The 57,671-nt window shown below is 43.9% G+C and carries 44 protein-coding genes, 4 tRNA genes, 8 rRNA genes and 1 pseudogene (1 of these 57 running past the window's edge); 38 read left to right on the top strand and 19 right to left on the bottom strand.

The features are described 5' to 3' along the window. From LRQ06_RS08005 to LRQ06_RS08060, 12 genes are all read left to right on the top strand, one after another. Positions 1–730, top strand: a 23S ribosomal RNA gene (locus LRQ06_RS08005); the annotation flags it as partial. Positions 731–817: 87 nt separating this feature from the next. After that, positions 818–932 (top strand): 5S ribosomal RNA (gene rrf, locus LRQ06_RS08010). A gap of 342 nt (positions 933–1,274) precedes the next feature. Beyond that, positions 1,275–2,814 (top strand): 16S ribosomal RNA (locus LRQ06_RS08015). A gap of 101 nt (positions 2,815–2,915) precedes the next feature. Next, a tRNA-OTHER gene (locus tag LRQ06_RS08020) sits at positions 2,916–2,988 on the top strand. A 277-nt stretch (positions 2,989–3,265) separates the two neighbouring features. Beyond that, positions 3,266–6,167: ribosomal RNA gene (locus LRQ06_RS08025) — 23S ribosomal RNA — on the top strand. Between the two features lie 86 nt (positions 6,168–6,253). Then, positions 6,254–6,369 (top strand): 5S ribosomal RNA (gene rrf / locus LRQ06_RS08030). A 343-nt stretch (positions 6,370–6,712) separates the two neighbouring features. Continuing rightward, a 16S ribosomal RNA gene (locus LRQ06_RS08035) occupies positions 6,713–8,255 on the top strand. A 65-nt stretch (positions 8,256–8,320) separates the two neighbouring features. Continuing rightward, positions 8,321–8,397 (top strand) — tRNA-Ile (locus LRQ06_RS08040). Between the two features lie 35 nt (positions 8,398–8,432). Next, a tRNA-Ala gene (locus LRQ06_RS08045) sits at positions 8,433–8,508 on the top strand. A gap of 277 nt (positions 8,509–8,785) precedes the next feature. Further along, a 23S ribosomal RNA gene (locus LRQ06_RS08050) occupies positions 8,786–11,675 on the top strand. An 86-nt stretch (positions 11,676–11,761) separates the two neighbouring features. Next, positions 11,762–11,877: ribosomal RNA gene (gene rrf, locus LRQ06_RS08055) — 5S ribosomal RNA — on the top strand. Positions 11,878–11,937: 60 nt separating this feature from the next. Continuing rightward, a tRNA-Asp gene (locus tag LRQ06_RS08060) sits at positions 11,938–12,014 on the top strand. Positions 12,015–12,558: 544 nt separating this feature from the next. Here LRQ06_RS08060 and add read toward each other — a convergent pair. The 4 genes from add to glnA all read right to left on the bottom strand — a co-directional run bounded on the left by add (position 12,559) and on the right by glnA (position 17,893). Next, complete coding sequence (gene add / locus LRQ06_RS08065; protein ID WP_232765860.1) at positions 12,559–13,560, bottom strand: adenosine deaminase; 1,002 nt, start codon at positions 13,558–13,560, stop codon at positions 12,559–12,561. Positions 13,561–13,661: 101 nt separating this feature from the next. Then, positions 13,662–15,065, bottom strand: a complete 1,404-nt coding sequence (gene glnG / locus LRQ06_RS08070) for a nitrogen regulation protein NR(I) (protein ID WP_232765861.1) — start codon at positions 15,063–15,065, stop codon at positions 13,662–13,664. 32 nt (positions 15,066–15,097) lie between these two features. Next, positions 15,098–16,168 carry a nitrogen regulation protein NR(II) gene (gene glnL / locus LRQ06_RS08075; RefSeq protein ID WP_238483973.1) on the bottom strand — a complete coding sequence of 357 codons (1,071 nt, stop codon included), beginning with the start codon at positions 16,166–16,168 and terminating at the stop codon, positions 15,098–15,100. Positions 16,169–16,483: 315 nt separating this feature from the next. Next, positions 16,484–17,893, bottom strand: coding sequence for a glutamate--ammonia ligase (gene glnA / locus LRQ06_RS08080; protein ID WP_232765862.1), 1,410 nt, complete (start codon positions 17,891–17,893; stop codon positions 16,484–16,486). Positions 17,894–18,394: 501 nt separating this feature from the next. Here glnA and typA point away from each other — a divergent pair. Continuing rightward, the gene (typA, locus tag LRQ06_RS08085) at positions 18,395–20,224 is read left to right on the top strand and encodes a translational GTPase TypA (RefSeq protein WP_232765863.1); all 1,830 of its coding nucleotides are present in this window, start codon (positions 18,395–18,397) and stop codon (positions 20,222–20,224) included. A gap of 54 nt (positions 20,225–20,278) precedes the next feature. Here typA and LRQ06_RS08090 read toward each other — a convergent pair whose 3' ends face one another. Further along, the gene (locus tag LRQ06_RS08090; RefSeq protein ID WP_232765864.1) at positions 20,279–20,920 is read right to left on the bottom strand and encodes a DUF2959 domain-containing protein; all 642 of its coding nucleotides are present in this window, start codon (positions 20,918–20,920) and stop codon (positions 20,279–20,281) included. A gap of 64 nt (positions 20,921–20,984) precedes the next feature. Here LRQ06_RS08090 and LRQ06_RS08095 point away from each other — a divergent pair, with 64 nt between their 5' ends. Genes LRQ06_RS08095 through LRQ06_RS08105 form a run of 3 tightly spaced genes read left to right on the top strand, consistent with a single transcriptional unit; the run spans position 20,985 to position 23,249 of the window. Continuing rightward, positions 20,985–21,887 carry a virulence factor BrkB family protein gene (locus LRQ06_RS08095; protein ID WP_373054825.1) on the top strand — a complete coding sequence of 301 codons (903 nt, stop codon included), beginning with the start codon at positions 20,985–20,987 and terminating at the stop codon, positions 21,885–21,887. Then, positions 21,859–22,293 carry a D-aminoacyl-tRNA deacylase gene (gene dtd, locus LRQ06_RS08100; protein ID WP_232765866.1) on the top strand — a complete coding sequence of 145 codons (435 nt, stop codon included), beginning with the start codon at positions 21,859–21,861 and terminating at the stop codon, positions 22,291–22,293. Before LRQ06_RS08095 ends, dtd begins: the two co-directional genes overlap by 29 nt. Positions 22,294–22,334: 41 nt before the next feature. Then, entirely contained in the window at positions 22,335–23,249 is a 915-nt protein-coding gene (locus tag LRQ06_RS08105) for a bifunctional GNAT family N-acetyltransferase/hotdog fold thioesterase (protein ID WP_232765867.1), read from the top strand. Positions 23,250–23,315: 66 nt separating this feature from the next. On the opposite strand, the gene LRQ06_RS08110 is transcribed toward LRQ06_RS08105, so the two are convergent. From LRQ06_RS08110 to hslR, 4 genes are all read right to left on the bottom strand, one after another. After that, the gene (locus LRQ06_RS08110; protein WP_232765868.1) at positions 23,316–25,190 is read right to left on the bottom strand and encodes an AsmA family protein; all 1,875 of its coding nucleotides are present in this window, start codon (positions 25,188–25,190) and stop codon (positions 23,316–23,318) included. A gap of 109 nt (positions 25,191–25,299) precedes the next feature. Further along, positions 25,300–26,928, bottom strand: coding sequence for a phosphoenolpyruvate carboxykinase (ATP) (pckA, locus tag LRQ06_RS08115; protein ID WP_232765869.1), 1,629 nt, complete (start codon positions 26,926–26,928; stop codon positions 25,300–25,302). Between the two features lie 358 nt (positions 26,929–27,286). Beyond that, positions 27,287–28,165 (bottom strand): Hsp33 family molecular chaperone HslO, encoded by an 879-nt coding sequence (gene hslO, locus LRQ06_RS08120; RefSeq protein ID WP_232765870.1) that lies wholly within the window; start codon positions 28,163–28,165, stop codon positions 27,287–27,289. A 22-nt stretch (positions 28,166–28,187) separates the two neighbouring features. Further along, positions 28,188–28,574 (bottom strand): ribosome-associated heat shock protein Hsp15, encoded by a 387-nt coding sequence (hslR, locus tag LRQ06_RS08125; RefSeq protein WP_232765871.1) that lies wholly within the window; start codon positions 28,572–28,574, stop codon positions 28,188–28,190. Positions 28,575–28,786: 212 nt separating this feature from the next. Between hslR and gspC the strand changes: the two genes are divergently transcribed. Genes gspC through LRQ06_RS08185 form a run of 12 tightly spaced genes read left to right on the top strand, consistent with a single transcriptional unit; the run spans position 28,787 to position 39,930 of the window. After that, entirely contained in the window at positions 28,787–29,671 is an 885-nt protein-coding gene (gene gspC / locus LRQ06_RS08130) for a type II secretion system protein GspC (RefSeq protein WP_232765872.1), read from the top strand. Between the two features lie 31 nt (positions 29,672–29,702). Next, complete coding sequence (gene gspD, locus LRQ06_RS08135; protein ID WP_232765873.1) at positions 29,703–31,739, top strand: type II secretion system secretin GspD; 2,037 nt, start codon at positions 29,703–29,705, stop codon at positions 31,737–31,739. Next, entirely contained in the window at positions 31,739–33,196 is a 1,458-nt protein-coding gene (gene gspE / locus LRQ06_RS08140) for a type II secretion system ATPase GspE (RefSeq protein WP_232765874.1), read from the top strand. Before gspD ends, gspE begins: the two co-directional genes overlap by 1 nt. After that, the gene (gspF, locus tag LRQ06_RS08145) at positions 33,196–34,422 is read left to right on the top strand and encodes a type II secretion system inner membrane protein GspF (RefSeq protein ID WP_232765875.1); all 1,227 of its coding nucleotides are present in this window, start codon (positions 33,196–33,198) and stop codon (positions 34,420–34,422) included. Before gspE ends, gspF begins: the two co-directional genes overlap by 1 nt. A 45-nt stretch (positions 34,423–34,467) precedes the next feature. Beyond that, entirely contained in the window at positions 34,468–34,905 is a 438-nt protein-coding gene (gene gspG / locus LRQ06_RS08150) for a type II secretion system major pseudopilin GspG (protein WP_232765876.1), read from the top strand. A 13-nt stretch (positions 34,906–34,918) separates the two neighbouring features. After that, positions 34,919–35,494 carry a prepilin-type N-terminal cleavage/methylation domain-containing protein gene (locus LRQ06_RS08155; RefSeq protein WP_232765877.1) on the top strand — a complete coding sequence of 192 codons (576 nt, stop codon included), beginning with the start codon at positions 34,919–34,921 and terminating at the stop codon, positions 35,492–35,494. A gap of 5 nt (positions 35,495–35,499) precedes the next feature. After that, complete coding sequence (gene gspI / locus LRQ06_RS08160; RefSeq protein WP_232765878.1) at positions 35,500–35,850, top strand: type II secretion system minor pseudopilin GspI; 351 nt, start codon at positions 35,500–35,502, stop codon at positions 35,848–35,850. Then, positions 35,831–36,463, top strand: coding sequence for a type II secretion system minor pseudopilin GspJ (gene gspJ / locus LRQ06_RS08165; protein WP_232765879.1), 633 nt, complete (start codon positions 35,831–35,833; stop codon positions 36,461–36,463). Before gspI ends, gspJ begins: the two co-directional genes overlap by 20 nt. Then, positions 36,456–37,469 carry a type II secretion system minor pseudopilin GspK gene (gene gspK, locus LRQ06_RS08170; RefSeq protein ID WP_232765880.1) on the top strand — a complete coding sequence of 338 codons (1,014 nt, stop codon included), beginning with the start codon at positions 36,456–36,458 and terminating at the stop codon, positions 37,467–37,469. The genes gspJ and gspK overlap by 8 nt, the downstream gene beginning before the upstream one ends. Next, complete coding sequence (gspL, locus tag LRQ06_RS08175) at positions 37,438–38,649, top strand: type II secretion system protein GspL (RefSeq protein ID WP_232765881.1); 1,212 nt, start codon at positions 37,438–37,440, stop codon at positions 38,647–38,649. The genes gspK and gspL overlap by 32 nt, the downstream gene beginning before the upstream one ends. Positions 38,650–38,656: 7 nt before the next feature. Next, the gene (locus tag LRQ06_RS08180; protein ID WP_232765882.1) at positions 38,657–39,160 is read left to right on the top strand and encodes a type II secretion system protein M; all 504 of its coding nucleotides are present in this window, start codon (positions 38,657–38,659) and stop codon (positions 39,158–39,160) included. Next, positions 39,157–39,930, top strand: a complete 774-nt coding sequence (locus tag LRQ06_RS08185; protein WP_232765883.1) for a type II secretion system protein N — start codon at positions 39,157–39,159, stop codon at positions 39,928–39,930. The genes LRQ06_RS08180 and LRQ06_RS08185 overlap by 4 nt, the downstream gene beginning before the upstream one ends. Positions 39,931–39,946: 16 nt before the next feature. Here the strand turns inward: LRQ06_RS08185 and cysQ are convergent, their stop codons facing one another. The 4 genes from cysQ to LRQ06_RS08205 form a co-directional block, all read right to left on the bottom strand. Then, positions 39,947–40,768 carry a 3'(2'),5'-bisphosphate nucleotidase CysQ gene (gene cysQ, locus LRQ06_RS08190; RefSeq protein ID WP_232765884.1) on the bottom strand — a complete coding sequence of 274 codons (822 nt, stop codon included), beginning with the start codon at positions 40,766–40,768 and terminating at the stop codon, positions 39,947–39,949. Positions 40,769–40,780: 12 nt separating this feature from the next. Continuing rightward, the gene (nudE, locus tag LRQ06_RS08195; RefSeq protein WP_232765885.1) at positions 40,781–41,344 is read right to left on the bottom strand and encodes an ADP compounds hydrolase NudE; all 564 of its coding nucleotides are present in this window, start codon (positions 41,342–41,344) and stop codon (positions 40,781–40,783) included. 144 nt (positions 41,345–41,488) lie between these two features. After that, positions 41,489–42,163, bottom strand: coding sequence for a Fe-S biogenesis protein NfuA (nfuA, locus tag LRQ06_RS08200; protein ID WP_238483975.1), 675 nt, complete (start codon positions 42,161–42,163; stop codon positions 41,489–41,491). Between the two features lie 21 nt (positions 42,164–42,184). Then, the gene (locus LRQ06_RS08205; RefSeq protein WP_232765886.1) at positions 42,185–42,883 is read right to left on the bottom strand and encodes a ComF family protein; all 699 of its coding nucleotides are present in this window, start codon (positions 42,881–42,883) and stop codon (positions 42,185–42,187) included. A gap of 82 nt (positions 42,884–42,965) precedes the next feature. Here LRQ06_RS08205 and bioH point away from each other — a divergent pair, with 82 nt between their 5' ends. Continuing rightward, on the top strand, positions 42,966–43,733 hold the full coding sequence (bioH, locus tag LRQ06_RS08210; protein WP_232765887.1) for a pimeloyl-ACP methyl ester esterase BioH: 768 nt from the start codon (positions 42,966–42,968) through the stop codon (positions 43,731–43,733). 130 nt (positions 43,734–43,863) lie between these two features. Continuing rightward, positions 43,864–44,337: an ATP-dependent Lon protease gene (locus LRQ06_RS08215; RefSeq protein WP_232765888.1), complete on the top strand. Its 474-nt coding sequence runs from the start codon at positions 43,864–43,866 to the stop codon at positions 44,335–44,337. Between the two features lie 41 nt (positions 44,338–44,378). On the opposite strand, the gene LRQ06_RS08220 is transcribed toward LRQ06_RS08215, so the two are convergent. The 3 genes from LRQ06_RS08220 to LRQ06_RS08230 all read right to left on the bottom strand — a co-directional run bounded on the left by LRQ06_RS08220 (position 44,379) and on the right by LRQ06_RS08230 (position 48,087). Beyond that, positions 44,379–46,691, bottom strand: a complete 2,313-nt coding sequence (locus LRQ06_RS08220; RefSeq protein ID WP_232765889.1) for a Tex family protein — start codon at positions 46,689–46,691, stop codon at positions 44,379–44,381. 173 nt (positions 46,692–46,864) lie between these two features. Continuing rightward, positions 46,865–47,203, bottom strand: coding sequence for a hypothetical protein (locus LRQ06_RS08225; protein WP_232765890.1), 339 nt, complete (start codon positions 47,201–47,203; stop codon positions 46,865–46,867). Beyond that, positions 47,194–48,087, bottom strand: a complete 894-nt coding sequence (locus LRQ06_RS08230; protein WP_232765891.1) for a LysR substrate-binding domain-containing protein — start codon at positions 48,085–48,087, stop codon at positions 47,194–47,196. Before LRQ06_RS08230 ends, LRQ06_RS08225 begins: the two co-directional genes overlap by 10 nt. Before the next feature lie 156 nt (positions 48,088–48,243). Here LRQ06_RS08230 and LRQ06_RS08235 point away from each other — a divergent pair, with 156 nt between their 5' ends. From LRQ06_RS08235 to LRQ06_RS08245, 3 genes are all read left to right on the top strand, one after another. Continuing rightward, a complete protein-coding gene (locus LRQ06_RS08235) occupies positions 48,244–49,185 on the top strand; it encodes a hypothetical protein (RefSeq protein ID WP_232765892.1) in 942 nt (313 codons plus the stop codon). Positions 49,186–49,360: 175 nt separating this feature from the next. Continuing rightward, positions 49,361–49,798, top strand: a complete 438-nt coding sequence (locus tag LRQ06_RS08240) for a DUF2753 family protein (RefSeq protein ID WP_232767116.1) — start codon at positions 49,361–49,363, stop codon at positions 49,796–49,798. 199 nt (positions 49,799–49,997) lie between these two features. Next, entirely contained in the window at positions 49,998–50,615 is a 618-nt protein-coding gene (locus tag LRQ06_RS08245; RefSeq protein WP_232765893.1) for a YagU family protein, read from the top strand. Positions 50,616–50,681: 66 nt separating this feature from the next. On the opposite strand, the pseudogene LRQ06_RS08250 reads toward LRQ06_RS08245, so the two are convergent. Beyond that, positions 50,682–51,020: pseudogene (locus LRQ06_RS08250) on the bottom strand (GreA/GreB family elongation factor); the annotation flags it as partial. Positions 51,021–51,170: 150 nt separating this feature from the next. Here LRQ06_RS08250 and gmtY point away from each other — a divergent pair. Genes gmtY through greB form a run of 4 tightly spaced genes read left to right on the top strand, consistent with a single transcriptional unit; the run spans position 51,171 to position 56,705 of the window. Next, a complete protein-coding gene (gene gmtY, locus LRQ06_RS08255) occupies positions 51,171–52,475 on the top strand; it encodes a gamma-mobile-trio recombinase GmtY (RefSeq protein ID WP_232765894.1) in 1,305 nt (434 codons plus the stop codon). Next, positions 52,465–55,575: a gamma-mobile-trio integrase GmtZ gene (gene gmtZ, locus LRQ06_RS08260; protein WP_232765895.1), complete on the top strand. Its 3,111-nt coding sequence runs from the start codon at positions 52,465–52,467 to the stop codon at positions 55,573–55,575. The genes gmtY and gmtZ overlap by 11 nt, the downstream gene beginning before the upstream one ends. A 1-nt stretch (position 55,576) precedes the next feature. After that, the gene (gene gmtX / locus LRQ06_RS08265; protein WP_232765896.1) at positions 55,577–56,200 is read left to right on the top strand and encodes a gamma-mobile-trio protein GmtX; all 624 of its coding nucleotides are present in this window, start codon (positions 55,577–55,579) and stop codon (positions 56,198–56,200) included. Between the two features lie 22 nt (positions 56,201–56,222). After that, the gene (gene greB, locus LRQ06_RS08270) at positions 56,223–56,705 is read left to right on the top strand and encodes a transcription elongation factor GreB (RefSeq protein ID WP_232765897.1); all 483 of its coding nucleotides are present in this window, start codon (positions 56,223–56,225) and stop codon (positions 56,703–56,705) included. 21 nt (positions 56,706–56,726) lie between these two features. Here the strand turns inward: greB and LRQ06_RS08275 are convergent, their stop codons facing one another. Then, positions 56,727–56,957, bottom strand: a complete 231-nt coding sequence (locus tag LRQ06_RS08275) for a hypothetical protein (protein WP_232765898.1) — start codon at positions 56,955–56,957, stop codon at positions 56,727–56,729. Between the two features lie 200 nt (positions 56,958–57,157). On the opposite strand from LRQ06_RS08275, the gene LRQ06_RS08280 reads away from it, so the two are divergent. After that, positions 57,158–57,364 carry a hypothetical protein gene (locus tag LRQ06_RS08280; protein ID WP_232765899.1) on the top strand — a complete coding sequence of 69 codons (207 nt, stop codon included), beginning with the start codon at positions 57,158–57,160 and terminating at the stop codon, positions 57,362–57,364. Positions 57,365–57,367: 3 nt separating this feature from the next. Here the strand turns inward: LRQ06_RS08280 and LRQ06_RS08285 are convergent, their stop codons facing one another. After that, positions 57,368–57,671 carry the 3' end of a DNA-methyltransferase gene (locus LRQ06_RS08285; RefSeq protein ID WP_232765900.1) on the bottom strand. The gene runs 353 nt beyond the window's last position, so 304 of the gene's 657 nt are visible here — the last part of the coding sequence; its start codon lies off the right edge, out of view; its stop codon occupies positions 57,368–57,370.

The raw sequence follows: 57,671 nt of genomic DNA on the forward strand, positions 1-57,671 counted from the left end.
AATACCACCCTTGTATGTTTGATGTTCTAACTTGGTCCCCTAATCGGGGGGAGGACAGTGCCTGGTGGGTAGTTTGACTGGGGCGGTCTCCTCCCAAAGAGTAACGGAGGAGCACGAGGTGGGCTAATTCACGGTTGGACATCGTGAGGTTAGTGTAATGGCATAAAGCCCGCTTGACTGCGAGAGTGACGGCTCGAGCAGGTGCGAAAGCAGGTCATAGTGATCCGGTGGCTCTGAATGGAAGGGCCATCGCTCAACGGATAAAAGGTACTCCGGGGATAACAGGCTGATACCGCCCAAGAGTTCATATCGACGGCGGTGTTTGGCACCTCGATGTCGCTCATCACATCCTGGGGCTGAAGTCGGTCCCAAGGGTATGCTGTTCGCCATTTAAAGTGGTACGCGAGCTGGGTTTAGAACGTCGTGAGACAGTTCGGTCCCTATCTGCCGTGGGCGTTGGAAGATTGAAGGGGCTGCTCCTAGTACGAGAGGACCGGAGTGGACGAACCTCTGGTGTTCGGGTTGTGATGCAATCGCATTGCCCGGTAGCTAAGTTCGGAATCGATAACCGCTGAAAGCATCTAAGCGGGAGCGAGCCCTGAGATGAGTCTTTCCCTGGCACTTTAAGTGTCCTGAAGGGTTGTCGAGACCAGAACGTTGATAGGCAGGGTGTGTAAGCGTTGTGAGGCGTTGAGCTAACCTGTACTAATTGCCCGTGAGGCTTAACCATACAACACCGAAAAGGTTTTGGCGGACTCAAGAGAGAATCTTGGTTGTGGGGTTGAGAATAAGACAGCTTTCTGAATTAACGAATTTGCCTGGCGGCCATAGCGATTTGGACCCACCTGACTCCATGCCGAACTCAGAAGTGAAACGAATTAGCGCCGATGGTAGTGTGGGTTTCCCCATGTGAGAGTAGGACATCGCCAGGCTTTTATTTTGCTTGCTTATTGATTTAAGCAAGTCACCATAAGACTTTAAAAAAGATTAGAGTTTTATGTTGACTTTCAAAGTGGGTAGCGTATTATACGCGTCCTGCTTAAGTGCTAACGCACTGAAAGCAAAGCTCTTTAACAATATAAACCTATCAATCTGTGTGGGCACTCGTCGGATAAACATCCAAAAGATTTTATCAATGATACGAGTGACCAAAAACGACAGGATTTCTTTTTAGAATGAATGTTTGGCACAGTCAATTCAACATAACATTACTTTTATAAAGTAGTGCATGTTATCAGTATTCATTGAGCCGATGCTAAGGCATCAAAAAACTTTAATTGAAGAGTTTGATCATGGCTCAGATTGAACGCTGGCGGCAGGCCTAACACATGCAAGTCGGGCGGTAACAGAAGAAAGCTTGCTTTCTTGCTGACGAGCGGCGGACGGGTGAGTAATGCTTAGGAAGTTGCCCGGTAGAGGGGGATAACCATTGGAAACGATGGCTAATACCGCATAATACCTATGGGTCAAAGCGGGGGCTCTTCGGACCTTGCGCTACCGGATACGCCTAAGTGAGATTAGCTGGTTGGTGAGGTAAGAGCTCACCAAGGCGACGATCTCTAGCTGGTCTGAGAGGATGATCAGCCACACTGGAACTGAGACACGGTCCAGACTCCTACGGGAGGCAGCAGTGGGGAATATTGCACAATGGGGGAAACCCTGATGCAGCCATGCCGCGTGTATGAAGAAGGCCTTCGGGTTGTAAAGTACTTTCAGCAGTGAGGAAGGGTGACAGATTAATACTCTGTTATTTTGACGTTAGCTGCAGAAGAAGCACCGGCTAACTCCGTGCCAGCAGCCGCGGTAATACGGAGGGTGCGAGCGTTAATCGGAATTACTGGGCGTAAAGCGCATGTAGGTGGTTGATTAAGTCAGATGTGAAAGCCCGGGGCTTAACCTCGGAATCGCATTTGAAACTGGTTGGCTAGAGTACTGTAGAGGGGGGTAGAATTTCAGGTGTAGCGGTGAAATGCGTAGAGATCTGAAGGAATACCGGTGGCGAAGGCGGCCCCCTGGACAGATACTGACACTGAGATGCGAAAGCGTGGGGAGCAAACAGGATTAGATACCCTGGTAGTCCACGCCGTAAACGATGTCTACTTGGAGGTTGCGGCCTTGAGCTGTGGCTTTCGGAGCTAACGCGTTAAGTAGACCGCCTGGGAGTACGGTCGCAAGATTAAAACTCAAATGAATTGACGGGGGCCCGCACAAGCGGTGGAGCATGTGGTTTAATTCGATGCAACGCGAAGAACCTTACCTACTCTTGACATCCAGAAAATCCTTTAGAGATAGAGGAGTGCCTTCGGGAATTCTGAGACAGGTGCTGCATGGCTGTCGTCAGCTCGTGTTGTGAAATGTTGGGTTAAGTCCCGCAACGAGCGCAACCCTTATCCTTGTTTGCCAGCACTTCGGGTGGGAACTCCAGGGAGACTGCCGGTGATAAACCGGAGGAAGGTGGGGACGACGTCAAGTCATCATGGCCCTTACGAGTAGGGCTACACACGTGCTACAATGGCGTATACAGAGGGCGGCCAACTTGCGAAAGTGAGCGAATCCCAAAAAGTACGTCGTAGTCCGGATTGGAGTCTGCAACTCGACTCCATGAAGTCGGAATCGCTAGTAATCGTGGATCAGAATGCCACGGTGAATACGTTCCCGGGCCTTGTACACACCGCCCGTCACACCATGGGAGTGGGCTGCAAAGAAGCAGGTAGTTTAACCTTCGGGAGGACGCTTGCCACTTTGTGGTTCATGACTGGGGTGAAGTCGTAACAAGGTAGCGCTAGGGGAACCTGGCGCTGGATCACCTCCTTACACGATGATGATTATTGTCGAGTGTTCACACAGATTGATACGTTTACATTATCGAGAGCACCGTTAAACCTCTGCCCTCATTGCGAGCAGAGACTTTTTGTGTCCCGTTCGTCTAGAGGCCTAGGACACCGCCTTTCACGGCGGTAACGGGGTTCGACTCCCCTACGGATACCATCTTTAAGTGTTCTTTTCTTTATGAATGGGAAGAGAATGGTTAAACATGGTTCTTTATGAATCACGCTCTTTAACAATTTGGAAAGCTGACAAAGCAGTTTGTTTTTTTAAAAAAATTGTTTGTAAAAGTTCTCAATACTTTCTTGTATAAGAAAGACCAACACAATCAAGTGTTCTTGGAAATTGAGTCCGGCAATATCATAGTCTGCCGCATGTATAAAAATGGCAGACAAATCTTGGTGACAAGACCACATTCCGAAACTTTTTCGGGTTGTATGGTTAAGTGACTAAGCGTACATGGTGGATGCCTTGGCAGTCAGAGGCGATGAAGGACGTACTAACTTGCGATAAGCTCAGATGAGGCAGTAAGAGCCACCTGAATCTGAGATTTCCGAATGGGGAAACCCACTTACAGCAGTAAGTATCATTAAGTGAATACATAGCTTAATGAGGCGAACCGGGAGAACTGAAACATCTAAGTACCCCGAGGAAAAGAAATCAACCGAGATTCCGAAAGTAGCGGCGAGCGAAATCGGAGTAGCCCTTAAGCTGATACAGTGTCAGGTGAAGTGTCTGGAAAGGCACGCGATACAGGGTGACAGCCCCGTAACTGACGGCATTGTATGAGTGAAATCGAGTAAGGCGGGACACGTGATATCCTGTTTGAAAATGGGGGGACCATCCTCCAAGGCTAAATACTCCTGACTGACCGATAGTGAACCAGTACCGTGAGGGAAAGGCGAAAAGAACCCCTGTGAGGGGAGTGAAACAGAACCTGAAACCGTGTACGTACAAGCAGTAGGAGCCTACTAGTTAGGTGACTGCGTACCTTTTGTATAATGGGTCAGCGACTTATATTCAGTGGCAAGGTTAACCGATTAGGGGAGCCGTAGCGAAAGCGAGTGTTAACTGCGCGTTTAGTCTCTGGATATAGACCCGAAACCGAGTGATCTAGCCATGGGCAGGTTGAAGGTTGAGTAACATCAACTGGAGGACCGAACCGACTAATGTTGAAAAATTAGCGGATGACCTGTGGCTAGGGGTGAAAGGCCAATCAAACTCGGAGATAGCTGGTTCTCCCCGAAAGCTATTTAGGTAGCGCCTCGGACGAATACTACTGGGGGTAGAGCACTGTTAAGGCTAGGGGGTCATCCCGACTTACCAACCCTTTGCAAACTCCGAATACCAGTAAGTACTATCCGGGAGACACACGGCGGGTGCTAACGTCCGTCGTGGAGAGGGAAACAACCCAGACCGCCAGCTAAGGTCCCAAATTACAGCTAAGTGGGAAACGATGTGGGAAGGCTCAGACAGCTAGGATGTTGGCTTAGAAGCAGCCATCATTTAAAGAAAGCGTAATAGCTCACTAGTCGAGTCGGCCTGCGCGGAAGATGTAACGGGGCTAAGTTGTAAACCGAAGCTGCGGCAATGCGATTTATCGTATTGGGTAGGGGAGCGTTCTGTAAGCCGCTGAAGGTGTGTGGTAACGCACGCTGGAGGTATCAGAAGTGCGAATGCTGACATGAGTAACGATAATGGGGGTGAAAAACCTCCACGCCGGAAGACCAAGGGTTCCTGTCCAACGTTAATCGGGGCAGGGTAAGTCGACCCCTAAGGCGAGGCTGAAAAGCGTAGTCGATGGGAAACGGGTTAATATTCCCGTACTTCTTACTGTTGCGATGGGGGGACGGAGAAGGCTAGATGAGCCTGGCGATGGTTGTCCAGGTTCAAGTGCGTAGGCTTAAGAGTCAGGTAAATCCGGCTCTTTTTAAGGCTGAGACACGACAGCACTAAGGTGGTGAAGTCATTGATGCCATGCTTCCAGGAAAAGCCTCTAAGCTTCAGACAGTAAGGAATCGTACCCCAAACCGACACAGGTGGTCGGGTAGAGAATACCAAGGCGCTTGAGAGAACTCGGGTGAAGGAACTAGGCAAAATGGTACCGTAACTTCGGGAGAAGGTACGCTCCTGATGGTGAAGTCCCTTGCGGATGGAGCTGACGGGAGTCGCAGATACCAGGTGGCTGCAACTGTTTATTAAAAACACAGCACTGTGCAAAATCGTAAGATGACGTATACGGTGTGACGCCTGCCCGGTGCCGGAAGGTTAATTGATGCTGTTAGACTTTGGTCGAAGCGGTTGATCGAAGCCCCGGTAAACGGCGGCCGTAACTATAACGGTCCTAAGGTAGCGAAATTCCTTGTCGGGTAAGTTCCGACCTGCACGAATGGCGTAATGATGGCCACGCTGTCTCCACCCGAGACTCAGTGAAATTGAAATCGCTGTGAAGATGCAGTGTACCCGCGGCTAGACGGAAAGACCCCGTGAACCTTTACTACAGCTTGGCACTGAACATTGAGCCTACATGTGTAGGATAGGTGGGAGGCTATGAAACACAGTCGCCAGATTGTGTGGAGCCATCCTTGAAATACCACCCTTGTATGTTTGATGTTCTAACTTGGTCCCCTAATCGGGGATGAGGACAGTGCCTGGTGGGTAGTTTGACTGGGGCGGTCTCCTCCCAAAGAGTAACGGAGGAGCACGAAGGTGGGCTAATCACGGTTGGACATCGTGAGGTTAGTGTAATGGCATAAGCCCGCTTGACTGCGAGAGTGACGGCTCGAGCAGGTGCGAAAGCAGGTCATAGTGATCCGGTGGCTCTGAATGGAAGGGCCATCGCTCAACGGATAAAAGGTACTCCGGGGGGATAACAGGCTGATACCGTGCACCAAGAGTTCATATCGACCGGCGTGGTGCGTTGGCAGCCTCGATGTCGCGCTCATCACATCCTGGGGCTGAGTCGGTCCCTAAGGGTAGGGCTGTTCGCCATTTAACGTGGTAGTCGCGAGCTGGGTTGTAGAACGTCGTGAGACAGTTCGGTCCCTATCTGCCGTGGGCGTTGGAAGATTGAAGGGGGCTGCTCCTAGTACGAGAGGACCGGAGTGGACGAACCTCTGGTGTTCGGGTTGTGATGCCAATCGCATTGCCCGGTAGCTAAGTTCGGAATCCGATAACCGCTGAAAGCATCTAAGCGGGAAAGCGAGCCCTGAGATGAGTCTGTCCCTGGCACTTTAAGTGTCCTGAAGGGTTGTTCGAGACCAGAACGTTGATAGGCAGGGTGTGTAAGCGTTGTGAGGCGTTGAGCTAACCTGTACTAATTGCCCGTGAGGCTTAACCATACAACACCGAAAAGGTTTTGGCGGACTCAAGAGAGAATCTTGGTTGTGGGTTGAGAATAAGACAGCTTTCTGAATTAACGAATTTGCCTGGCGGCCATAGCGATTTGGACCCACCTGACTCCATGCCGAACTCAGAAGTGAAACGAATTAGCGCCGATGGTAGTGTGGGGTTTCCCCATGTGAGAGTAGGACATCGCCAGGCTTTTATTTTGCTTGCTTATTGATTTAAGCAAGTCACCATAAGACTTTAAAAAAGATTAGAGTTTTATGTTGACTTTCAAAGTGGGTAGCGTATTATACGCGTCCTGCTTAAGTGCTAACGCACTGAAAGCAAAGCTCTTTAACAATATAAACCTATCAATCTGTGTGGGCACTCGTCGGATAAACATCCAAAAGATTTTATCAATGATACGAGTGACCAAAACGAACAGGATTTCTTTTTAGAATGAATGTTTGGCACAGTCAATTCAACATAACATTACTTTTGATAAAGTAGTGCATGTTATCAGTATTCATTGAGCCGATGCTAAGGCATCAAAAAACTTTAATTGAAGAGTTTGATCATGGCTCAGATTGAACGCTGGCGGCAGGCCTAACACATGCAAGTCGGGCGGTAACAGAAGAAAGCTTGCTTTCTTGCTGACGAGCGGCGGACGGGTGAGTAATGCTTAGGAAGTTGCCCGGTAGAGGGGGATAACCATTGGAAACGATGGCTAATACCGCATAATACCTATGGGTCAAAGCGGGGGCTCTTCGGACCTTGCGCTACCGGATACGCCTAAGTGAGATTAGCTGGTTGGTGAGGTAAGAGCTCACCAAGGCGACGATCTCTAGCTGGTCTGAGAGGATGATCAGCCACACTGGAACTGAGACACGGTCCAGACTCCTACGGGAGGCAGCAGTGGGGAATATTGCACAATGGGGGAAACCCTGATGCAGCCATGCCGCGTGTATGAAGAAGGCCTTCGGGTTGTAAAGTACTTTCAGCAGTGAGGAAGGGTGACAGATTAATACTCTGTTATTTTGACGTTAGCTGCAGAAGAAGCACCGGCTAACTCCGTGCCAGCAGCCGCGGTAATACGGAGGGTGCGAGCGTTAATCGGAATTACTGGGCGTAAAGCGCATGTAGGTGGTTGATTAAGTCAGATGTGAAAGCCCGGGGCTTAACCTCGGAATCGCATTTGAAACTGGTTGGCTAGAGTACTGTAGAGGGGGGTAGAATTTCAGGTGTAGCGGTGAAATGCGTAGAGATCTGAAGGAATACCGGTGGCGAAGGCGGCCCCCTGGACAGATACCTGACACTGAGATGCGAAAGCGTGGGGAGCAAACAGGATTAGATACCCTGGTAGTCCACGCCGTAAACGATGTCTACTTGGAGGTTGCGGCCTTGAGCTGTGGCTTTCGGAGCTAACGCGTTAAGTAGACCGCCTGGGGAGTACGGTCGCAAGATTAAAACTCAAATGAATTGACGGGGGCCCGCACAAGCGGTGGAGCATGTGGTTTAATTCGATGCAACGCGAAGAACCTTACCTACTCTTGACATCCAGAAAATCCTTTAGAGATAGAGGAGTGCCTTCGGGAATTCTGAGACAGGTGCTGCATGGCTGTCGTCAGCTCGTGTTGTGAAATGTTGGGTTAAGTCCCGCAACGAGCGCAACCCTTATCCTTGTTTGCCAGCACTTCGGGTGGGAACTCCAGGGAGACTGCCGGTGATAAACCGGAGGAAGGTGGGGACGACGTCAAGTCATCATGGCCCTTACGAGTAGGGCTACACACGTGCTACAATGGCGTATACAGAGGGCGGCCAACTTGCGAAAGTGAGCGAATCCCAAAAAGTACGTCGTAGTCCGGATTGGAGTCTGCAACTCGACTCCATGAAGTCGGAATCGCTAGTAATCGTGGATCAGGATGCCACGGTGAATACGTTCCCGGGCCTTGTACACACCGCCCGTCACACCATGGGAGTGGGCTGCAAAAGAAGCAGGTAGTTTAACCTTCGGGAGGACGCTTGCCACTTTGTGGTTCATGACTGGGGTGAAGTCGTAACAAGGTAGCGCTAGGGGAACCTGGCGCTGGATCACCTCCTTACACGATGATGATTATTGTCGAGTGTTCACACAGATTGAAGGTTTATGTTATTAAGAGACGATACTGGGTCTGTAGCTCAGGTGGTTAGAGCGTTCGCCTGATAAGCGAGAGGTCGGTGGTTCAAGTCCACTCAGACCCACCAATTCACATTGAATTGAAGCGGTATCGACACCTGATGGGGCTATAGCTCAGCTGGGAGAGCGCCTGCCTTGCACGCAGGAGGTCTGCGGTTCGATCCCGCATAGCTCCACCATCTTTAAGTGTTCTTTTCTTTGTGAATGGGAAGAGAATGGTTAAACATGGTTCTTTATGAATCACGCTCTTTAACAATTTGGAAAGCTGACAAAGCAGTTTTGTTTTTAAACAAAACTGTTTGTAAAAGTTCTCAATACTTTCTTGTATAAGAAAGACCAACACAATCAAGTGTTCTTGGAAATTGAGTCCGGCAATATCATAGTCTGCCGCATGTATAAAAATGGCAGACAAATCTTGGTGACAAGACCACATTCCGAAACTTTTTCGGGTTGTATGGTTAAGTGACTAAGCGTACATGGTGGATGCCTTGGCAGTCAGAGGCGATGAAGGACGTACTAACTTGCGATAAGCTCAGATGAGGCAGTAAGAGCCACCTGAATCTGAGATTTCCGAATGGGGAAACCCACTTACAGCAGTAAGTATCATTAAGTGAATACATAGCTTAATGAGGCGAACCGGGAGAACTGAAACATCTAAGTACCCCGAGGAAAAGAAATCAACCGAGATTCCGAAAGTAGCGGCGAGCGAAATCGGAGTAGCCCTTAAGCTGATACAGTGTCAGGTGAAGTGTCTGGAAAGGCACGCGATACAGGGTGACAGCCCCGTAACTGACGGCATTGTATGAGTGAAATCGAGTAAGGCGGGACACGTGATATCCTGTTTGAAAATGGGGGGACCATCCTCCAAGGCTAAATACTCCTGACTGACCGATAGTGAACCAGTACCGTGAGGGAAAGGCGAAAAGAACCCCTGTGAGGGGAGTGAAACAGAACCTGAAACCGTGTACGTACAAGCAGTAGGAGCCTACTAGTTAGGTGACTGCGTACCTTTTGTATAATGGGTCAGCGACTTATATTCAGTGGCAAGGTTAACCGATTAGGGGAGCCGTAGCGAAAGCGAGTGTTAACTGCGCGTTTAGTCTCTGGATATAGACCCGAAACCGAGTGATCTAGCCATGGGCAGGTTGAAGGTTGAGTAACATCAACTGGAGGACCGAACCGACTAATGTTGAAAAATTAGCGGATGACCTGTGGCTAGGGGTGAAAGGCCAATCAAACTCGGAGATAGCTGGTTCTCCCCGAAAGCTATTTAGGTAGCGCCTCGGACGAATACTACTGGGGGTAGAGCACTGTTAAGGCTAGGGGGTCATCCCGACTTACCAACCCTTTGCAAACTCCGAATACCAGTAAGTACTATCCGGGAGACACACGGCGGGTGCTAACGTCCGTCGTGGAGAGGGAAACAACCCAGACCGCCAGCTAAGGTCCCAAATTACAGCTAAGTGGGAAACGATGTGGGAAGGCTCAGACAGCTAGGATGTTGGCTTAGAAGCAGCCATCATTTAAAGAAAGCGTAATAGCTCACTAGTCGAGTCGGCCTGCGCGGAAGATGTAACGGGGCTAAGTTGTAAACCGAAGCTGCGGCAATGCGATTTATCGTATTGGGTAGGGGAGCGTTCTGTAAGCCGCTGAAGGTGTGTGGTAACGCACGCTGGAGGTATCAGAAGTGCGAATGCTGACATGAGTAACGATAATGGGGGTGAAAAACCTCCACGCCGGAAGACCAAGGGTTCCTGTCCAACGTTAATCGGGGCAGGGTAAGTCGACCCCTAAGGCGAGGCTGAAAAGCGTAGTCGATGGGAAACGGGTTAATATTCCCGTACTTCTTACTGTTGCGATGGGGGGACGGAGAAGGCTAGATGAGCCTGGCGATGGTTGTCCAGGTTCAAGTGCGTAGGCTTAAGAGTCAGGTAAATCCGGCTCTTTTTAAGGCTGAGACACGACGTCGAGCCACTAAGGTGGTGAAGTCATTGATGCCATGCTTCCAGGAAAAGCCTCTAAGCTTCAGACAGTAAGGAATCGTACCCCAAACCGACACAGGTGGTCGGGTAGAGAATACCAAGGCGCTTGAGAGAACTCGGGTGAAGGAACTAGGCAAAATGGTACCGTAACTTCGGGAGAAGGTACGCTCCTGATGGTGAAGTCCCTTGCGGATGGAGCTGACGGGAGTCGCAGATACCAGGTGGCTGCAACTGTTTATTAAAAACACAGCACTGTGCAAAATCGTAAGATGACGTATACGGTGTGACGCCTGCCCGGTGCCGGAAGGTTAATTGATGCTGTTAGACTTTGGTCGAAGCGGTTGATCGAAGCCCCGGTAAACGGCGGCCGTAACTATAACGGTCCTAAGGTAGCGAAATTCCTTGTCGGGTAAGTTCCGACCTGCACGAATGGCGTAATGATGGCCACGCTGTCTCCACCCGAGACTCAGTGAAATTGAAATCGCTGTGAAGATGCAGTGTACCCGCGGCTAGACGGAAAGACCCCGTGAACCTTTACTACAGCTTGGCACTGAACATTGAGCCTACATGTGTAGGATAGGTGGGAGGCTATGAAACACAGTCGCCAGATTGTGTGGAGCCATCCTTGAAATACCACCCTTGTATGTTTGATGTTCTAACTTGGTCCCCTAATCGGGGATGAGGACAGTGCCTGGTGGGTAGTTTGACTGGGGCGGTCTCCTCCCAAAGAGTAACGGAGGAGCACGAAGGTGGGCTAATCACGGTTGGACATCGTGAGGTTAGTGTAATGGCATAAGCCCGCTTGACTGCGAGAGTGACGGCTCGAGCAGGTGCGAAAGCAGGTCATAGTGATCCGGTGGCTCTGAATGGAAGGGCCATCGCTCAACGGATAAAAGGTACTCCGGGGATAACAGGCTGATACCGCCCAAGAGTTCATATCGACGGCGGTGTTTGGCACCTCGATGTCGGCTCATCACATCCTGGGGCTGAAGTCGGTCCCAAGGGTATGGCTGTTCGCCATTTAAAGTGGTACGCGAGCTGGGTTTAGAACGTCGTGAGACAGTTCGGTCCCTATCTGCCGTGGGCGTTGGAAGATTGAAGGGGGCTGCTCCTAGTACGAGAGGACCGGAGTGGACGAACCTCTGGTGTTCGGGTTGTGATGCCAATCGCATTGCCCGGTAGCTAAGTTCGGAATCGATAACCGCTGAAAGCATCTAAGCGGGAAGCGAGCCCTGAGATGAGTCTTCCCTGGCACTTTAAGTGTCCTGAAGGGTTGTTCGAGACCAGAACGTTGATAGGCAGGGTGTGTAAGCGTTGTGAGGCGTTGAGCTAACCTGTACTAATTGCCCGTGAGGCTTAACCATACAACACCGAAAAGGTTTTGGCGGACTCAAGAGAGAATCTTGGTTGTGGGTTGAGAATAAGACAGCTTTCTGAATTAACGAATTTGCCTGGCGGCCATAGCGATTTGGACCCACCTGATCCCATGCCGAACTCAGAAGTGAAACGAATTAGCGCCGATGGTAGTGTGGGGTTTCCCCATGTGAGAGTAGGACATCGCCAGGCTTTTATTTTCTGTTATCAGAGATTCTGATGACACAGATTAGCACTTTAGCTAGCCAATGCGGAGCGGTAGTTCAGTTGGTTAGAATACCGGCCTGTCACGCCGGGGGTCGCGGGTTCGAGTCCCGTCCGCTCCGCCACTTGATTTTAAGCCCTGACCTTCTGGTCGGGGCTTTTTGCATTATGCGTTGTTCTTGTATTTTCACATCAGCACTCCCATACTCTTCTCCGGGCTTTCCGCCACTTTGTTTATTGTGTCTTTTCTGTCTGATGGTTGTAATTAAATAACATAATCGGACTGAAAGGCGGATTTCAGACCTCAATGAGAGAAATATACATTCCAAAGTGAAATAAAAATAAAATAAGTATTGCATTTAGTGTGATGTAGATCTATATTTAATCCCGTAGACGAAAGAGACTTACAACATACATCAGGAGACACAGATATGACCGGATTATTTGCTTACAGCATCTTTTATATGAAAAGCGATTTTTACGCGACAGGTAAAGAAGTATCAGAAAAGCACCAGAAGAAACCCCGGTAGATTGCCGGACGGTCCATTGAGTCGGGGGCTGGAAATAAGTGGAGAGAATACCCCATCATCATCAGACTCACCTGTCACAAAAAGTATCGGACTACTCAACAGTTATTGATCAGAATTGTCCGGTATTAAACTTTCAAATTTACTTATTTTTTACCTTATCTAATAATTCTTTTTTATCCTGCTCTGATAGAAAACTCATTGTTATGCCATTTTTTTGTAACTGCGCAATATCTTCTGAAGTTAATCTGGCTTTGGGTGCCGCAATTTGGTATTCGTGTTTTAGCTCGATACCTTCAACTGCCGGATCATCAGTGTTGAGTGATGCAAGGACCCCATGATTTAAAAATTCTTTGAGAGGGTGTTCTTCATAGCATGAGATTGTGCTGGTCTGAATATTTGACGTTAAGCATGATTCGATACCAATTTTATTTTTGGCTAAGTGATCCATCAATTTTTCATCATAGATGGCATTAACACCATGACCAATCCTTGTTGCACCTAATTCTCTAATCGCTTGCCATATGCTTTCCGGTCCGGCGGCTTCACCGGCATGGATAGTAATTTGAAGATCTGTTTGTCTGACCTTAGCAAAATGTTCGCTAAATAAATATCCCGGTTTTCCTAATTCATCGCCTGCCAGATCAATGGCTGAGAAAGACTGCTTATAGGCTAGAATGGCATCTAATTCGTTATGGCAGGCTTCTGAGCCAAATGTCCGACTCATGATGCCAATCAGGTTCGCTTTTATTCTAAAATCTTTTATACCGGACGTCACACCATCTATGACTGCTTCTACAACACCTTCTAAAGGTAAGGAGTGCTCCATTGCCATATAGTAGGGAGAGAATCTGAGCTCCGCGTAATCGATACCGGCAAAAACTAAATCCTCAACATTTTCATAAGCGACTCTCCGGCATGCTTCCAGGTCACCCAGAGTTTTTACTCCCCAATCCAATTTTGATAAAAATTCGACCAGCGATGGAGCATTCTCGACCACCTGAACATAAGGTATCAGTTCAGATAGTTCTTCTGCTGGTAGTTCAATATTAAATTTTCGGGCATGCTCCAGGATGGTTCTGGCTCGGATATTTCCATCCAGATGACGATGGAGATCGGTAAGTGGGAGTTGAGGATCGTACATTTATTTTCAGCTTCTATAAGTTTTAGCTGCAAGTATAGAGGCCATTACTGGTTATGTCAGCTCTTATCAAATAAGAGCTGACTTGTGTGAATAGGATTAAATTAGTAAAGCTCTTTGAGTTTCCTTGTTAAGGTATTTCTTCCCCAGCCTAATACCTTAGCGGCATCTTGTTTGTGTCCGTTGGTATGATTAAGAGCAGCCTCCAGTAAAATGCGTTCAAATTCTGGGAGGGCGTACGACAATAATTCTGTCTGACCTGAAGCCAGAGCTGATTTGGCCCAGCTTTCCAATTGTTGCTGCCACGTTGTATCACCTTCCAGATCGACATTTTTTTTCTCGGCCAATAATTCGGAGGGCAGATCACTGGGTAATACTTCTGAACCGGTCGCCATGACCGTGAGCCAACGACACATATTTTCCAGCTGACGAACATTCCCGGGCCAGTCGAGACGATTGAGAATTTCCAGTGTTTTGGGCTGAAGTGTTTTCATTTCAACCCCTAGTTCTTCTGCAGCTTGTGCGAGAAAGTGTTTGGTTAATTTTTCAATATCCTGCCGTCTTTCCCGCAAGGCTGGGATCTGGATACGAATGACATTCAAACGGTGAAATAAATCTTCACGGAATTTACCCTGATGAACCAGTTTTTCAAGGTTTTGGTGTGTGGCTGCGACAATTCGAACGTCAACTTTAATGGCGGAATGTCCTCCGACCCGATAGAACTGACCGTCGGCAAGTACCCGAAGTAAACGGGTTTGGATATCCAGAGGCATATCGCCGATTTCATCCAGAAACAGAGTACCGCCATTCGCCTGTTCAAAACGGCCTTGTCTGACATTACTTGCGCCGGTAAACGCCCCTTTCTCATGCCCAAAAAGTTCGGATTCGATCAGATCCTTAGGGATTGCTGCCATATTTAATGCAATAAAAGGTTTTTGTGCTCTGGGACTATGCCGGTGTAACGCATGGGCAACTAACTCTTTACCGGTACCGGATTCTCCATTGATAAGAACGGATATTGAGGAACGGGATAAGCGTCCAATCGCCCGGAAGACTTCCTGCATAGCTGGGGCTTCACCGATGATCTCCGGAGCGTTATCCGGAATAACGAGGTGTGAAGAATGCTCTTTTTTCTGTTCCTGCCCGTGAGAAATGGCTCTTTCAACCAGTGTCAGAGTTTCATCGACATCAAATGGTTTCGGTAAATACTCAAATGCGCCTTTCTGATAGGCATTAACTGCTGCATCTAAGTCTGAGTGAGCGGTCATTATGATGACAGGAAGGTCCGGAGAGCGACTGTGAACCTGATTTAGTAGCTCTATACCATCAATACCAGGCATACGAATATCAGACACCAATACGTCTGGAGATTCTCTTTCCAGAGCCATTAAAACGCTTTCGGCATCTGAAAAAGTTTCACACTTAATATCGGCAGACGATAGCGTTTTTTCCATAACCCAACGTATAGAACTATCATCATCTACAACCCAAACGTATCCTTTACTCATAATTTTCGTTCCTCAAAAGCAAATACTTTGTCTTAACTTATTGGCAGATAGATTGTGAATGTTGTTCTGCCTGGCCAGCTTTCTACGTCAATTTTTCCGTTGTGCTGGTCTATTAGATTCTGGGAAATGGAAAGACCTAATCCTGTCCCTCCTTCTCTGCCGCTTACCATAGGATAAAACAAAGTATCTTGTAATTCGTGTGGTATTCCCGGCCCATTATCGATGATTTCTATTCTTGCAACGAGTTTATGTCTTTGACCATGGATATTGGCCTGATGCACCGTTCTTGTGCGTAGGATGATTTTTCCATGAGGTTGAGATGATAAAATCTGCGCTGCATTACTTACAATGTTAAGAAGTGCCTGTTCGATCTGGTCTGTATCCATCATTATATTTGGCAGACTGGGATCGTAGTCTCTCTCAATAATTAGGTTCGTATTAGTTTCCAGTTCAACTAACTGTCTGACTTTTTCAAGGATTTGGTGCAGATTCTCTGAATGCTTCTTACCGGGTTTTTGTGGACCAAGCAATCTATCAACCAGAGCTCTTAGCCTGTCTGCCTGTTCAATAATGATTTGAGTGTATTCTGTGAGTGACTGGTCTGGTAGCATGCGCTCCAGTAACTGAGCTGCACCTCTGAGGCCTCCCAGAGGGTTCTTGATCTCATGGGCCAGCCCTCTGACCAATAGCTTCGCGGCTTGTTGTTGGGCGTGTTGGTTCAGTTCCTGACTTAGCCGGCGTTGCTGACCAATTTTTCTCATCTCGACCAATAACATTAAACGCTTATCCCAGGCTAGCGGACTGACCGTGACTTCCAACATCAAAGGCTTACCATCTACAACAAAAGTTACATCACTGTCCGTGATGCTTTGTCCACTTTGTAATGGTTGAGACAACAATGCCAAATCCATTGAGGCATGCTGAATTAAGTTGGATAAAGGCTGATCGATAATTCGCTTTGCGCTTTGAGAAAAAAGCTGTTCCGCTGCTGGATTTGCATATCGTACACACAACGCTTCATCCAAAATTAATGTGGATGTGACAATATTATTTAATATTGTTGCACTCAGTTCATTGTTCACCAGATATACCTTGTGTTCCATAATAATGCACTGCACGATAATGGTGCATTGTTATCTGTTAGTATGGCGCAATTTTATTGTATTACAAAGACAGAGATACCCGATATGAATGACTTTTATAAAGAATTCGTCTAAATCTGTCTGAAATATAAATATTTTTGAAAATGCGCTAATTAATAATTACTAATAATGCAATTATCTTGCCTGAAATGTTCTAAAAAGGTGAGGTTTATCCAGCATTGCACAATGCCGAGAATTCGCTGGGATTTGATGTGGTTGATAATATAAAAAAGCCCTGATAAATCAGGGCTTAGACGTTAGTTGACTATTTTTGCCTTAGCAAGAGTAGTACATTTCAAACTCAACAGGGTGAGTTGACATGTTTAGTTTCACGACTTCTTCAGATTTCAGAGCAATATAAGAATCGATGAAATCATCAGAGAATACGCCACCTTCAGTCAGGAATGCGCGATCTTCGTCAAGACAACCAAGTGCTTGTTCCAGAGATTCCGCTACTGTTGGGATTTTCAGTGCTTCTTCAGCAGGTAGATCATAAAGGTCTTTATCTGCGGCGTCTCCAGGGTGAATTTTGTTTTTGATTCCGTCAAGACCCGCCATCAACATTGCAGAGAATGCCAGGTATGGGTTTGCTGTTGGATCAGGGAAACGAACTTCGATACGAGCTGCTTTAGGACTTGGTACCACTGGGATACGGATAGAAGCAGAACGGTTACGTGCTGAATAAGCAAGCATTACTGGTGCTTCGAACCCAGGTACAAGACGTTTGTATGAGTTAGTTGAAGCGTTAGCAAATGCATTGATTGCACGAGCATGTTTGATGATACCACCAATGTAGTACAGAGCCAGTTCAGAAAGACCGCCGTATTTATCTCCGGAGAACAGGTTTACGCCATCTTTACCCAAAGATTGGTGACAGTGCATACCAGAACCGTTATCACCAACTAATGGTTTAGGCATAAATGTCGCTGTTTTTCCGTAGGCATCAGCAACATTATGAATAACATATTTCAGAATCTGAGTTTCATCAGCTTTCAATGTCATTGTGTTAAAACGGGTAGCGATTTCATTCTGACCCGCAGTTGCCACTTCGTGGTGGTGTGCTTCAACAACAAGCCCCATTTCTTCCATGATCAGACACATTGCTGAACGGACATCCTGAGATGAATCAACTGGAGCAACCGGGAAGTAACCACCTTTAACGCCTGGACGGTGACCTTTGTTACCACCTTCGTAGTCGGTGCTTGAGTTCCACGCCGCTTCGCTGTCATCGATTGAGTACATAGAACCTGACATACCTGAAGAATATTTAACATCTTCAAACAGGAAGAATTCTGGTTCAGGGCCAAAAAGAACGGTATCTGCAATGCCTGTTGAACGCATGTACTCTTCTGCACGTAGTGCGATAGAACGAGGGTCGCGGTCATAACCTTTCATTGTTGCCGGTTCAAGAATGTCACAACGTACATTTAAAGTAACTTCTTCTGTGAACGGGTCAAGTACTGCTGTTGATGCATCTGGCATCAGAATCATGTCAGATTCGTTAATGCCTTTCCAGCCAGCAACTGAAGAACCATCGAACATTTTACCATCTTCGAAGAAATCAGCATCGACTTGGTGACTAGGAATAGATACGTGTTGTTCTTTACCTTTAGTATCAGTAAAGCGTAGGTCGACGAATTTAACTTCGTTTTCTTGGATCAGCGATAGAACATTTTCTACTGACATCTTGGATAACCTCCAGTGTTAAAAATTTGGTAAAAGCTCGATTCGAGACAAATTAAATATCTGGTAACGATTACATCTCAACTTCTTGATTAATCTGTTACTATTGATAAATAAGCCAAAATCGTGCCATAAAATCAAATCCTTTTAATTCAATGTCTTAGCTTTATTTCGATAAGTTTCTGTGCCAAGCATTGCACTAAAATGATCATCGAACGCACATTATTAGTGCAAAAAAATCTACCTTGCACCAATAAACGTCAAAACAGATATTATTCAGCCCTAATAATAGGCAGGTTGTCAATACAGAATAATGACGATTCCATATCTGTTTGTTTAAAGTCAACCAATGTATTAAACAAGCAAAAAATAATACTGATTAAGATCACATATTTCTGGGTTTTTCGTCAAAATCTGGTACATTATTGACCGATTTTTAATGTAATTTTCGATTTAGCCAGATTATTTTAGCTAAGTTGTTGATATTTAAGTGATGAATACTCCATGACTACTCAAAAGATAGAGAAATTAAGAAATATCGCGATCATCGCACACGTTGACCACGGTAAAACAACGCTGGTGGACAAATTGTTACAGCAATCTGGAACACTGCAGTCACGTGGTGAAATCGAAGAGCGGGTCATGGACTCGAATGATATCGAGAAGGAACGTGGTATCACGATTCTTGCGAAAAATACAGCGATTAACTGGAATGACTACCATATCAACATCGTTGACACCCCGGGACACGCCGACTTCGGTGGTGAAGTTGAACGTATCATGTCGATGGTTGACTCTGTCCTTCTTATTGTTGATGCAGTTGACGGCCCTATGCCTCAAACCCGTTTTGTTACTCAGAAAGCGTTTAACTATGGTTTGAAGCCTATTGTGGTGATTAACAAAATTGACCGTCCGGGCGCTCGTCCAGATTGGGTTATGGATCAGGTCTTTGATCTGTTTGATAATCTGGGTGCATCTGATGAACAGTTAGACTTTAAAGTGGTGTATGCATCAGCACTGAATGGTTGGGCTACGATGGAAGAGGGCGAAGAAGGCGATAATATGGAACCGTTGTTCCAGACTATCGTTGAGGAAGTGAACCCACCTGAAGTCGATTTAACCGGTCCGCTTCAAATGCAGATCTCTCAGCTTGATTACAGTTCTTATGTCGGTGTTATCGGGGTTGGTCGCGTGACTCGTGGAACTGTTAAGCCGAATCAACAGGTTTCTGTTATTGGTGCTGATGGTAAAAAACGTAACGGTAAAGTCGGGACTGTGCTGGGCTATCTGGGTCTTGAACGTCATGAAATCGATCAGGCAACAGCCGGCGATATTGTTGCGATAACCGGATTGGGTGAGCTGAAAATTTCAGATACGATTTGTGATATTAACACTTTGGAAGCGTTACCAGCTTTGTCTGTTGATGAACCAACAGTAACCATGACATTCCAGGTAAACACTTCTCCGTTTGCGGGTAAAGAAGGCAAGTTTGTTACTTCTCGTAATATTCTTGAACGTCTGGAAAAAGAATTAGTCCATAACGTTGCCTTGCGTGTTGAACAAACTGATGACCCGGATAAATTCCGTGTTTCAGGTCGAGGTGAACTTCACCTTTCTATCCTGATTGAGAACATGCGTCGTGAAGGTTTTGAGCTTGCTGTGTCTCGACCAGAAGTTATTCTGAAAGAAGAAAATGGTCAGATGCAAGAACCATTTGAAACAGTGACCATCGACGTTCTTGAAGAGCATCAGGGTGGTATCATGGAAAACATTGGTATCCGTAAAGGTGAACTGAAAGATATGTCTCCAGATGGTAAAGGTCGTGTTCGTATGGACTTTATTATGCCATCCCGTGGTCTAATCGGTTTCCAAACTGAATTTATGACATTAACCTCCGGTTCTGGTCTGCTTTACCATACATTTGATCACTATGGCCCTTATAAAGGCGGTACTATTGGCCAGCGTAATAACGGCGTATTGATTTCTAATGCGACTGGTAAGGCTTTGACTTATGCGCTGTTTAACCTTCAGGAGCGTGGTCGTCTGTTTACTGAGCACGCTGATGAAGTGTATGAAGGTCAGATCATCGGTATTCACAACCGTTCAAATGACTTAACGGTTAACTGTCTGAAAGGTAAACAATTAACTAACGTTCGTGCTTCCGGAACGGATGAGGCTCAGGTTCTTTCTCCTGCGATTAAATATACTCTGGAACAGGCTCTTGAGTTTATTGATGATGATGAGTTGGTTGAAGTAACCCCTGAAAGTATCCGTATTCGTAAGAAACATCTGACCGAAAACGATCGTAAACGTGCTTATCGTGGTGAAAAATAAGCTATCTTAATCAGATTGATGTTATAGAAAGAGGGAGCTGAACATCAGCTCCTTTTATTTGGGGTCTATTTCTTTGATAAATTTATCAGATTCATCAATGGCGATATTCATCTGATTAATTGCTCGTTGAATATCATCCTGTAAATCTGAAAATTCGCTTTTCAGTGAGGTAATAGCACTCGCGTTTAAGTTATGTTTTAAGTACAAAGTGTTATCTCGAAGTGTATTTAACACCGGTACCATTTTTCTTTCTGCTCTTTTCATTGCTGTTAGCATGGTACGATAAGATTTCCGGGTTGCTTTTAACTGTATTTCACTTTTTTGGCGCAATGTCTGATCTGTGTACTCACTGAGTTCCTGATGCCATTCCCTGAATAACGCATCGGCAACATCTTCAATAGCAGCTCTCCGGCTTTGAACATTCTCGACGGCATCCGAACTTTTTTCATATTCTGAGTGGATATGGTCATACATTTCTTCCAAATCTCCGCCATGATAGTTTGTCAGCTTTTTTAGTTGTTGGTAAGCAGACTGGAATTCTTTCTGGGCCCGTTTTTGCGCCGTCTGAGCATCTTCAACACGATCGACCATGATTTCTCTTTTGTGGTAACCCACTTTTTCCATGGCCGAATAATAGGCGGACTGGCATCCGGTTAAGACCGTGATAAGAGACAAGCAAATTAGTAACTGGCGCATTTCATGATCCTTTTAAGATTTATATACTAGAATAAGATTCCAGAGTTTTGGAGATAGCGTGAACATACCACATCGATTCAGACAAGTGCTCTCTTGTCTCAACTATACATATTATAGAATCTCAAAAGACAGAATTAACGTTAGTGCGGGATATTTAGCTTATATTACTTTGTTGTCTCTTGTGCCGATGATGACCGTTTTGATTTCGGTATTTTCCTCGGTATCGGCATTTAGTGATGCGAGTGAGGTGATTCATAAGTTTGTTATCGACAATTTTGTGCCTGCAGCCGGGGATGCCGTCAGTCATGCCCTACAAAGCTTTGTTGCTAACACGGGGAAAATGACGGCACTTGGCGGCACTTTTTTGTTTGTAACGGCAATCATGCTGATATCAAATATTGATAAAAGTCTGAACGTTATCTGGCGAACAACAAAAAAAAGACGTTGGGTTTTTTCTTTTTCTATGTACTGGATGGCGCTGACTCTGGGGCCTATTTTAGTTGGTGCCAGCCTTGCCGTTTCTTCTTACATCACTTCCCTGAAAATACTGGAGAGTGAAACCCTGACCGGAGCTTATCATTTATTGCTATCTAAGCTGCCTTTTTTACTTTCCTTTTTTGCTTTTTGCGGCTTATATCTGGTGGTGCCTAATAAACGAATTTATATTTCACATGCCGCAACCGGCGCTTTTGTTGCCGCTGTGTTGTTTGAACTGAGCAAAGTCTGTTTTTCACTCTATGTGACGCATTTTCCTTCTTATCAGCTGATATACGGAGCGCTTGCGGCTATTCCGATTCTCTTTGTCTGGGTTTATCTGTGTTGGATTATTGTTTTGATTGGTGCTGAAGTCACGGCTTCCATGGGTGAAAAGGAACATTGGGCAGTAAACATGGTAAACTCTGCCGAAGAGAATGATACGAAGCAAGATAGGGATAGTAGTGATAGCGCTGATACAAAGAGTAAGTGAAGCCTCGGTTAAAGTGGATAATGAAATAGTTGGTGAAATAGAAAAAGGATTACTTGTTCTGTTAGGCGTTGAAAAAGGGGATGATGAAGCAAAGGCCAGACGTCTTGCTGAAAGGGTCTCTACTTACCGGGTTTTTGAAGATGAACAGGGTAAAATGAACCTGAATGTTCAGCAGGTGAATGGTGAGTTACTTGTTGTCTCACAGTTTACGCTTCCGGCGGATACGAAAAAAGGAACCCGTGCCGGATTTTCAAGAGGGGCCGACCCTGCTGATGCGAATAACCTGTATGAATTCTTTTCTGATCAATGCCGGCATTATCTCCCTACTAAAAATGGTGTCTTTGCTGCTGATATGAAGGTATCGTTGGTTAATGATGGGCCTGTAACATTCTGGCTTCAGGTATAAGTTAGCTAAGGGAATTAGCTTCATGACTTAAAGGAAAAATCATGTTTAAAATTATCAACCCTACAACGGAAAATCAGCTGAAAAAATATTATCAGTTTCGTTGGCAAATGCTGAGAGAACCCTGGCACCTTCCCGTCGGGTCTGAAAAAGATGAATATGATGTTATGAGTCATCACCGGATGATTGTAGATAGCCGGGGCAGACCGATGGCCATTGGCCGATTGTATATTACGCCTGATTGCGAAGGGCAGGTTCGCTATATGGCGGTTAAGGCGAATCGCAGAAACCGTGGAATGGGATCGTTGTTGCTTGTAACGCTTGAGTCTCTGGCAAGAAAGGAAGGCGCCAAGAGGTTAGTTTGTAGGGCCAGAGAGCAAGCAATTCCCTTTTATGAAAAAAACGGTTTTGAGAGACGAGGTGAATTGAGCGATGCTCAAGGAACAGTCAAACACCAACAAATGGTGAAACCGTTGGATCTCATGTCATCGGTGCAAAGAAAACCGGAATGGTGTACGGATTTACAAAACCGGTGGAATGAGCAAATTCCTATCAGTGAAAAAATGGGAATAAAAATAAGCCAGTATACCGGGTACGAGTTTGAATGTTCTTCACCGGTCAATCCAAATATCAATCCACATAATACGATGTTTGCCGGTTCTGCTTTTACCCTTGCAACCTTAACCGGGTGGGGAATGGCCTGGTTATTGATGAGAGAGCGCAATTTAAAAGGGGATGTGGTTCTGGCTGACAGTCATATCCGGTACCGGAGTCCGATAACAGAGCCCCCGGTAGCTTCGACCAGTCTGGATGATATCAGTGGCGATTTGGACCGCTTAAAATCAGGCAGAAAGGCAAGAATCATTGTCAATGTGACTATATATAGTGGAGACGTTGCGGCTGTTGAATTTGTTGGCACTTACATGTTAATGCCAAATTATAAAGATTTGATTTCTTAGGATATGTGATTAATCTGAGTCCTCTCTTGCAGATAATCCGGTGGGATGATTCCGTTATCTGAGAAATTATTGATGGCACTCCGCCTGAATGCTTTTCGTTTCCAATAAATTAAGATTGATGGTTTTACAGTTGGATGGTGTGATGGAAAGCTGGAGTTTGCCCTTCTTCCAGTGATCCAGATCGATGAGACCTGAAAGAGTGGATGTCATTGATGGACTGGTAAGATTGGCCGGTGGGATAGTGATCAATCCTCTTTGACTTGTCAGATTAAGATTGTCCAGTGTGAAGGGGTGGTTCATTGGCTTTTTGTCGTCTGATATTGTTAAGGCTCCTTCTCTCAGATCGACATCGGCATTACCGGTTAGTGTCTGGCTGATGATCTTTTTATTGCCGGTTAACCCCCGGACATTTAGTGAAATATCGGCTAAGCCGGAGATAGCAATGGGTAAATCCAGATATTTCAGCATTGTCTGAACCGGAAAGCTGTCGGTATTCAGGTTCAGATTCCAGTTGCCCTGGTCTGGTGCAAAGTGCCAGACACCTCGTAAGTCAATGTATCCTTTTCGTAGTGGTGAGAATAACCGGTCAAGGTACCAGATGTGGTTTTGGCTGTGCATTTGCAAAATGGCCTGAGTTCCTTTTAGATCCCCATAGCTGGCATTATTCGCAGAAAGCTCAACAGAACCTTGCCACAATCGCCACTCTCCCTGTTTTCGGAGTGTCGCTTTATTTACATCCATGTTTACACCGGACAACTGCCAATAAGGATGAGTGGCTATTTGCAGAATCTGGCTGTTTCTAAGTTGCAAATTTTCGATTGATAGGTTGGAAACCGGGAAATCAAAACTCTCGGGAAGGTAATGATCAGATTCTAAATAATATTTAATGTTGTCAGCTCTGAGATTCTGAATGCTCATTGAGTCAGGTGTCAGATCTGCGGATACGCTCAGATAGCCATCACCAAGCTTCGCAGACAGTTCTTTTACATGAACCGTTCCAGCTTGTATTTCGGCTGTAAGAATGGGTTCTACCCACAGTTTCCCTGCGTATGACAATCCTTCCGCAGAGGCGGAAATGGTGAGTCCGTTTTGTGACCAGATATGCCACTGGTCTGGTGTTATATTTTCAGCAGAAAGTGACAGATTACTGATGCTCAGATCCTGATTTGAAAAAGACGAATTGAGAAGGTCTATTCTTGCAATTGAGGATACGTGCCAGCGGCTTTTGGTATTTTCCGCTTTTAGTTTTTCAAAAAGCTGAGTGGTTAAGTTCAAGTGGTTAGCGGTCAGAGAGCTAATATGCCAGTTATTATCTCTCGCTTTTTCAGCCTGAATAGCGATTTCCGCATTATTTAAGCGAAACGATAAACCGTATATCTGACTTTCATTTTGATAATAATCCACATCCAGTAATACATGATTGAAAGTCATCGAACCAGCGGTTACCTGTTTACTCTGAAGTTGTATCTGCCCATAAGGTAATAACGTATGCCCACTCCAGTCTGGTTTTTTAATCTGTAGATTGGCATTCTTTAAGTTAAATTGCTTCCCTTCGATGTTGATGTTTTTTAATGAAATCTGATGAGGGTGAAGTTTCTGAATTGTCTTATACAGAGAGGATTTTCCTGATAGGTCCATGTCTGAAATCAGTATGGTATCGACGGATAAATGACGTAATGAACCGGGTAGTGTGTTGTTGAACCAAATAGTAATATCGCTGTTTTTCTCACCATTATGTTCTACCTGTCTTAGCTGTAGTTCTCTTGGGTAAACATATCTGGCACTGGTAATATGAAGATCTGGAGAGATATATCGTTGACCTAACCAGTTGATTATTGGCGTAAGATAGTTCGGGTGAGTTAAAACAATAGCGAAAGAAGCAGATGAAAGGGTCACGATTGAGACTAAGATGATGAGCAACAGATACGATAACTTTTTCATTTCGCCTTCTTGGCCGTTGTTTTATCTACAGATAAACCAACATAGAATAGCTTCGATCAAAAAAAAAGCCCCTTTAGGGGCTTTTTTAATATTTATTGCGATTTGACGCTTAGTCTAGCTGAGGACCAGCAGCAACCAGAGATTTACCTTCAGCATTATCAGTGTATTTCTCGAAGTTGTTGATGAAGCGAGTTGCCAGATCTTTTGCTTTGCTTTCCCATTGTAGAGGGTCTACATAAGTGTCACGAGGGTCCAGAATTGCTGGATCAACACCTGGAAGTGCAGTTGGTACTTCTAGGTTGAAGATTGGCACTTGTTTGGTTTGAGCTTTATCGATTGAACCATCAAGGATAGCATCGATGATACCGCGAGTATCTTTGATTGAGATACGTTTACCGGTACCGTTCCAACCTGTGTTAACCAGATAAGCTTCTGCGCCAGCAGCTTCCATACGTTTAACCAGTACTTCAGCGTATTTAGTTGGGTGTAGTGTCAGGAACGCAGCGCCAAAACATGCAGAGAATGTTGGAGTTGGTTCTGTGATACCACGTTCAGTACCAGCTAGTTTAGCAGTGAAACCTGATAGGAAGTGATATTTAGTTTGTTCTGCTGTCAGTTTAGATACTGGTGGTAGTACACCGAATGCGTCTGCTGAAAGGAAGATAACTTTCTGAGCTGCGCCACCTTTAGACACCGGCTTAACAATGTTTTCAATGTGATGAATTGGGTAAGAAACACGAGTGTTTTCTGTTTTAGAACCATCATCAAAGTCGATAGAACCATCAGTCAGTACTGTTACGTTTTCTAGCAGTGCGTCACGACGGATTGCATTGTAGATATCAGGTTCTGCTTCTTTAGACAGGTTGATAGTTTTCGCATAGCAACCGCCTTCGAAGTTAAATACACCTTCGTCATCCCAACCGTGTTCATCATCACCGATAAGAGCGCGTTTGGGATCGGTAGACAGTGTAGTTTTACCAGTACCTGACAGGCCGAAGAAGATAGCAACATCGCCGTCTTTGCCCATGTTCGCAGAACAGTGCATTGCTGCAATGTCTTTAAGTGGCAAGAAGTAGTTCATCATAGCGAAAATGCCTTTTTTCATTTCGCCGCCGTACCATGTACCACCGATAACTTGCATGCGTTCAGTCAGGTTAAACACAGTGAAGTTTTCTGAGTGAAGGCCGTGTTCTTTCCATTTGCTGTTAGTGCATTTTGCACCATTCATTACAACGAAAGTTGGTTCAAAAGATTTCAGTTCTTCTTCTGAAGGACGGATGAACATGTTAGTTACGAAGTGAGCCTGCCATGCAACTTCAGTGATGAAACGTACACAAAGACGAGTATCAGGGTTTGCACCACAGTAGCAGTCAACAACAAACAGACGTTTGTTTGAAAGCTGACCAGTTACTAATGTTTTCAGTTCATTCCAAACCGCTTGAGTAGTTGGTTTGTTATCGTTTTTAGCGTGTTCAGATGTCCACCACATAGTGTCTTTAGTCGTGTCATCTTTAACAATGAATTTATCTTTTGGAGAACGGCCGGTAAAGATACCAGTATCAACAGCCACTGCGCCAAGTTCAGTTACTACACCTTTTTCATAGCCTTCCAAACCATCTTTGGTTTCTTCGGCAAAAAGTACGTCGTAACTTGGGTTTCTAACGATCTCAGCAACATTGGTGATACCATATTGGCTTAGATCTAATTGTGCAGCCTTATTTTGTTCCATAACAGTCATAGGTGCTCCTTATAAAATTGTAGGGAATTTAATTTTGGAAGTTTTGAAAGTTTTGAAAGTTTTATCTTCATCTGGGGCAAATCCTATCAACGTGCGGAAACCGAAACAGAGATCTGGTTCAAAAAATAACCATGATTTTTTTACATAAATTTGCCTTATATCACATGTTTTTCTGACCACTTTTTGCAAATTGATCTAGAATAAACTATGTGTAGAAAAATAGACGAAATTTTTATTTTCTTTTAATTTATACGAAATAAATATACCGTACGCCAGTCTTTTATTTCTTTTTTTTGTTATTTAAAGATCAAAAAGACCAGGATTATATCTGGCCTTTTTTAAATTTGGTGGATTATTCTTAATGTAATGTGTTGGTGTTTTTCTCTTGACTGGTGATAAGTTGCTCAATCTCGTTTTTTTCAAAGTGGTATGTCGTGCCGCAATAATCACAATGAAGGGATAATTTCCCCTGCTCTTTCAGAATATCGAACACTTCATTTTTGTCTAAAGTCAGAATGGCGGACTCACTTCGTTCCCGGGAACAGCCACACAAGAACTTAACTTGGTTAGGATGGAACAGTTGAACTCTTTCCTGATTATAAAGCCGGTACAGTAATTCCTGAGCATCAAGCGTAAATAACTCTTCACTTTTTATGGTTGCCGTCAGTTGCTCCAGATGCTCAAAGTCATTATCGTTTCCTTTACCGTCAGGCACGATCTGTAACAGCATACCGGCGGCTTGTGGTACGTCATAATTTCTTGTGTCGGTGCGAATCCATAATCGTGTTTTTAATTGTTCTGAACGCTCAAAATAGCTTTCCAGAACTTCCGCCAGATTTTTTCCTTCCAGAGCAACAATCCCCTGATAGCGTTCACCTTGTTTGGGTTCGATTGTAATGATCAGCTGTCCTTTTCCCATCATATCGTGCAAGGATGCATCGTCGGCTAATTCGCCTTCCCAGCGGGCTACACCGCGTACTTGCTGGTTATTATTACCATTGATAACCGCGACGGATACCGGACCATCACCCTGAAGCTGCAATGTGATTGAGCCTTCGAATTTAATTGTTGCCGTCAGAAGCGTTGTGGCGACTAATAGCTCACCAAGTAATGTTTTTACCGGGGCTGGGTAGTCTGTACTGGACAGAATTTGCTGGTAGGTATCATCGAGCTGAACCAGTTCGCCTCGTACTGATAAATCTTCAAAAAGGTAGCGGTGTAATACATTCTTCGCCATTTAAGGAAACTCCGGCATTGATTTATTGATGTTTGAACTTAATGATGTCGCGTCTCTGTTTTTTATCAGGTCGGCGATCTGGGCTTGGGTTATGAGCGTTCAGTTTTCGTTGTAAAGCATGCAATTCTCGTTTTTTTATGCTTTCTTCTGTTTCAGAGTAAAGTGTTTGTGCTTCCGGGGCTCCTCGCCTTTGTGAGGATAATTTTTCAATAACAACGGTTTTTTCTTCATTTCCTTGTCTTAACGTAATTATTGCCCCGGACTCTACAATTTTACTTGGTTTTGTTCTTTGACCATTATAGTGGACTTTGCCCCCGTCCACCATATTCCGGGCAATTGACCGTGTTTTATAAAATCTTGCGGCCCATAACCATTTATCGAGCCGAATTGGTTCTTCAGGGGAACTCATTAGTGGCTTTTTCCTCTAATAGCTGTTCATACAGAAATATAACAGTTTAAATGGTGCTGAAAATGTCTTTTTCAAGGGAACTGATCTTTACTTCAAACTATGTGAAAAATACAATGTAACGTCATTTTGTATGAATCTTTTTGTATGTTTTTATCCAGATGCGTAATTTTACTCACATTATTATGAACTGTTACAGATAAGGAAAAGCGTTTTTGCGTTGTCTTACCCTTTTACAGCAACTCCAGGCGAATCAACAAAAAGTAAGTTCCGGTGTATTTGCTTTGCTTATTATGCTGAGTATCTGGTTTATCGGAGCCTGGATTTGGCTGCCTGCCACATCAACCACGGTTGATAAGTGGGTGGCTCAACCCGTCAATATCGGTGCTGAAGAACGTTCGGTGGATCTGAATATAATACGATCTGCAAATCTCTTTGGTATAGAAACAAAGCCAGTTAAGGCCGTTGCTGAGGTTGTAAATACTCACGCGCCTAAAACGAAGTTAAATTTAAAATTGGTTGGTATTGTCTTTTCCCGATCGTCAGTGGAGAGTCTGGCTATTATTGCGTCTAAAGGTTCACAGGATACCTATGGTATTGGTGATGCTATTGATCGAACCCGGGCGAAACTAAAAGCGGTGTTGGCTGACAGAGTCATTATAGATAATTCGGGAAGAGACGAAACTCTGCTTCTGGACAGTAATATGACTCAGGCTGAACGGGACAATTTAGTAAAAAATACGGGCTATTTTAAGCCGGGAAACAACGCTGTCGCTGTTACCCCAGCCCCGGTTGATTCTCTTGATAGAGTTAAACAGGAGATTATGTCTCAGCCAGGACGTATATTTCATTATTTGCGCTTTTTTGAAATTCGCGAAAACGATCAGATTACCGGCTATAAGATTGAGCCGGGTAAGTCGAATTTGTTGTTTGAAAAGACGGCGTTGAAATCTGGTGATGTGGTGACCAGAATTAATGGCATAAATATATCCGACCAAAAAGCGATCATGTCTGCATTGACTAATATGATGCAGACGCCGGAACTAAATATTGTTGTTGACCGGGATGGTCAGCAGGAAGAAATTCGTATTCAATTATAACTTTGCTAAAAGTTAGTTAGGAGTTTAAGACGTGAAGCATTGGCTGCAATGTAAAAGTATATGGTTATTAGCGGGAAGTCTTGTTTTTTCTCCGCTGGTTTTAGCGAATGAATATAACGTGAGTTTTAAAGGCACCGATATTCAGGAATTCATCAATATTGTCGGTCGTAACTTACATAAAACCATTATTGTTGATCCTTCTGTCAGAGGGAAAATCGATGTCAGGAGTTACGATGCGCTTAATGAAAAACAATATTACAGCTTCTTTTTGAATGTCCTGGAAGTGTATGGTTTTTCCGTTATCAAAATGGATGATGGCGTTCTGAAAGTCGTTAAATCCAAAGATGCCAAAATGTCGGCAATTCCAGTGATGGGGGATGGCGAGAAAACTTACGCTGACAGTGTTATTACCCGGGTGGTTTCTGTTCATAACGTATCAGTAAAAGAATTATCCCCATTGCTGAGACAACTGGTGAATAATGCCGGTTCAGGCAATGTTGTTCATTACGCTCCGGCGAATATTATTTTGCTTACCGGTACCTCTGCCGTTGTTGACCGTCTGGCAGAAATCATCCACAGGGTGGATCAGGTTGGTGATAAAGACATTGATGTTGTGGCATTAAAGAATGCCTCTTCTTCGGAGATTGTGCGTATTGTAACGGCTTTAAATAAAGCCGATGGTAAAGATACGCCGGAAATGTTGCAGCCTAAACTGGTCGCAGACGAAAGGACTAATTCAGTTTTGATCTCCGGGGAGCCGAAGATCCGCGCCCGAATAAAGAAACTGATCAATCAGCTTGATGTAGAGATGGCAACGCAAGGGAATACCCGGGTTGTTTACCTGAAGTACGCTAAAGCGAAAAACCTGGTGGATGTGCTGAAAGGCGTCTCTGAGAACATGCAGTCCCAAAGTAAGAATAAAGGGGCTGAGAAAAAAAACAGCGGGGCGTCCGCCGATGATGTGATGATTGCTGCTCACGAAGAAACGAATTCTCTGATCCTGACAGCACCGCATGACATTATGAAAGCCATGTTAAATGTGATTTCTCAGCTAGATATCCGTCGGGCTCAGGTGTTAATTGAAGCCCTGATTGTTGAAATGAACGAAGGTGACGGAATTAATCTGGGTGTCCAGTGGGGATCCATCGAAAGCGGATCGGTTATCCAATACGGTAATACGGGAAGTTCTATCGGTGATGTGATGGTCGGGCTGGAAGAGGCGAAGGATCAGACTGCAACCGAATACTACTATGACAGCAGCGGTACCCGGCATTCTTACACTACGACGAACTCAGGTGATTATTCCAGCCTTGCCAGTGCATTAAGTGGTGTTGAAGGCGCGGCAGTCAGTATCATGATGGGAGACTGGACGGCATTAATCAATGCGGTTTCTACGGATTCCAACTCTAACATTCTTTCTTCTCCAAGTATTACCGTCATGGATAACGGAGAAGCTTCATTTATTGTTGGTGAAGAAGTACCGGTATTAACCGGGTCAACTTCAAGTTCTAATAACAGCAATCCATTCCAGACGGTTGACCGGAAAGAGGTCGGTATTAAGCTGAAAGTAGTTCCTCAAATCAATGAGGGGGACTCAGTTCAGTTAAAAATTGAACAGGAAGTGTCAAATGTACTGGCTGCGGACGGTGCGGTGGATGTGCGTTTTGGTAAACGGCAGTTAAATACCACGGTAATGGTCCAGGATGGTCAAATGTTGGTTCTTGGCGGACTGATCGATGAACGGACACAGGAAAGTGAATCAAAAGTCCCATTATTGGGCGATATCCCTCTGTTGGGGTACCTGTTCCGTTCAACCAGCACCAAAGTTGAGAAGAAAAACCTGATGGTGTTTATTAAGCCGACCATTATTCGTGATGGCATGACTGCCGATGGGGTGACTCAACGAAAATATAACTATTTACGTGCAGAGCAACTCTACAAGGCACAGGATGATCTGAAACTGATGAACGGTAAAAAACCGCCTGTTCTGCCTAAATTTGGTAAGGAACTTCAGCATCCTCCGGAGATTCAGGCATTTATTGATCAGATGGGACTGGATCAGGAGTGATGATGAATCGTTTGCCGTATAGCTTTGCAAGCCGGTATCAGGTGGTATATACCGAGCCGGATACACTTTTCTATGTTGAGCCTCTGAATCTGGAGGCGCTTGGAGAGGTTCGTCGTTTTCTGAAGGTTTCCTTTAATTTATCGAGTCTCAGTGAAAGTGATTTTGAAGCGGTACTGACGGACGTTTATCAGAAAGACGCATCGGAAGCCCGGCAGATCATGGAACACATCAGTTCTGATGATGATTTCTTTTCTCTGGCTGAAGAGCTGCCGAAAAATCAGGACTTACTCGATTCTGATGATGATGCGCCTATCATTAAACTGATTAATGCCATGTTAAGTGAGGCTATTAAAGAAGGTGCATCGGATATCCATATTGAGACGTTCGAATCTTCATTATCAATTCGTTTCCGTGTCGACGGGGTTTTACGGGATGTACTGACGCCGAACCGGAAGCTGGCTCCGTTGCTGGTTTCCCGGGTGAAAGTGATGGCTCGTCTTGATATCGCTGAAAAACGAGTACCTCAGGATGGCCGTATTTCACTTCGTATTGGTGGCCGGGCCGTGGATGTCCGGGTATCCACGATGCCGTCGTCCCATGGGGAACGAGTGGTATTACGTATTCTGGATAAGAACGCTATTCGCCTTGATTTACATAGTCTTGGCATGACAGATGCTAATTACGATACTTTCCGGACTTTGATACAGCGGCCTCACGGTATTTTGCTTGTTACCGGGCCAACCGGTTCCGGGAAATCTACAACGTTATACGCCGGTCTTCAGGAACTGGACTGTAATGAGAAAAATATTCTTACGGTTGAAGATCCGATTGAATTTGACATTGATGGTATCGGGCAGACACAGGTCAATCCGAAAGTTGACATGACATTTGCCCGGGGGCTGCGTGCTATTCTGCGTCAGGATCCAGATGTGGTGATGGTCGGTGAAATCCGCGACCTTGAAACTGCCCAAATCGCTGTACAGGCATCTCTGACGGGGCATTTGGTGATGTCAACGTTACATACTAATACTGCAATTGGGGCGGTGACCCGTTTGAAGGATATGGGTATTGAATCGTTCCTTATTTCTTCATCGCTTGTTGGTGTGCTTGCACAGAGACTGGTCAGAACCTTATGCCCACATTGCCGGGAAGCGTATTTAGCCAGTGAGACGCAAAAAGCGTATTTTAATCTGCCTGCGAATGAATTATTAACGTTGTACGCACCAAAAGGTTGTGAGCAGTGTAATTTTAAAGGGTACAAAGGTCGTACAGGGATCCACGAACTCCTGATCGTTGATGATAAGGTTCAGTCACTGATTCATAACAATGCCGCCGAGCAGGATATTGAATCTTACGTGAGACAGAAGACACCGAGTATTCGCTATGACGGATTGGAAAAAGTGAAGTCAGGTATTACGACCATTGAAGAAATCATGCGGGTAACCGAGGATTCATAATGGCAGCATTTCATTATCAGGCTCTGGATCACAAAGGAAAAACCCGGAAGGGTGTGATAGAGGGAGACAGTGCCCGTCTGGTCCGTCAGTCGCTGAAAGAGCAGGGACTAATTCCGGTCTCAGTTGAAGCCAGTGAGCAGAACAGCACATTAAAAGATTCACATTCTTCTCAGAGCCGGACTGGTGGCCGGATGAATGTTCATGAAATTGCCTTGTTTACCCGGCAGCTTTCAACATTACTCAAATCGGGAATGCCTCTTGAGTCTTGTCTTCAGGCCATCTCAGAACAGGCGGAAAAACAAAAGGTTCGTTCGGTAGTGACCAGTATCCGTGCAAAAGTGAATGAAGGTTATGCTCTGGCGGAAGGGTTGGCCGGGTTCCCTTCCGTTTTTGATCAGTTATACCGTGCTATGGTTGCTGCCGGTGAAAAGTCAGGACATCTGGATCTGATCTTAGACAGGCTGGCAAATTATACCGAGCATCGTCAGAAAATGCGCAGTAAGGTGTTTCAGGCGTTGCTGTATCCGGTGGTGTTGGTCGTCTTCTCTGTGGTGATCATCGGTATTCTTCTGACCGCCGTGGTGCCTAAAATTGTCAGCCAGTTTGTGCAGACCGGACAGCAATTGCCAACATCCACTCAGGTTTTAATTGGTATGAGTGATTTTGCTCAGCATTGGTGGTGGCTGATTTTATTATTGATAATAGGGTCTTGGAGTGGAAGTAAGTGGTTACTATCTCAGGAGTCTTACCGGTTTGCGTGGGATAAGCGTATCCTGACTTTTCCTCTGTTGGGGAAGGTCGTCAGAGGGCTGAATACGGCCAGATTTGCCCGTACACTGGCTATTTGTGCCTCCAGTAATATTCCGATTCTGGATGCAATGAATGTGGCGGGTGATGTCGTCACCAATTTGTATATGAAAAAGAAAGTGTCTGAGGCGACAGAAAGAGTTCGGGAAGGAGCAAGTTTACGGCATTCGCTGCAAACAACGAGTCTTTTCCCTCCGATGATGCTGCATATGATTGCCAGTGGGGAACAAAGTGGTGAGCTGGAAAAAATGCTGATTAGTGCTGCTGATAATCAGGATAATCAGTTTGAGTCGACCGTAAATATCGCCCTTGGGCTATTTACTCCGATACTGATTGCGGTGATGGCCGGATTTGTCTTATTTATCGTTTTGGCCACATTGATGCCGATTTTGGAAATGAATAATTTAATGACTCGCTAGGGGACATTAGCCCCGGAGAAAAACAAATATAGGTTGATATGAATTATGAATAAAAAACGTCAGACAGGTTTTACGCTTCTTGAGCTGATGGTGGTTATTGTCATCATTGGGCTATTAGCCAGCGTTGTGGTACCAAACCTGATGGGAAGTAAAGAGAAGGCCGATCAGAAAAAAGCCATCGCGGATATTGTCGCGTTAGAAAATGCACTGGATATGTATAAACTGGATAACAGTGTCTATCCAACGACGGATCAGGGATTGGAAGCATTAGTAAAAAAACCATCTAACCCAACGCCGAAAAATTACCGCAAAGGCGGTTATATTAAACGTTTACCGGATGACCCATGGCATAACCCTTATCTGTATCTTAATCCGGGTGACCACGGTACTCTGGATATCTTCACCTATGGAGCTGACGGACAGGAAGGTGGTGAAGATGCAAACGCCGATATCGGTAACTGGAATATTCTTGATTTCGAATAAACTGGAAAACTGAGTGAATTACCATTTTAGACAAAACCGGAATCAGGAAGGATTTACGCTGTTGGAAATTCTTCTGGTTCTGGTTGTTTTGTCTCTGGTTAGTATCGCGGTTATTTCGTCTCTGCCATCTGGGGGGGGGCGGCCTGGAAATGAAGATGCTCAGACCTTTTATCAAAGGGTTCAGTTGCTTCAGGAAGATGCGATGCTTAGTGGGCGAACCTATGGGGTATTGCTCAGTGATGTCCGGCATCAGATTCAGTTTCTTATCTACGAAAGAGGAAAGTGGCGTTCTGTTCCCGAGTCTATGATGAATTCTGAACTTTCATTGTCTGATAGTGTGTCTGTCATTTTCAGGCCGGGCGGTAGCGTATGGCTGAATAAAGAAAGACTGTATGACCCGGAAGCAGAAAATGAAAAAGAATTTCTTTCATCGGATGATGATGAAAAGAAAACCGAAAATCCCCAGATAGTGATTTATCCCAATGGCATGATATCAGCGTTTGAATTGACGTTTAAGATGTCTGAAACGGTGATTGCCAATATTTCAGTGGCCAATGATGGGCAGTTAATTCTGGGAGGTGTTCGGTGAACCGGATGAAAGGTATGACCTTGCTGGAAGTGCTGGTTGCACTGGCTATTTTTGCGACGGCTTCACTGAGTGTCATTCGTGCAGTTAACCAGAATCTGGATACGGAATCTTATCTGGAAGAAAAAATGTTTGCGTCACTGGTGGCAGATAATCAGGTCGCTTTATTGATGTTGAATCCTAAAAATTTGTCGACCCACTCAGGAACGTCTGAAATGGCAAATCAGACCTGGTACTGGAAGGTGACAGTGGTGCCGACAGAAAATGAAGTATTGCAGGCGTTTGAGGTGTCTGTTTCTGCACAGAAAAAAAGTTCATCCATTGTTACGGTGAGAAGCTATGTCCCTAAATCGTCGTAACCAGGGGTTTACCCTTATTGAAATGTTGGTGGCAGTGGCCATTCTGGCCATGTTAAGTCTGCTGGCATATCAAATTCTGTATCAGGTTCAGATTAGTAACGATGTTTCTGAGAAGAAAAGCCAGCAGATTAATACATTACAAAAAGCCATTATCGTTCTGGACAGTGATTTTCGCCAGATTGCAGACCGGAAGTTCAGAACTAATGGGGCAGAATCCAGTGATCAGAAATTATTCTGGGAAGATGGATTATTAGGAAAACAGGGTAAGTCACTGTTGTTTACCCGTCTGGGATGGGGGAATCATCAGTGGCAGTTCCCCCGTGGTGAGGTGATTAAAGTGGGTTACCGTCTGAATGCCGGGAAACTGGAGAGGCTCTGGTGGCGCTATCCGGACACGGTGGTAGGTGATACCGGAAATGTCACAACGGTACTGGATGGCGTCTCTGCCTTTGATGTCCGGTTTTATTATGATGGGAAATGGCTGAATCACTGGGACAAAGAAGACGTGCTGCCTGCAGCGCTTTCGGTTCGGTTAATGCTGGATGATTACGGAAAAATTGAGCGGACTTATCTGGTTGCCGGTTATCCAAAAAGTGAGAATAGCAATGATTAGAAGAAAACAACAAGGTGTTGCTTTAATCATTGTCATGCTCATTCTGGCATTGATGGTTTCTCTGGCTGCGACGATGTCAGGCCGCCTGTTTGCACAGTTTAAGCGAGCTACGCATCAGATCGGTTATCAACAGGCCTTCTGGTATGCTCTGAGTGCAGAATCGTTAGCAAAGGCGGCGATAGAAGAAAGTATAAAAGACGATGATACGGTTAATATGGGGCAGCCCTGGGCTATCGGGAAAAGGCAGTATCCGGTAGAAGGGGGAATAATTACCGGAGAAATCAGCGATAAGCAGGCCTGTTTTAATCTGAATGCACTGAATAGTGTGGATGCGACAGCCGGCTCTTCGGCAGAGCCTTTTCTTGTTCAGGTGTTGCAGCATTTGATTGAATCTACAAAAGTGGATTCTTATCAGTCTGAGGTAGCGGCTGAGTCGGTCTGGGAATATGTGGATAATAATTTCGTGGTGAATTCAAACTATGGTGTTGAAGATCGCTATTATGAGAGTATGTCGCCTTCTTATGTGGCACCAAATGGTTTATTGGCGGATGCCAGTGAAATTCGTGCCGTTCAGGATGTTCAGGGAAAAAGCATGAATTCGTTGATGAATCTGGTCTGTGCATTACCGACTCAGGACTGGAGACTTAATGTCAACACCCTTTCTTTGGAACAGTGGCCGTTGTTATCGGCATTGTTTTATCCTTATTTAAGTGAAAGTGTGGCAAAGAGCGTGATTCAGGAGCGCCCTCATAATGGTTGGAACAGCGTAGAAAGTTTTGTTGCTGCCAATGGTATTGCCGGAATAAACTCGACAGTGTTATCAAACGCCCGAGGCTATTTGAGTGTAGACAGTGCCTTTTTTGAATTAGATGCTGAGGTAGAAGTGAATCAGTCCCGGATGAGGGTTCGTAGCTTGATATACAGTGGAAACAAAAAAAACGTCCAAGTGGTGAGACGTCGGTTGGGAGGGGTTGATGAACGAATGTTTGATCATCCGAATCAGTAATCAGCAGAATGTGAATACCGCCTGGTGGATTTGGTCTGACGCTGAGCAAAAAGTACTCGATAAAGGGTATGTTGATATTTATGAAGCTTCGGATTTTCTTGTCGAATTATCTGAAGACAGAAAAGTATATCTTTTGCTGTCTGGCGCTGATGTGAATCTGCTGGAACTGGAATTGCCGACCGCCAGGCTTCGGCATCTGGATAAAGCACTGCCTTATTTGCTTGAAGACCGTCTGGCAGATGAAGTGGAAGATTTGCACTTTTCTCAGCTATTTAAGCAGGGAGCGAGCGTGTATACGGCGGTAATGGCAAAGGACTGGTTTTCTGAGCTGATCCTGCATTTTCAAACGTTGGGGATCAAATTGGCGAATGTGATTCCGGAAGTGTTGGCGTTACCCTATGATGGCAGACAACACTGGCTGAAACTGGATAACGAATGGCTGATACGAAAGGGGGAATGGGCTGGGATCACCGTACCTGAAAACTGGTTATCTCATTATCTGCCTCAGGACTCTGAATCCGAAGAGGAAGAAGAGAACGGCAGTGACATTATGGTTCATAGCCAACCGGATAAGATGATCAGTGATCATCCAGGGATTCATGTTCAGCATGATGACATATTTAAGTTATTGTCAGCCGGTACGTTATCCTGCCGTCTTTCACTTCTTACCGGTGAATTCAAGCCACGTTCATCCGGCGCGATTTATTGGAATATCTGGAAAAAATGTGCTTATTCATTATTGGGCCTGGTCATTCTCTGGGGCGTGAAAGTCAGTTATGAAACAGTGCAAATCCGTCATCAGACAACAGCCTTGCATCAGGAAAGTGAACGGATATTCCGGGTGGTTTTTCCCGGCAGGAAAAAAATTCCGACAACCAGCTATCTGAAACGACAATTTAACAATGAACTGGCGTCTCTTTCCGGCGGTTCTCAGGGGAAAACGGTTCTGAGTATTTTTGAAGGCATTGCTCAGGCACTGAAGCAGAAAAGTAACATTGAACTTCAGAGTTTCAGTTACGATGCTTCCCGCTCAGAGGTTAAAGTGGATTTTAAAGGCAATGATTTCAATGCATTTGAAGAAACCCGGATCGCTCTGGGAAATGTATTTAACGTTCAGCAGGGACCGTTGAATAAATCGAACGACCAGGTTTATGGTTCGTATATTCTGACTGAGAAATAGGTTGAAAATGAAGCAGGTATTTCCCCGAATAAAGAACTGGTGGTTTGCTCTGTCGACACGTGAGCAAAAACTCATGGTTGTCATGGCGGTGATTGTTATCGTTTTTTTTGCTTACGCAGGGATCTGGCGGCCAATTTATCAAGGGGCGGAAGAGGCTCGTTCGCGTCTGGTTTCTGAGCAGAAGTTGCTGTCGTGGGTGAAAAATCATGCCAATCAGATTATTTCATTACGTCAGACTTCCGGCCAGTCAGCAACGAAGGATATGCCATTTAACCAGGTTATCACGACGTCATCCAAACAATACGGACTGACACTTATCCGGATTCAGCCCAGAGAAAACAGTTATCAGGTGTGGTTTGAGCCAGCTTCGTTTAATCGCTTTTTAAAATTTATTGATTACCTTCAGCGTCAGTATGGTATTCGTGTTGAAGCTTTAGATGTCGAGAAAGCGAAGCAGCCGGGCCTGATAGAAATTAAACGGTTGCAGATGAGTCTCGGGAGCATGCAGTGAAAAAACGCCTGTTGTTTGCTGTTAGTCTGCTGTGTCTTTTCGTGGTCAGTGTGTTGGTTCATACCCCGGCTCAGGCTCTGTTTTATTTTAAAAGTACATTACCGGATACCCTTCATATTTCCGGTGTTAGTGGTTCGGTTTGGCATGGTAAGGCCATGGACGTTGAGTGGCAAAGTCAAACAAAGCGGGTGGATTTGGGCAGCGTAGTGTGGCGTATTCACTGGACAAGCCTGTTGACCGGAAAAGTGAAAGTAACCTTCCGGTTCGGGCAACACAGCCAGATGCAGTTATCCGGCAGAGGGCAGGTCGTGGTTTCCCGTTCAGATATTCAGATTCCGGCATTAACCGTACATTTTCCGGTTGAGAGTCTGGTGCCATTGATTCCCTCTCCGGTTTCCTTTTCTGCTAAGGGGACAGGAGTGGTTCATCTGAAGAATGTGGTGCTTAACGGACTCCGGTGTGACGCCGGACAAGGAAGTGTTCAATGGAATCATGCCGGGCTGGATGTGTTTTCTCAGTCCATTGATCTTGGATTAACTCAAAGCACATTAACTTGTAAGAACGGGAATATTTCGGCGCAAATCAATCAGAAATCAGACATGCTTCAGAGCCGGTTACAGGGACGCTTTTTGATGGCCAGGCGGTTAGAATTGTCCGGCTCAGTCACGCCACTGGAAGGTGTTCCTCCTGTACTGCTTGACCAACTGACGCGTCTTCCTGAAGCCGACAGTGGTCAAGGTTATCAGATACGATATCAGGGACTTTGGTAATTTATCCCCCTGACTTTTAGTTCTTCTTCTCCAGAATGTTGTTCCAGGGAAGATCAGGATCACCGACCACAATAAAGTTCGGATTTTCCAGGGTTTCCCTTCGGTTATATGACAGCGGATCCAACATAGTGCTCATAATTGTTCCCCCGGCTTCTTCAACAATGCATTGTGTGGCTGCTGTGTCCCATTCACCGGTTGGTCCGAGGCGCAGGTAACAATCAACGGCGCCCTCGGCGACCAGACAAGCTTTTAATGCCGCTGAACCGAGAGGAACCAGATCATAGTTCCAGGCTGTGCTGAGCCGGTTGGTAATGCGGTTGATATTTTGCCGGCGACTGATGGCAATCGAGATGGACTGATTTTGCGTCTCATGATGATGGGTAGAAATCCGGACACTTTCCGACATGTCAGGAATTTTCCAGGCTCCTTTTCCCTGATAGGCATAATAGGTCACACCGGAAACCGGACCATAAACAACGCCCATGACCGGATGATGATTATCAATTAACGCGATGACCGTGGCAAAGTCACCACTTCGGGCAATAAATTCCTGCGTTCCATCCAGTGGATCAACCAGCCAGTATTTTGACCATTCGGAACGGGTTTTCAGACTGATGTCTGCGGCTTCTTCTGATAGCACCGGGATATCGGGTGTCAGAGCTTTAAGTTGCTCAGTAATGAATTTATGTGCCGCTAAGTCGGCAGAGGTAACGGGTGTTTCGTCTTTTTTGGTGTATTCGTCGTAAGACTTGCTCTGATAGTAGTCCAGAATAATCTGTCCTGCGGATCTGGCGATTTTAATTACGTCAGGTATTAAACCGGAACAATCGGCCCCCATGATGTGATCCCCTTAGGCTATACCGTTACTTTGTTGTAATGAACGCAATGTCAGCATCAGTGCTGCAATACTACGGGCTTCGCTGAAGTCCAGATGTGACAGTAACTCTTCGGCCTGAGAAAGTGGCCAGCGAATGACCTCCAATGGTTCCGGTTCGTCACCCTCTAAACGCTCCGGATACAAATCCTGAGCGATAAATAAGGTCATACGACTGGAAAAATAGGAAGGTGCGACAAGCAGTTCTTTCAGATAGGTGAGTTTATTAGCACCAAAACCGATTTCTTCTTTTAATTCTCTGACCGCTGCCTGTTCGGCGGATTCGCCGGGATCAATCAGACCTTTAGGAAAGCCTAATTCATAGTTTTCGGTTCCGGCTGCGTATTCTCTGATCAGCAGAATGTCGCCGTTTTCGGTTATCGGGACCACCATCACGGCATGGCGGTTTACGGGTTTCATCCGTTCGTAAGTGCGTTCTTCTCCGTTTGAAAAGCGAAGATCCAACGACTCTATCGTAAATAAGCGGGATTTTGCCTGAGTCTCAACCGATAAAATCTCCGGACGTGCTTTGCCTGGCATACACTTCACCTCCTTATTTGCACACGAATTCTAACTATATGAGAATTTTGATAAGTTTAAAATAACAATCCATGCGCTTATCAAAGTATAAACGAAAAAAAAGCTGATGTTGTACATCAGCTTATCGGTTTCCGGTATTGACCGTTAGTAGTATGAATGATCACCGCGGGCATGTTCAGTGACATCCTGCACGGCGGTCAGCTCGCCGGAAAACTGGTTAAGCAGTTCTTTTTCGATACCGTCTTTTAGTGTAACGTCAACCATGGAACAGCCATTACAGCCGCCACCAAACTGAATGACAGCAATGCCGTCATCAGTCAGTTCGACCAAATTAATGTGGCCGCCGTGTCCGGCTAATTGTGGATTGATTTGAGTCTGAATGGCGTGTTCAAGACGATCAATCAATGGAGCATCGTCAGCCAGTTTACGCATTTTTGCGTTTGGTGCTTTCAGTGTTAACTGGGAGCCCATTTTATCGGTAACAAAATCAATTTCTGCGTCTTCAAGGAAAGGAACACTGACCTGATCGATAAAGGCAGAGAACTGACTGAACTTGAGCTCGGTATCTGTGGCTTCCACCGCTTCCTGAGGACAGTACGACACACCACATTCAGCATTAGGTGTACCTGGATTGACAACGAATACACGAATGTTGGTTCCTTCCGGCTGCTGAGCCAGAAGCTTGGCGAAATGCTCTTGGGCAGTTTCTGTGATGGTAATAGTATTTGTAGTATTTGACACGATGAATACCTGAGTAAATCTGTAGGATATTGTGAATATTCTACTCCTGTAACGGCGCTGAGCCAAACCTTTATTCATATCATAAACGAGATATGAGATTTAATCGGGTTCAGGAGTTCGGCATATACAATAAATATCAATGGTTTCGACACCTAATTCAAGCAATTTTTCGCATAATACTGACAAAGTCGCACCTGTGGTGACAACATCATCGACGATAGCGATGTGTTTTATGTCTGGTCGGGTCGACAGAGAAAAAGTCTGGTTGAGATTAGTGAGCCTCTGTATTCGGTTAAGCTGTTGTTGAGGTCTTGTATAACGGTGTTTTTTGAAACAGGAACGAAGGGGAAGGTGGTGGTATTTTGCCAGGTAAAAGGCCAGTCTTTCACTCTGATTGAATCCCCGGACCAAAAAGCGGCGCCAGTGCAAAGGTACGTAAGTCAGGCATTCCGGCCTGCTCTCCGGTTTGATGCGTTCACTGAGTAATCTGGCAAGCGGTTCTATGATATCAAATTGTCGTTTATGCTTAATCTGATGGATGTAATGACTGAGCGGAAAAGCATAATCTCCGAGGCAGGTCAGGTGGTGCCATGGCGGAGGTGAAATCAGGCACTGGCCGCATAGCCGGGTTTCTCTGCTCATTGGCAATCCGCAGCGCAGACAGCGGGACACCGGACGAAACCAGTTCAGACAGTAAGAACACCAGTATCTGTCATCCGAATCAAGTGGAAGGTGGCATAAGGGACAGATACGATTGACGGTTTGTGAAATGGTTTTTTTCCATCGTTGCGCTAACATGGCACCTCAAGTTGTACAATTTTATTCATTTTAGACGATGACAGCCCACGTAAAGTTGGTAAGAAGTAGGAGAGTCTGCGAGATGGGAGAGAAAATTTATTGGCAGGTCGAAGGAGAAGGCGATGATATCGTTTTTTTGCATGGCTGGGGCATGAATGGGGCCGTATGGGCTAATACTCTGGATGCTTTGAAGGCGCGGTATCGTGTTCACATTGTTGACTTGCCGGGGTATGGGTTCAGTGCTGACTCTCCTGCATTATCGCTTGATGATATTGTCGACCGGTTGCTTCTTCAGGCTCCGGAAAAGGCGGTCTGGCTGGGCTGGTCTCTGGGGGGGCTGGTGGCATCTCTGGTTGCGCTTCGCTTTCCCGGTTATGTCAGTAAACTGGTGACGGTTGCCAGTTCGCCGAAATTTGCTGCCAGCTCACCATGGCGGGGTATTCAGCCTCAGGTTCTGGCGGACTTTACCACTCAGTTAGTCGATAACTTTCAACTGACGATTGAGCGGTTTATGGCACTTCAGGCAATGGGAAGTCCGACGGCAAGGCAGGATGTAAAACTGTTGAAAAAGACAGTATTATCCCGGCCTCAACCAAATCCGGACGCTTTACTGGCCGGACTGGCGATGCTGGAGAACGTTGATTTGAGAGAAGAGATGACCACGTTAACGGTACCGATGCTGAGGATGTATGGCAGACTGGATGGACTGGTTCCGGTTAAGGTTGCGAAAACATTAGATAAATGTTGGCCTCAGACAGAAAGCGTCATCTTTTCTCAGTCTTCTCATGCCCCGTTTATTACTGAGCCTGAAGCGTTTGTGCAAGAGTTGACGTCGTTTATCGGGAAGTAGTTAAGTCAGATTTGTGTAAATATCAATCAATAAGTGCTAAATTTTTAAACGGATGGGTCGATATTATGTCTAACTCACTGGTATTCAGAAAAAGAATGAGTGAGTCGGGCGATGCTGAGGAGGATCGGCTATGATTGTGTCACCAAATAATGTCAGTGTGCCACTGATCGCCCCATCGGTGAATGTGCCTACGGAGCAGACCGCGAGGGAGAATAAAATTCGCGAGCCTGTTACGCCAACCGTTCACTTATCCAAAACCAGTGCTGAAAAAAAGGTCAAAGCCGACGAGAAGAGACGTAAACAGGCAGCCTGGGATCCCTCTGACCATCCTGAATATGACATTGATGACGGAACGGAAGTCGATGTTTCGACGGAACAGAAGGAACCGGAAAGCGAGCTTGAACGCCTTTTTAAATTATTAGCTTTAGCTACTTACAGCAAGGATCAGGGAAAAGGGTATGCAATTCGGTTTCGGTTACCTAAACACATTATTGATGAAGCGATAACCGAAGGTGCGATGGCCAGACGGCGGACCATAATAAAATATCACTATGGTCATGCGATTGCGCCAAACACACCATCGGAAGTAATAGCAGTACTGTAGAAGTACGTTTGGATACCCACTTGTTTTCAAGTGGGTATTTTTTACTTTTTCGCTTTGGCGAAGGCGGCCGCAAAGGCACCGCCCATCGCACTGTTCTGCGATTCATTTTTTCCTGATGAACGTGGTGTCTTGGTTTTTCGCGGTGCGTTTCCCCGGCTATTGCGATTATCCTGTCCCGGTTCGTCCGTCAGGCGCATTGACAAGGCAATCCGCTTACGTTGCACATCCACTTCCATGACTTTTACTTTAACGACATCACCGGCTTTGACGACTTCGCGCGGATCTGAAACAAAGCGATCGGTCAGAGCAGAAATATGAACCAGTCCGTCCTGATGAACCCCAATATCGACAAAGGCGCCGAAATTCGCCACGTTGGAAACCACGCCTTCCAGCACCATTCCCGGTTCAAGATCGGACATTTCAGTGATGCCTTCAGCGAATGTTGCCGTTTTGAATTCCGGGCGCGGATCCCGTCCCGGTTTATCGAGTTCCCGGATGATATCGGTAACTGTCGGGATCCCAAAGCTATCGTCAGTGTAATCAACGGCATTCAGTTTGCGCAGGAACTCAGAGTCTCCAATCAGAGCGCCGATATTTTTTTTGTTCTGGTCTGCAATTTTTTTGACCACCGGATAAGCTTCCGGGTGAACGGCGGACGAATCAAGCGGATTTTTACCATTCATGATCCGTAAGAATCCAGCACATTGCTCATAAGCTTTTGGCCCTAAGCGGGGAACTTTTTTCAATGTGGTCCGGCTGTCAAAGCGGCCATGCTCATCACGGAACGCCACAATATTCTGAGCCAGTGTGGTCGATAAACCGGCGACCCGGGTAAGAAGCGCCGACGAGGCGGTATTCACATCGACCCCCACCGCGTTCACGCAGTCTTCAACAATGGCATCGAGGCGTTTTGCCAGCAGGCTCTGGCTGACATCGTGCTGATATTGACCTACCCCAATGGATTGCGGGTCAATTTTCACCAGCTCGGCAAGCGGGTCCTGAAGACGGCGGGCAATGGAAACCGCGCCACGCAGGGAGACATCCATATCCGGGAATTCTTTTGCAGCCAGTTCTGAGGCCGAATAAACCGAAGCCCCGGCCTCGCTGACGACAATTTTCTGTACTTTCAGGCTACCACGTTTAATCAAATCAGCGGCGAAAGCATCGGTTTCACGTGAAGCAGTACCATTACCGATCGCGATCAGGTCGACGTTATGTTTTTTGACTAATGCACCGATAACCTGAATGGCTTGCTCATACTGCTTCTGTGGCGGGTGAGGGTAAATGGCACAGGTATCGAGAACTTTACCAGTGGCATCTACAACCGCGACTTTACATCCGGTACGTAGACCCGGATCCAGTCCAAGAGTTGCACGGGGGCCGGCGGGTGCTGCCATCAGCAAATCTTTCAGGTTCGTTGCGAAAACGTCAATGGCTTCGATTTCAGCACGCTCTTTCATGGCCCCCATCAGCTCGGTTTCCATGTGCATTGAAACTTTAATCCGCCAGGCCCAGTTAATGACCTGCTTACGCCATTTATCCGCCGGAGCATCGCTTAGGTGAATGCCGTAGTGTTCGCTAATCAGGGTTTCACAATATGATTCTGCACGGCTGCCTTCTTCCTGATCCGGATCGGCGTTTAACGTTAGGGATAAAATACCTTCGTTGCGGCCCCGTAACATGGCCAATGCCCGGTGTGACGGTACGGTACTGATTCTTTCCTGATGATCGAAATAATCTTTAAATTTCTCACCTTGCTGCTCTTTACCGGTTAATACCTTAGAAACTAATAATGCATTGCGGTTTAAGTACTGACGGACTTTGTCCAGTAGGTGGGCATCTTCTGCCATTCGCTCCATTAAAATAGCCCGGGCACCGTCCAGTGCATCTTTGACCTCATTGATGCCATTCTCTGTATTCAGGTATTCCTGAGCCGCAGTCTCAGGATTTTGAGCCGGGTTTTTCCATAACGAGTCTGCTAACGGTTCCAAGCCTGCTTCAATGGCTATCTGACCTTTTGTCCGGCGTTTAGGTTTGTATGGCAGATATAAATCTTCCAGCAGTGTTTTACTGTCGGCCTGTTCAATCTCTTTTTGCAGTTCAGGGGTTAATTTGCCTTGTTCTTCAATGGATTTCAGAATGGTTTTACGGCGTTCCCCAAGCTCACGTAGGTAAGATAAACGGCTGTCTAAGGTTCGCAGCTGGGTATCATCTAATCCGCCGGTGACTTCTTTCCGGTACCGGGCGATAAAAGGGACGGTATTCCCGTCATCAATCAGCGTTACCGCCGCATTGACTTGTTCCGGGCGTACATTCAGTTCTGACGCTATGATTTTACAGATAGCTTGGCTCATCCGGTTCTTCTCTTTATGTTCTGATAGATCGTTATCGCAGATAATGCGCTAAATGAGGATAATATGGGGGCGTTTGCGCTCATTTTCCAGTCGGAGAGGAGAAACGTAAAAGAAATCGCGCTGTTAATTGTCAGGAACCGGATAAATTGGTGAAGATTATGTGGTGTAGGTTGCTATGGTCTCCAAATAAAATATTTGAAGAAAAGAATAACTGAAGCAAGAACAATAAATCCTAGCCAACCTAATATTTGGTTTATGTTCTCATTTAATCCTGAATTGAATTCTGGAAATAAAATCAAAATGAGGGGAAGTATTGGGAAAATACCATATCCCCTTCCTAAATATACTGAAGTACTGATTCCTTCTGAGAAAGGAGGAATGAATAGGAAAGTAATGATATAGAGCCCACATAAAATGATCGCTAAATGTGCTTCTCGTTCTGAAATTTTATGTCGGTTATAAGCAAAATAAGAACCAACGATGAGTAAAAACACCGATAGAATTAAAAACATTTGGTCTCAATACTATTATTGACCACATTTATAAACCGACTTACAACTTCTGACTGAAGACTATTTGGATAAATAAGACTGATATCCATTTCTTTCGAATCGAGTAATGGTCTGGTGACCGTACCTGCATCTCTTGCTATATTTTCAAAAGCTTCCGGTATAACCGCAATACCGAGACCTGCACTAACAAGTGACGGTACAAGAAGAGCAGTTGACGTTCTGTGAGAAATCGCTGGTTGAAAACCGCATACTTCTTCAATGACTGCCGTTGCATGATGATCTTGTTGTGAAGCATAAATGACGAAAGACTCTTGTTGTAAGTCTTTGTAGTTCAATTTTTTTTCATTTAACAAGGGATGGTTTTGTGGAAAAAGTAATGTTAACGGTGAAGATGTGAGAAATATTGATGAAAAATCGTTGGGAATTTTTTTCCCCATTGTCGTCATAAATGCGATATGTGTTTTTTGACTTGTTAATCCTTGTAGTTGCTCGTAAGGATCATGTTCTTCTAAACCGATAGTGACTTCTGGATATTGTTCTCTGAAATGACCAATAATCTTCCCCATCACGCCGGTATAGGCAGCAAGCCCTGAATATGAAATGTTAATGTGTCCGGCCAGCCCCCTGAAAAGCTTCTCTGAATAGTGGACAAGTGCGTCCATATTATTAATCAGATTTCGTGATTCGGCTAAAATACATTTGCCGGCATCAGTCAGAATCACGTTTCGCTTATTTCTTATAAATAGCTTACCACCTAAGCGATTCTCCATGTTCTTTATTTGTATGCTTAAAGCCGGTTGTGCTATGTGTAACCTTTCGGCGGCCTTTCCAAAATGTAGTTCTTCTGCAACGCAAACAAAGTATCGTAGTTGTTTAATATCCATATTTAAATAGGCCTTATTGGGAATTCAGGATATCGGATAATCTGTAATTCTTTTTAATAATATAATTATATTATAGACATATATTTAATATATTTCTTTTATTAATTTGACCAATATATACTCGTTTTTGTATTAATAACGCAAAGAGACATGGATATGATTAATTTAAGAATAGGTTTGTCTGCTTTGATTTTGTCTATCGTATGCAGTTCGACCGGTTGGGCAAGTGAGCAAACGGTTAAAGTGCACCAAACGGATGGTCAACAACAGAGTATCCCACAAGTTACCCCAATGCGCAGTATGATCATGGTTTCTGTCAGAGACGACAGTGACTTACCGGCAGCTTATCGCTGGTTGTATAAGTATCATGTGCCGGACAGTATTTCTCAGTTTATGCCTTATGTGACTAAGTATGCGACTTACCGAGCCCTTCCTCTTCCTAGGAACGCTAAGAATTTTGGTACTTATAACTGGATTATGACTGAGCACTACTGGCTACTTAATCCGTTTAATACCAGTCACTCAGCTACACCCAATGGTCTGGCGTTTAGTGAAGTTTATTCTAAAGAGTATTTAAAAATCACCTGTCAACCGACCGATGGAGAATTACGGCCAAGTAAATGGGTCGGGAGTAAAGATGGTTACCATCCTACTGTATTTGTTTTCCTTCCCGTTTTTTGGGAAGACGACATTAAAGGCAGTAAGCGCACGATCGAAGATGGGCCTAATTATCGTTGGGTGATTGCGTTCAAATATCCAAAGGGAGTCAGTCAGGAAGAGGGCGATAAATGGTTTAAAAATTCTTTTGCTAAAGAATTCGCTAAACTACCCGAAGTAAACCGAATTATTTCCAGCAGAGTTTTGAACACTCCGAGAACCAGCCCTTTCCAGCGAGTTGCGGAAATCTGGTTTGATAACAGTAAGAAGTGGGAAAAAGCAATATCTGAAGTGAAGGGTAAAATTAACAAGCCATCATGGGCAGAATATGGGCAATTCCCATATATGGAACCTTATAAAGATTTTGTTGGGGAGTTTTTGCTCGACAGACCAGAGTCCGATCACCTGACTCAATACCGGGGATATATTTCAACTCGCTAATGCCCTTTTTCTCCGATGATCTTTGGATAATATTGATTCAGAAATGGCGATACATTCGCCATTTCTAATATACAGCGAATCACATTATGCATAGAGAAGTGAAAATTTATCCGATTATTTACATGATAATAATTATCATTTATTATAACAATCTTCTAAATTGAGGAGTGTCATGATGAGTATCAGTCAATGGGAAAAGCACACCCTGATTGCGGCTAACGCATTACAAGCCAAAGACTATGAAACCGGTGTTTTACATTATCAGAAAGCATTAACCATCAGCGATGAACTACTCTCGACGGATACGATCGCTCTGGATGATCGCCTCATGATATCGATTTATTCCTGCCATAATCTGGCGGCACTCTGGCGCGATTTGGGTGATAAAGATTATGAGCTTAAATACCTGCAACTGGCTTCCGAAAAAGTGCTCATGTTGACACCACAATGTGGTAATGATCAGTGTGAATTGTTTATTGAATCTTTGGGGTGCTGTAAAAAAGCGTTAATTGAACATATGAAGAATCACCCGAATCCTGACATCGCAAATCTGGTGCAAAACATCGAATCTGCTTACCAATGTAATATGATCGCCCGGTTTAAGCTGAACTAACCTACTCATTGGCCCGGCGCTGTGCTGCGAAAATAACCGTTTCCTGGTTAATTCATATTTTAAATGCATATGCAAATTATATTCTTAATTATTTGAATTTTATCACAACATTTATTGATCTGAGCCCGTATTTTTTGTGCTACAAGCTGGTATTGTTGGTTTTGTTGATTTAATAAAAAATAGTTTAACGGGGATAATAATGAATATATTTGAACAAACAGACCCTTCTCGCAGACGTTACGGTTTAGCCGCCTTCATCGGATTAATTGCAGGGATTATTTCTGCATTTGTTAAGTGGGGCGCGGAGCATCCGTTACCACCACGTAGTCCTGGGGATATTTTCAATGCCGCATGTGCGCCTGAGTCCTTAATCAGAGCCGCCGGAAACATTGATTGTTCCAGAAATTTCCTTAACCCTCCATATGTCTTCTTACGTGACTGGTTAGGGGTTGCGGATCCCAATGCGACTGTCTATGAATTTGCTGGTCATGTATTTAACTGGGTTGGGGTCACACACATTACGTTTTCGATTGTGTTTGCCGTTGGTTACTGCCTTGTTGCTGAACAATTTCCTAAGATCAAACTTTGGCAAGGTCTGTTAGCCGGTGCACTGGCTCAGTTATTCGTTCACATGATCACATTCCCGTTAATGGGTCTGACGCCACCATTACTCGACCTGCCATGGTATGAGCACGTATCAGAAATTGTTGGTCACCTAATCTGGTTCTGGTCAATTGAAATTATCCGTCGTGACTTGCGTAACCGTATGACTCATGAACCTGATCCGGAGTTTCCTCTGAATTCACAAGTGCGTTAATGGAGCCGCTCGAATCAGAAATACAAAAGGTCGCGTTCTGCGACCTTTTTGCGTTTATGAACTGAGTTAGTTTTTTTCATACTCAATGGAATTGATAAACCACTCTTTTTCGCCTTCCGGTGTTCTGACGGTAAATTCGTCGTCTACCTCTTTTTTGAGCAGGGCCCGAGCCATGGGAGAATCAATTGAAATATAGTCTTTTGCATCGCCATAAATCTCTTCAGGCCCGACGATGCGAAACGTCTTCACATCACCGGCGTCATTTTCAATCTCAACCCAGGCACCAAAGAACACTTTTCCCTCTTGTTGGGGGGAATAATCGACCACAGTGACTTCCGGTAAGAATTTTCGGAGAAAACGAACACGCCGGTCTATTTGTCGTAAGAGCCTTTTGTTGTATTGATATTAGTTCTATGGAGTAATTCATACTATTTCTAGTTTATTTGAAATCAATCTCATCCTTTTCCTATCTTTTCTTAGTTACTGGAAAAAGTTATTTCCATGTACTAAATACTAATTAGTACACTTAGGAGTTCTAAGTTTAGAGAAGGTAATATGGGATATGTAATAAAAAGATCTACAATCTATAAAGCCAATGGTTCTCCACTCACATTTCAGTTTCCAACAATTTTTACTGAAAACGGAATTTTACTATCTCACCTTCGTTTTCTTTATACAAAACGGAATAAATCACAATCTTGGTTAGAACGAAATACATTTGCTATCGAGTTACTTCTTAAATTCATTAATGCTCAAATTCAAAGTTATTTATCTGCAACTAACTTATTAAGAGCTTTTGTTGATGCTTTACAGTTTGGAACTATTCAACATGGAAAAGATAATTCTGGCTTGTATTGGTCTCCCAGAAAAAACGAAGATGTGCATGTGCTTTTAGGACATATAAATTCCTACTGTGATTACCTAGACTCCATTCATGGTTATGACTTACCAAAATTAAATCCATTGCGAAAGACGACTTTTTCAGAAGAACGGCTTCAATGGTGTGCTTACTATCGAAGAAATAGTAGATGTTTCCTAAATCATCTAAATACGCCATCACCGACAGAAATGTCTTTCATTCGTTCAATCCATGGACCAAATCGACATCTCGTAAATATAGAATCTGTTTACCGATTTCCAGAAGAAGATATTGACCGATTACTTAATGATGGTTTTAGAAATTCATCAGGCAAGTTTGATATCGGTAGTCAGCTAATCACCATGCTAATGCACTATGGTGGCTTACGCTTGTCTGAATGTTTCCATATTTACACTAGCGATATCTATATCGATCCAAAAACTGGAGCAGCTCTTATTTCTGTATTTCATCCTAGCGATGGAACCCCTCCAGATAAGAAATTCAGAACTAGACGAGAGTTTCTGGAAATAAAGCACCATATGAAACCACGCAATGAATACCTTCGACATAACCGACTTTACTCTGGTTGGAAAAATCCACTACTAACAAATAGAAATTTATCATTTGAAGTAATGTTTTTTCCTCCTCATAAAGCCATTGAATTCACCCAAATTCTGCAACTCTATCTCAGTGTAAGACCTAAATCATCTACGCCATTTCTGTTTGTAAATTCTAAAGGAACACCGGAGAGCAAAAAGAATTTTATAAGAAAACATTCTCAAGCAGTAAGACGTATTGGATTACCTGTATCTAAACAGATAGGAACAACACCACACGGACACAGACATTCTTATGGCTATCGACTAAGTAAAAATGGGGTTCATCAGTTGGATATCCAGAAAGCAATGCATCATAAGAGTCCAGATAGTTGTCTTGTTTATCTTCAACCTACGAATTATGAAGTACAGCAGATTATAAGGGAAAAAATGCATGAAGAGTAAAAAGCGTTACCTTAATTGCCATATGGCTAGTGATGCGGTGTTTTGGTTGGGAATTTACTCTAGATCGGAATATTTTCTTCGCTATAAAGAAGATCCTCAATTACCAGCAAAGCCCAATATATATTATGCGGCAGAGTGGTCAGACTGGTATACGTTTTTGGGGAAAGTGAAACCTAATTTCTATTCAAATCTTCAGTTGGTTAAGGAAGCTGTAAACCGTTTAGGTATTACTTCAAGAAAAGAATACTTTAACCGTTATAAGGAAGATCCACTACTGCCTGCAGACCCATCTCAATATTATACAACAGGATGGGCTGGGTGGGATGATATCTTACTACCAAGAAAAATATTAACGTTAGACCAACTAAAAAAAGCCTGTTCAGTTCTTGGGATTAGTAATTCAGTGGAATATAAAGAGGCTCGTAAAAAGTATATTCAATTACCATCAAAGCCAGAACAAATAGATGGATGGACTAATTGGTATGATGCTTTAGATATTCCAACTCCATATTCATACGAGAAACTTAGAAAAATTGTAATAAAAAATCAGTGCACAACTATGCATGAATATAAAAAAATGCGTGTACGGTTAAATGATCCTCATATTCCTTCCTCACCTGAAGAAACTTATGCAAACAAGGGGTGGACAAATACATTTGATTTTTTTGGTAAACCACGACCTTATCAAGTGAAATATTTTACTGATGAATGGAAACTATGGGCTGAAAAAATTGAAAAATTCTTGAAGTCAGCTCGAGGAGGAGATTACAAAGCAAAAGATTTATGTGAATTTGTTCGTGAATATATAGAACCAAATGGCTTTGAGAAATGCCCTTTAGAATTTCTCACTAGAGGTTCTACCAATATTCAACCAATGTTTGACCTATTCGAAAAAGTAACAGTTGCTAGAAAAAAGAAATGGTTATATGCAATTAATGAATTTTTAGATTGGCTTGTATCTACTTACCTTCTTCTAGAAGATACAGATACTGGTGAAATAACGCCAATTAAAGGAGCTAATAACCCTTTTTCACATGTGAATTTCAACAGTGAAATTGAAACACAGGTAATTAATGAAACTAGTAAACTAGCATTACCTTACCAATTTGTTAAATCCGGACGAGAATGGATATTTTCCTGTGATTCCATTGACAAAAGATTGAACTATCGGGAATTAAGTCATTTGCATTCTTTTTCTGCCGACTGGGTATCTGTAAAAGATACCTCTTTACTTGATAAAAACGATCCTGATTGTGTATTCAAAACTGAAGGTGATAAAACTTACCTTTGGCTTCCTATGTATTGGACATACACATATGCACTAATGCAGCTACCAGCACGAGGAATGCAAATTGTCTATTGTGATTCAGGTGAAGCAGATTCCGAAATCCCTGACTTCAAAAATCAAAAAGTTATTTGGAAGAAAAATAAAAGTAAATTAGCTGGACTTACAAATTGTCAAAGTATGGTAAGTAAAGCAGGTAAAAAAGATTTTGGGGTACATTACACTTCTAACAAGACAAAATTTGATGGCTCTGGTTACACAATACCATTTATGCCAATAGACCTAGCCTACTGGTTAATTAAGCTAAGAAAATGGCAGCAAAAATATAACCCAATTAATGAACCCACAAAATGGCTTGATTGTGAGCGTACTAATCTTAACGAAATCCAACGAAAACAAAAAGATATTAACTGTTTTTTATTTAGAGATTTTCATGAAAAAGAGCCTGGATATTTCGGGGGAAGATTAGCAACTCGGTTAGCTGCTGCACTATTTTTTTCGGCAAAAGATGAAATTAGTATGGCAACCTTCAGGAATCTTAAATATTCCGAAGCTCAAGAAGAATTGAGTAATAACCATGCAATACCATTAGTGCCCTTTAAATCCGAATATACACCACATTCTATGCGAGTAAGCCTAATTAATGCCTATGCTTATGAATTTGGTATTCCATTAGAAGTGATAATGAAACTTGTTGGTCATTCAAGTATTGTGATGTCCATCTACTATATAAAAAGTGACAAGACAGGAGTAAACATCCGTGAACGAATAGATAACGGAGAAAAAGAAGCTCTTAGTAATGCAACAAAAACACTGAGATCATTCGTTGAGCAACAACGTATTGAAGAATGTAAATCACAGCTTATTTCTTCATCCCCTGAATTACTACATTCACTTAATAATAATCGCCCTGCATCCAGTTATCTGTTTAAAGACTTTGGGATTTGTCCGGTTGGAGGTGCGTACTGTAGTGAAGGTGGGTGTCCTGTAGCAATGAAAGCTAATATTTATCATCCAGTTACTTCTGGATATTTAGGTGAGCAAAACTGTATTCAATGTCGCTTTTTTGTTACTGGTCCTGCTTTTTTGATAGGACTTTCAGCATTATTTAACGAGATAAGCCTAGCGGTTAACACTCAATCATATCGGTATTCTCAGCTGGAACATAAACTCGATACAACAGTAGAAAAAATAGAAGTCATAAACCATCAAATATATAAATTAAAGGCAGATAGCTCACTCAAAACATCGTTGGAAACTGAACGAAAAAGCTTAATCGATGAGCGTTTCCATCTAAATTCAGAAATTGAAACAAGAGCAAAAAAACTCGACCTTTTTATGTCAGATATGAATGCTATTCATCGACATATTCATGATTGCCAACAAATTCTCAATCAAACTAAAAACAGTAGTAAAAAGAAGCTGCAACTCATTGTTCCGAAAAAACTTCAAATTGGATTTGAACTGGATGAGGTGAGTAATTTTCATCAACTTTCTGAAGTTTGTGAAAATGCAGAACTTTTTCATAGTTGTAATGATGAATTGGCAGTAACAAGACGTTCTCAAGCTATTGATAAAATGATGATGGCAAATGGCATTCAACCTAAACTCTTTTTATTAAATGAGGAAGAACAATTGCAAGTTGGGAATCAATTAACCCAGTTAATGTTAACCAGATTAAAAGGTTGGGAAAACGTTGACAGACTTATAGATGGAAGATTGATGTTAAACGACCTTTCTATTGATAACCAGTTTAATGAAAAGACGATTCAGGAATTATTCGAACAATCTAAACCGTTAAAAAGGATAAGTTGATATGGCAGATATCAGTCCAGAAAAGGTTTTAGAACAACTAAAAAATAAAACATCGACTCGAACTCAAAATTCTCTTGATGCAGTTTTTACTATCTGTAAAGAACAGCAAGAAAGAGGTTTGCATGATTTTAGCTTTTCTACCATTGCTCGCTTAGGTAAGGGGCGAGGTGTTCCGGCGGCACAGAGTATCCGTAATAAAACAGGAGAGCCATATCGGACTTTAATAGCAAGTTTTGTATCAATGGTACCGGAACAATCAAAACCAATTAAACACTCGAGTAAAGGTCAAACATATGCATGGATTGATGAATTGGAAGATCCTGTGGTGAGACTACAAGCCAATATACTTTACTCTCAGAAAAAAGAAACTGAAAGATTACTTAATGAAGTGGTTCCAATAAATCAAGTCATTGAAGTCTTTGATGGAGGAAGTTCAACGGCATCCTCGTATAAACTTAGTGAGCTTGAACGAAGTGCTTTGGAATACCTTTTATCTTCTGAATTTTTGCGGCGCAATCAATTGGAGACAGGTGAAAATGGAAGTATAGTTACATCAGACAGTAACAAGTCTTTTTTCCATGTTGCAACCATTGATGCAATTAAAAAAGCTCTACAGTATTTATGATAAAAATTAGGGTAGTTTTTAAGTGAGAACCAAACTAATAACTCGGGAAGGCTATAACAAGTTAAAAGCCGAACACGATCATCTTTGGAATGAAAAACGTCCTGAAATCACGAAGATAGTAACATGGGCTGCAAGTTTAGGAGACCGATCAGAGAATGCCGATTACGTCTTCAACAAGCGTTTACTTAGACAGATAGATCGGCGGGTTCGTTTTCTCAGAAAGTTTCTTCCTGAAGTAAAGATTGTTGATTATTCACCTCAACAAGAGGGAAAGGTCTTTTTTGGTGCTTGGGTTGAGATCGAGAATGAAGCCGGTGATGTGAAGAAATTCCGAATTGTTGGTCCTGAAGAGATCTATGGTGATGCGAAAGACTATATTTCGATTGATTCACCAATGGCTAGAGCTTTGCTCAAAAAAGAAGTTGATGATGAATTCACGGTAAGAACACCGGAAGGTGATAAAGAGTGGTTTATCAATTCTATTGAGTATAAAAAAGGCAGCTAACATACTGCCTTTTAAACAAATTTAGTTTTTATTTTCACAATCTTTTAATAATAAAGATAGCTGATTAACGATTGCTGGAAGAGTAGCAATAATTACAGATGCAATTTCTTCTTTTTCGGTAATCACAAGAATAATAGAAACAAAACCTAGCGCTATTGCTAGTGTTACTATAGATAATCTTAAGATATTAATCATGGCAATAGCGTCCGTAGCCACATTTGTCAGATGTGGTCTAAGTTCACTAGCGTTCATACATCCATATCTAAGATTTCAGTGATCCCGACAATAAGTGAGGTTAAACAATAGTATTAGTAGTAAAAGTACAACTTGACGAATATTTAGTCAACAACAATCAAATATCTATAGGTGAATGATAAATAAACAATCTGATAGAATGTATTATCAGAAGTGTTTTTGTTCCGAAAATTAATTTTAATTCATGGAGTTTTCTTGTGTACAAAGGATTTTGGTATGACGCAATGGGAAAAGAGCGTTTTGATTTACGCCCTATGTCACTGAATTTTGATGAATTACGTATGGCTGTAGATGAAGTATTAAATGTATTACCCGATGCAACTTTAGTAAATATTAATGAAAATCTGGATTGGGCTTTGATTTCTCTTGAAAATACAAAAAGAATGTTAATTTGTAAAAATTAGTCGTTATTTACACAGTCGTTTTTTGAAGTGTTTATGTGCAGCATCTGAAATATCACATCCCATAAATGAACGATTCAAATTTTTTGCCGCAACTAAGGTTGAACCAGAACCAAAAAAAGGATCAACAACTAACTCATGCTCCGAACTACTTTGGGATATGAGAACTTCAATTAATTCAACAGGCTTTTCTGTCGGATAACCGCGATATACGCGCTTACACTCTAGAATATCGGGCACTCCAAGATCATTTAATTTACGTTTTCCTTTTTCAAAAAACAGAATAAATTCATGACGAGCTCTATAGTGG

The sequence above is a fragment of the Vibrio salinus genome (assembly GCF_021272385.1).
GTDB lineage: Bacteria > Pseudomonadota > Gammaproteobacteria > Enterobacterales > Vibrionaceae > Vibrio > Vibrio salinus.

Coding starts and splice junctions, on each gene's coding strand:
- add (WP_232765860.1), bottom strand. CDS start 13,560: ATGTACGATCCTCAACTCCCACTTACCGATCTCCATCGTCATCTGGAT.
- glnG (WP_232765861.1), bottom strand. CDS start 15,065: ATGAGTAAAGGATACGTTTGGGTTGTAGATGATGATAGTTCTATACGT.
- glnL (WP_238483973.1), bottom strand. CDS start 16,168: ATGGAACACAAGGTATATCTGGTGAACAATGAACTGAGTGCAACAATA.
- glnA (WP_232765862.1), bottom strand. CDS start 17,893: ATGTCAGTAGAAAATGTTCTATCGCTGATCCAAGAAAACGAAGTTAAA.
- typA (WP_232765863.1), top strand. CDS start 18,395: ATGACTACTCAAAAGATAGAGAAATTAAGAAATATCGCGATCATCGCA.
- LRQ06_RS08090 (WP_232765864.1), bottom strand. CDS start 20,920: ATGCGCCAGTTACTAATTTGCTTGTCTCTTATCACGGTCTTAACCGGA.
- LRQ06_RS08105 (WP_232765867.1), top strand. CDS start 22,335: ATGTTTAAAATTATCAACCCTACAACGGAAAATCAGCTGAAAAAATAT.
- LRQ06_RS08110 (WP_232765868.1), bottom strand. CDS start 25,190: ATGAAAAAGTTATCGTATCTGTTGCTCATCATCTTAGTCTCAATCGTG.
- pckA (WP_232765869.1), bottom strand. CDS start 26,928: ATGACTGTTATGGAACAAAATAAGGCTGCACAATTAGATCTAAGCCAA.
- hslO (WP_232765870.1), bottom strand. CDS start 28,165: ATGGCGAAGAATGTATTACACCGCTACCTTTTTGAAGATTTATCAGTA.
- hslR (WP_232765871.1), bottom strand. CDS start 28,574: ATGAGTTCCCCTGAAGAACCAATTCGGCTCGATAAATGGTTATGGGCC.
- gspE (WP_232765874.1), top strand. CDS start 31,739: ATGATGAATCGTTTGCCGTATAGCTTTGCAAGCCGGTATCAGGTGGTA.
- gspF (WP_232765875.1), top strand. CDS start 33,196: ATGGCAGCATTTCATTATCAGGCTCTGGATCACAAAGGAAAAACCCGG.
- gspG (WP_232765876.1), top strand. CDS start 34,468: ATGAATAAAAAACGTCAGACAGGTTTTACGCTTCTTGAGCTGATGGTG.
- gspI (WP_232765878.1), top strand. CDS start 35,500: ATGAAAGGTATGACCTTGCTGGAAGTGCTGGTTGCACTGGCTATTTTT.
- gspJ (WP_232765879.1), top strand. CDS start 35,831: ATGTCCCTAAATCGTCGTAACCAGGGGTTTACCCTTATTGAAATGTTG.
- gspK (WP_232765880.1), top strand. CDS start 36,456: ATGATTAGAAGAAAACAACAAGGTGTTGCTTTAATCATTGTCATGCTC.
- gspL (WP_232765881.1), top strand. CDS start 37,438: ATGAACGAATGTTTGATCATCCGAATCAGTAATCAGCAGAATGTGAAT.
- LRQ06_RS08180 (WP_232765882.1), top strand. CDS start 38,657: ATGAAGCAGGTATTTCCCCGAATAAAGAACTGGTGGTTTGCTCTGTCG.
- cysQ (WP_232765884.1), bottom strand. CDS start 40,768: ATGGGGGCCGATTGTTCCGGTTTAATACCTGACGTAATTAAAATCGCC.
- nudE (WP_232765885.1), bottom strand. CDS start 41,344: ATGCCAGGCAAAGCACGTCCGGAGATTTTATCGGTTGAGACTCAGGCA.
- nfuA (WP_238483975.1), bottom strand. CDS start 42,163: ATGAATAAAGGTTTGGCTCAGCGCCGTTACAGGAGTAGAATATTCACA.
- LRQ06_RS08205 (WP_232765886.1), bottom strand. CDS start 42,883: ATGTTAGCGCAACGATGGAAAAAAACCATTTCACAAACCGTCAATCGT.
- bioH (WP_232765887.1), top strand. CDS start 42,966: ATGGGAGAGAAAATTTATTGGCAGGTCGAAGGAGAAGGCGATGATATC.
- LRQ06_RS08215 (WP_232765888.1), top strand. CDS start 43,864: ATGATTGTGTCACCAAATAATGTCAGTGTGCCACTGATCGCCCCATCG.
- LRQ06_RS08220 (WP_232765889.1), bottom strand. CDS start 46,691: ATGAGCCAAGCTATCTGTAAAATCATAGCGTCAGAACTGAATGTACGC.
- LRQ06_RS08225 (WP_232765890.1), bottom strand. CDS start 47,203: ATGTTTTTAATTCTATCGGTGTTTTTACTCATCGTTGGTTCTTATTTT.
- LRQ06_RS08230 (WP_232765891.1), bottom strand. CDS start 48,087: ATGGATATTAAACAACTACGATACTTTGTTTGCGTTGCAGAAGAACTA.
- LRQ06_RS08235 (WP_232765892.1), top strand. CDS start 48,244: ATGATTAATTTAAGAATAGGTTTGTCTGCTTTGATTTTGTCTATCGTA.
- LRQ06_RS08240 (WP_232767116.1), top strand. CDS start 49,361: ATGAGTATCAGTCAATGGGAAAAGCACACCCTGATTGCGGCTAACGCA.
- LRQ06_RS08245 (WP_232765893.1), top strand. CDS start 49,998: ATGAATATATTTGAACAAACAGACCCTTCTCGCAGACGTTACGGTTTA.
- gmtY (WP_232765894.1), top strand. CDS start 51,171: ATGGGATATGTAATAAAAAGATCTACAATCTATAAAGCCAATGGTTCT.
- gmtZ (WP_232765895.1), top strand. CDS start 52,465: ATGAAGAGTAAAAAGCGTTACCTTAATTGCCATATGGCTAGTGATGCG.
- gmtX (WP_232765896.1), top strand. CDS start 55,577: ATGGCAGATATCAGTCCAGAAAAGGTTTTAGAACAACTAAAAAATAAA.
- LRQ06_RS08275 (WP_232765898.1), bottom strand. CDS start 56,957: ATGAACGCTAGTGAACTTAGACCACATCTGACAAATGTGGCTACGGAC.